Annotated in this window: 55 protein-coding genes and 1 tRNA gene (2 of these 56 running past the window's edge); 35 read left to right on the top strand and 21 right to left on the bottom strand. The window is 54.9% G+C overall.

Going from position 1 to position 55,906, the window contains the following annotated elements:
• The 5 genes from ABMA60_RS13910 to ABMA60_RS13890 form a co-directional block, all read left to right on the top strand.
• On the top strand, positions 1-450 hold the 3' portion of the coding sequence (locus tag ABMA60_RS13910) for an RluA family pseudouridine synthase (RefSeq protein WP_392804114.1). Its footprint begins 366 nt before the window's first position; the window shows 450 of its 816 coding nt (coding positions 367-816); the start codon falls outside the window, past its left edge; it ends in the stop codon at positions 448-450.
• Positions 451-646: 196 nt separating this feature from the next.
• On the top strand, positions 647-1,651 hold the full coding sequence (locus ABMA60_RS13905) for a hypothetical protein (RefSeq protein WP_392804112.1): 1,005 nt from the start codon (positions 647-649) through the stop codon (positions 1,649-1,651).
• 228 nt (positions 1,652-1,879) lie between these two features.
• Positions 1,880-3,070, top strand: coding sequence for an aromatic amino acid transaminase (locus ABMA60_RS13900; protein ID WP_392804110.1), 1,191 nt, complete (start codon positions 1,880-1,882; stop codon positions 3,068-3,070).
• Positions 3,071-3,159: 89 nt separating this feature from the next.
• Positions 3,160-5,187 (top strand): excinuclease ABC subunit UvrB, encoded by a 2,028-nt coding sequence (gene uvrB / locus ABMA60_RS13895; protein ID WP_392804108.1) that lies wholly within the window; start codon positions 3,160-3,162, stop codon positions 5,185-5,187.
• Between the two features lie 22 nt (positions 5,188-5,209).
• Complete coding sequence (locus ABMA60_RS13890; RefSeq protein ID WP_392804106.1) at positions 5,210-5,614, top strand: DUF1801 domain-containing protein; 405 nt, start codon at positions 5,210-5,212, stop codon at positions 5,612-5,614.
• On the opposite strand, the gene ABMA60_RS13885 is transcribed toward ABMA60_RS13890, so the two are convergent.
• A complete protein-coding gene (locus ABMA60_RS13885; protein ID WP_392804104.1) occupies positions 5,594-6,283 on the bottom strand; it encodes a Sir2 family NAD-dependent protein deacetylase in 690 nt (229 codons plus the stop codon). The two genes, ABMA60_RS13890 and ABMA60_RS13885, sit on opposite strands and share 21 nt — an antisense overlap.
• Before the next feature lie 123 nt (positions 6,284-6,406).
• Between ABMA60_RS13885 and ABMA60_RS13880 the strand changes: the two genes are divergently transcribed.
• Positions 6,407-7,696 carry a hypothetical protein gene (locus ABMA60_RS13880; protein ID WP_392804102.1) on the top strand — a complete coding sequence of 430 codons (1,290 nt, stop codon included), beginning with the start codon at positions 6,407-6,409 and terminating at the stop codon, positions 7,694-7,696.
• 93 nt (positions 7,697-7,789) lie between these two features.
• On the opposite strand, the gene ABMA60_RS13875 is transcribed toward ABMA60_RS13880, so the two are convergent.
• Entirely contained in the window at positions 7,790-9,463 is a 1,674-nt protein-coding gene (locus ABMA60_RS13875) for a hypothetical protein (protein ID WP_392804100.1), read from the bottom strand.
• Positions 9,464-9,899: 436 nt separating this feature from the next.
• Between ABMA60_RS13875 and ABMA60_RS13870 the strand changes: the two genes are divergently transcribed.
• Together ABMA60_RS13870 and ABMA60_RS13865 are read left to right on the top strand one after the other, a co-directional pair.
• Positions 9,900-10,418: a tyrosine-type recombinase/integrase gene (locus ABMA60_RS13870; protein WP_392804098.1), complete on the top strand. Its 519-nt coding sequence runs from the start codon at positions 9,900-9,902 to the stop codon at positions 10,416-10,418.
• 24 nt (positions 10,419-10,442) lie between these two features.
• On the top strand, positions 10,443-11,186 hold the full coding sequence (locus tag ABMA60_RS13865) for a hypothetical protein (protein WP_392804095.1): 744 nt from the start codon (positions 10,443-10,445) through the stop codon (positions 11,184-11,186).
• Between the two features lie 294 nt (positions 11,187-11,480).
• On the opposite strand, the gene ABMA60_RS13860 is transcribed toward ABMA60_RS13865, so the two are convergent.
• From ABMA60_RS13860 to ABMA60_RS13850, 3 genes are all read right to left on the bottom strand, one after another.
• The gene (locus tag ABMA60_RS13860; protein ID WP_392804093.1) at positions 11,481-12,689 is read right to left on the bottom strand and encodes a helix-turn-helix domain-containing protein; all 1,209 of its coding nucleotides are present in this window, start codon (positions 12,687-12,689) and stop codon (positions 11,481-11,483) included.
• 4 nt (positions 12,690-12,693) lie between these two features.
• Positions 12,694-13,353, bottom strand: a complete 660-nt coding sequence (locus tag ABMA60_RS13855; protein WP_392804091.1) for a hypothetical protein — start codon at positions 13,351-13,353, stop codon at positions 12,694-12,696.
• A gap of 274 nt (positions 13,354-13,627) precedes the next feature.
• Positions 13,628-13,704: transfer RNA gene (locus ABMA60_RS13850), tRNA-Val, on the bottom strand.
• A gap of 216 nt (positions 13,705-13,920) precedes the next feature.
• Here ABMA60_RS13850 and ABMA60_RS13845 point away from each other — a divergent pair.
• Positions 13,921-16,014: a putative bifunctional diguanylate cyclase/phosphodiesterase gene (locus ABMA60_RS13845; protein WP_392804089.1), complete on the top strand. Its 2,094-nt coding sequence runs from the start codon at positions 13,921-13,923 to the stop codon at positions 16,012-16,014.
• Here ABMA60_RS13845 and ABMA60_RS13840 read toward each other — a convergent pair.
• Positions 15,997-16,740 (bottom strand): hypothetical protein, encoded by a 744-nt coding sequence (locus ABMA60_RS13840; protein WP_392804087.1) that lies wholly within the window; start codon positions 16,738-16,740, stop codon positions 15,997-15,999. The genes ABMA60_RS13845 and ABMA60_RS13840 overlap by 18 nt on opposite strands.
• A gap of 2 nt (positions 16,741-16,742) precedes the next feature.
• Positions 16,743-17,369, bottom strand: a complete 627-nt coding sequence (locus ABMA60_RS13835) for a SatD family protein (protein WP_392804085.1) — start codon at positions 17,367-17,369, stop codon at positions 16,743-16,745.
• A gap of 124 nt (positions 17,370-17,493) precedes the next feature.
• On the opposite strand from ABMA60_RS13835, the gene ABMA60_RS13830 reads away from it, so the two are divergent.
• Entirely contained in the window at positions 17,494-18,282 is a 789-nt protein-coding gene (locus tag ABMA60_RS13830) for a sulfite exporter TauE/SafE family protein (RefSeq protein ID WP_392804083.1), read from the top strand.
• An 8-nt stretch (positions 18,283-18,290) separates the two neighbouring features.
• Here the strand turns inward: ABMA60_RS13830 and ABMA60_RS13825 are convergent, their stop codons facing one another.
• The 4 genes from ABMA60_RS13825 to ABMA60_RS13810 all read right to left on the bottom strand — a co-directional run bounded on the left by ABMA60_RS13825 (position 18,291) and on the right by ABMA60_RS13810 (position 22,071).
• Positions 18,291-18,785: a hypothetical protein gene (locus tag ABMA60_RS13825; protein ID WP_392804081.1), complete on the bottom strand. Its 495-nt coding sequence runs from the start codon at positions 18,783-18,785 to the stop codon at positions 18,291-18,293.
• Positions 18,786-19,045: 260 nt separating this feature from the next.
• Positions 19,046-19,474, bottom strand: a complete 429-nt coding sequence (locus ABMA60_RS13820) for a S24 family peptidase (RefSeq protein ID WP_392804079.1) — start codon at positions 19,472-19,474, stop codon at positions 19,046-19,048.
• A 70-nt stretch (positions 19,475-19,544) separates the two neighbouring features.
• On the bottom strand, positions 19,545-20,441 hold the full coding sequence (locus ABMA60_RS13815; RefSeq protein WP_392804077.1) for a chemotaxis protein: 897 nt from the start codon (positions 20,439-20,441) through the stop codon (positions 19,545-19,547).
• Between the two features lie 64 nt (positions 20,442-20,505).
• Positions 20,506-22,071 (bottom strand): PAS domain-containing methyl-accepting chemotaxis protein, encoded by a 1,566-nt coding sequence (locus ABMA60_RS13810; protein WP_392804075.1) that lies wholly within the window; start codon positions 22,069-22,071, stop codon positions 20,506-20,508.
• A gap of 237 nt (positions 22,072-22,308) precedes the next feature.
• Between ABMA60_RS13810 and ABMA60_RS13805 the strand changes: the two genes are divergently transcribed.
• Both ABMA60_RS13805 and ABMA60_RS13800 read left to right on the top strand, forming a co-directional pair.
• Positions 22,309-22,947 carry a hypothetical protein gene (locus ABMA60_RS13805; protein WP_392804073.1) on the top strand — a complete coding sequence of 213 codons (639 nt, stop codon included), beginning with the start codon at positions 22,309-22,311 and terminating at the stop codon, positions 22,945-22,947.
• 151 nt (positions 22,948-23,098) lie between these two features.
• On the top strand, positions 23,099-23,413 hold the full coding sequence (locus tag ABMA60_RS13800) for a hypothetical protein (RefSeq protein WP_392804071.1): 315 nt from the start codon (positions 23,099-23,101) through the stop codon (positions 23,411-23,413).
• Between the two features lie 46 nt (positions 23,414-23,459).
• Here ABMA60_RS13800 and ABMA60_RS13795 read toward each other — a convergent pair whose 3' ends face one another.
• On the bottom strand, positions 23,460-24,158 hold the full coding sequence (locus ABMA60_RS13795) for a VC0807 family protein (protein WP_392804069.1): 699 nt from the start codon (positions 24,156-24,158) through the stop codon (positions 23,460-23,462).
• A gap of 133 nt (positions 24,159-24,291) precedes the next feature.
• On the opposite strand from ABMA60_RS13795, the gene ABMA60_RS13790 reads away from it, so the two are divergent.
• Positions 24,292-24,864 carry a mechanosensitive ion channel domain-containing protein gene (locus ABMA60_RS13790; protein WP_392804067.1) on the top strand — a complete coding sequence of 191 codons (573 nt, stop codon included), beginning with the start codon at positions 24,292-24,294 and terminating at the stop codon, positions 24,862-24,864.
• Here ABMA60_RS13790 and ABMA60_RS13785 read toward each other — a convergent pair.
• Positions 24,805-26,034 (bottom strand): MFS transporter, encoded by a 1,230-nt coding sequence (locus ABMA60_RS13785; RefSeq protein ID WP_392804065.1) that lies wholly within the window; start codon positions 26,032-26,034, stop codon positions 24,805-24,807. The genes ABMA60_RS13790 and ABMA60_RS13785 overlap by 60 nt on opposite strands.
• 179 nt (positions 26,035-26,213) lie before the next feature.
• Between ABMA60_RS13785 and ABMA60_RS13780 the strand changes: the two genes are divergently transcribed.
• Positions 26,214-27,425, top strand: a complete 1,212-nt coding sequence (locus tag ABMA60_RS13780) for an MFS transporter (protein WP_392804063.1) — start codon at positions 26,214-26,216, stop codon at positions 27,423-27,425.
• A gap of 91 nt (positions 27,426-27,516) precedes the next feature.
• Positions 27,517-29,301, top strand: a complete 1,785-nt coding sequence (locus tag ABMA60_RS13775; RefSeq protein WP_392804061.1) for an ABC transporter ATP-binding protein — start codon at positions 27,517-27,519, stop codon at positions 29,299-29,301.
• Positions 29,302-29,316: 15 nt separating this feature from the next.
• Here the strand turns inward: ABMA60_RS13775 and ABMA60_RS13770 are convergent, their stop codons facing one another.
• Together ABMA60_RS13770 and ABMA60_RS13765 are read right to left on the bottom strand one after the other, a co-directional pair.
• Complete coding sequence (locus tag ABMA60_RS13770) at positions 29,317-32,394, bottom strand: efflux RND transporter permease subunit (RefSeq protein ID WP_392804059.1); 3,078 nt, start codon at positions 32,392-32,394, stop codon at positions 29,317-29,319.
• Entirely contained in the window at positions 32,391-33,671 is a 1,281-nt protein-coding gene (locus ABMA60_RS13765; RefSeq protein ID WP_392804057.1) for an efflux RND transporter periplasmic adaptor subunit, read from the bottom strand. The genes ABMA60_RS13770 and ABMA60_RS13765 overlap by 4 nt, the downstream gene beginning before the upstream one ends.
• Positions 33,672-34,008: 337 nt before the next feature.
• Here ABMA60_RS13765 and thrS point away from each other — a divergent pair, with 337 nt between their 5' ends.
• The 8 genes from thrS (at position 34,009) to ABMA60_RS13725 (ending at position 40,022) form a co-directional block, all read left to right on the top strand.
• Positions 34,009-35,940: a threonine--tRNA ligase gene (thrS, locus tag ABMA60_RS13760; protein WP_392804055.1), complete on the top strand. Its 1,932-nt coding sequence runs from the start codon at positions 34,009-34,011 to the stop codon at positions 35,938-35,940.
• 45 nt (positions 35,941-35,985) lie between these two features.
• Positions 35,986-36,483, top strand: coding sequence for a translation initiation factor IF-3 (gene infC, locus ABMA60_RS13755; protein WP_392804195.1), 498 nt, complete (start codon positions 35,986-35,988; stop codon positions 36,481-36,483).
• 166 nt (positions 36,484-36,649) lie between these two features.
• Entirely contained in the window at positions 36,650-36,844 is a 195-nt protein-coding gene (gene rpmI, locus ABMA60_RS13750) for a 50S ribosomal protein L35 (RefSeq protein WP_108165514.1), read from the top strand.
• Positions 36,845-36,871: 27 nt separating this feature from the next.
• A complete protein-coding gene (rplT, locus tag ABMA60_RS13745) occupies positions 36,872-37,225 on the top strand; it encodes a 50S ribosomal protein L20 (protein ID WP_108124544.1) in 354 nt (117 codons plus the stop codon).
• Positions 37,226-37,356: 131 nt separating this feature from the next.
• Positions 37,357-37,806 carry a protein tyrosine phosphatase family protein gene (locus ABMA60_RS13740; RefSeq protein ID WP_392804052.1) on the top strand — a complete coding sequence of 150 codons (450 nt, stop codon included), beginning with the start codon at positions 37,357-37,359 and terminating at the stop codon, positions 37,804-37,806.
• A gap of 92 nt (positions 37,807-37,898) precedes the next feature.
• A complete protein-coding gene (locus ABMA60_RS13735) occupies positions 37,899-38,414 on the top strand; it encodes a GNAT family N-acetyltransferase (protein ID WP_392804050.1) in 516 nt (171 codons plus the stop codon).
• A gap of 3 nt (positions 38,415-38,417) precedes the next feature.
• Entirely contained in the window at positions 38,418-38,960 is a 543-nt protein-coding gene (locus ABMA60_RS13730) for a DUF4256 domain-containing protein (RefSeq protein WP_392804048.1), read from the top strand.
• A gap of 9 nt (positions 38,961-38,969) precedes the next feature.
• The gene (locus ABMA60_RS13725; RefSeq protein WP_392804046.1) at positions 38,970-40,022 is read left to right on the top strand and encodes a hypothetical protein; all 1,053 of its coding nucleotides are present in this window, start codon (positions 38,970-38,972) and stop codon (positions 40,020-40,022) included.
• A gap of 8 nt (positions 40,023-40,030) precedes the next feature.
• On the opposite strand, the gene ABMA60_RS13720 is transcribed toward ABMA60_RS13725, so the two are convergent.
• Positions 40,031-40,798 (bottom strand): SDR family NAD(P)-dependent oxidoreductase, encoded by a 768-nt coding sequence (locus ABMA60_RS13720; protein WP_392804044.1) that lies wholly within the window; start codon positions 40,796-40,798, stop codon positions 40,031-40,033.
• A 127-nt stretch (positions 40,799-40,925) separates the two neighbouring features.
• Between ABMA60_RS13720 and ABMA60_RS13715 the strand changes: the two genes are divergently transcribed.
• Complete coding sequence (locus tag ABMA60_RS13715; protein WP_392804042.1) at positions 40,926-41,516, top strand: TetR/AcrR family transcriptional regulator; 591 nt, start codon at positions 40,926-40,928, stop codon at positions 41,514-41,516.
• The gene (locus ABMA60_RS13710; protein WP_392804041.1) at positions 41,513-42,112 is read left to right on the top strand and encodes a class I SAM-dependent methyltransferase; all 600 of its coding nucleotides are present in this window, start codon (positions 41,513-41,515) and stop codon (positions 42,110-42,112) included. The genes ABMA60_RS13715 and ABMA60_RS13710 overlap by 4 nt, the downstream gene beginning before the upstream one ends.
• Here the strand turns inward: ABMA60_RS13710 and ABMA60_RS13705 are convergent.
• From ABMA60_RS13705 to purM, 4 genes are all read right to left on the bottom strand, one after another.
• Complete coding sequence (locus tag ABMA60_RS13705; RefSeq protein ID WP_392804039.1) at positions 42,109-43,101, bottom strand: 2-hydroxyacid dehydrogenase; 993 nt, start codon at positions 43,099-43,101, stop codon at positions 42,109-42,111. The genes ABMA60_RS13710 and ABMA60_RS13705 overlap by 4 nt on opposite strands.
• 68 nt (positions 43,102-43,169) lie before the next feature.
• Positions 43,170-43,889 (bottom strand): DUF3108 domain-containing protein, encoded by a 720-nt coding sequence (locus ABMA60_RS13700; RefSeq protein ID WP_392804037.1) that lies wholly within the window; start codon positions 43,887-43,889, stop codon positions 43,170-43,172.
• Positions 43,876-44,535 (bottom strand): phosphoribosylglycinamide formyltransferase, encoded by a 660-nt coding sequence (purN, locus tag ABMA60_RS13695; RefSeq protein ID WP_392804035.1) that lies wholly within the window; start codon positions 44,533-44,535, stop codon positions 43,876-43,878. Before purN ends, ABMA60_RS13700 begins: the two co-directional genes overlap by 14 nt.
• Complete coding sequence (purM, locus tag ABMA60_RS13690) at positions 44,532-45,578, bottom strand: phosphoribosylformylglycinamidine cyclo-ligase (RefSeq protein WP_392804033.1); 1,047 nt, start codon at positions 45,576-45,578, stop codon at positions 44,532-44,534. Before purM ends, purN begins: the two co-directional genes overlap by 4 nt.
• Before the next feature lie 231 nt (positions 45,579-45,809).
• Here purM and ABMA60_RS13685 point away from each other — a divergent pair, with 231 nt between their 5' ends.
• The 7 genes from ABMA60_RS13685 to hda all read left to right on the top strand — a co-directional run bounded on the left by ABMA60_RS13685 (position 45,810) and on the right by hda (position 53,193).
• Positions 45,810-46,751 carry an ABC transporter substrate-binding protein gene (locus ABMA60_RS13685; protein ID WP_392804031.1) on the top strand — a complete coding sequence of 314 codons (942 nt, stop codon included), beginning with the start codon at positions 45,810-45,812 and terminating at the stop codon, positions 46,749-46,751.
• Between the two features lie 88 nt (positions 46,752-46,839).
• Positions 46,840-48,339 (top strand): sugar ABC transporter ATP-binding protein, encoded by a 1,500-nt coding sequence (locus tag ABMA60_RS13680; RefSeq protein ID WP_392804029.1) that lies wholly within the window; start codon positions 46,840-46,842, stop codon positions 48,337-48,339.
• A gap of 7 nt (positions 48,340-48,346) precedes the next feature.
• Positions 48,347-49,354: an ABC transporter permease gene (locus ABMA60_RS13675; RefSeq protein WP_392804027.1), complete on the top strand. Its 1,008-nt coding sequence runs from the start codon at positions 48,347-48,349 to the stop codon at positions 49,352-49,354.
• Complete coding sequence (gene yjfF, locus ABMA60_RS13670) at positions 49,351-50,313, top strand: galactofuranose ABC transporter, permease protein YjfF (protein WP_392804024.1); 963 nt, start codon at positions 49,351-49,353, stop codon at positions 50,311-50,313. Before ABMA60_RS13675 ends, yjfF begins: the two co-directional genes overlap by 4 nt.
• Before the next feature lie 98 nt (positions 50,314-50,411).
• Positions 50,412-51,503 (top strand): DUF2066 domain-containing protein, encoded by a 1,092-nt coding sequence (locus ABMA60_RS13665; RefSeq protein WP_392804022.1) that lies wholly within the window; start codon positions 50,412-50,414, stop codon positions 51,501-51,503.
• A 38-nt stretch (positions 51,504-51,541) separates the two neighbouring features.
• On the top strand, positions 51,542-52,498 hold the full coding sequence (locus ABMA60_RS13660; protein ID WP_392804020.1) for a hypothetical protein: 957 nt from the start codon (positions 51,542-51,544) through the stop codon (positions 52,496-52,498).
• Positions 52,498-53,193, top strand: a complete 696-nt coding sequence (hda, locus tag ABMA60_RS13655; RefSeq protein ID WP_392804018.1) for a DnaA regulatory inactivator Hda — start codon at positions 52,498-52,500, stop codon at positions 53,191-53,193. The genes ABMA60_RS13660 and hda overlap by 1 nt, the downstream gene beginning before the upstream one ends.
• A gap of 13 nt (positions 53,194-53,206) precedes the next feature.
• On the opposite strand, the gene ABMA60_RS13650 is transcribed toward hda, so the two are convergent.
• On the bottom strand, positions 53,207-53,782 hold the full coding sequence (locus tag ABMA60_RS13650; protein ID WP_392804016.1) for a hypothetical protein: 576 nt from the start codon (positions 53,780-53,782) through the stop codon (positions 53,207-53,209).
• A gap of 128 nt (positions 53,783-53,910) precedes the next feature.
• Here ABMA60_RS13650 and ABMA60_RS13645 point away from each other — a divergent pair, with 128 nt between their 5' ends.
• The 3 genes in view from ABMA60_RS13645 to ABMA60_RS13635 are tightly spaced (each overlapping or abutting the next) and all read left to right on the top strand, a layout consistent with a single transcriptional unit that may run on beyond the window.
• Positions 53,911-54,132, top strand: a complete 222-nt coding sequence (locus tag ABMA60_RS13645; RefSeq protein WP_392804014.1) for a hypothetical protein — start codon at positions 53,911-53,913, stop codon at positions 54,130-54,132.
• A complete protein-coding gene (locus ABMA60_RS13640) occupies positions 54,125-54,988 on the top strand; it encodes a pseudouridine synthase (protein ID WP_392804012.1) in 864 nt (287 codons plus the stop codon). The genes ABMA60_RS13645 and ABMA60_RS13640 overlap by 8 nt, the downstream gene beginning before the upstream one ends.
• Positions 54,985-55,906 carry the 5' portion of an ABCB family ABC transporter ATP-binding protein/permease gene (locus ABMA60_RS13635; RefSeq protein WP_392804010.1) on the top strand. 896 nt of this gene lie beyond the right edge of the window, so only the first 922 of its 1,818 coding nucleotides appear in the window; its start codon is at positions 54,985-54,987; its stop codon lies beyond the right edge, outside the window. The genes ABMA60_RS13640 and ABMA60_RS13635 overlap by 4 nt, the downstream gene beginning before the upstream one ends.

Genomic DNA, 55,906 nt, shown 5'->3' with positions numbered 1-55,906 from the left:
ACGCCGCGCCGGGAAGTGTTTCTGATTCATCGTCTCGACCGCGAAGCGTCCGGTCTGATGATTCTCGCGCACAGCCGCAAAGCCGCCGCGCAGCTGTCGGAGTTGTTCGCCTCCGGCAGCGCTGTGACCAAGCGTTATCGCGTGGAAGTGTTGGGCGATATAAAAGACGAAGGGGTGATCAACAGCGAAATAGAGGGAAAGTCAGCCCTGACTCGATTTAAGAAACTGAAATACGAAGCAGAACCGAACCGATCGACTTTGGATGTGTGGATTGAGACTGGCCGAAAACATCAGATTCGACGTCACTTTGACGGCATCGGCCATCCCGTTATCGGTGATCCCCGCTATGGAGAGGGTAATAAGAGTAATGAAGGGATGAAGCTCAAGGCGGTCGAAATGTCTTTTGATTGTCCCGTCACCGCCAAACACCAGCGGTTTTCCTTGTTGTAAGAGTTGCCCGAGTGCGCCCGGAACCAGGGCGCGTCTTTAATAAGGCGGACTTCAGGTTACAGATCCATAGGTGTGTTTATTACGATAGCTCCGTTATTACTCGTTAGACTCATCACAGCCTGAGCATCGGGCTGCTGGTAAGATTCGTGATCAATAACACTCAATAGATAAGCGACGTTAACAAGCGGAACAGTGCATGGATAAAAAAACAATCATGGTCCATCCATTAATAAGTGGGAATCCCTATATAAGAATTCTCTACGATTCAATGGGTGAATATGATTATGAGGGTTTTTATTCCAGCCGGCTTGGATTCCTCTTTAATGGTGCACGAGTGCTTCATATCCATTGGATGGATGACTTTATTTCGGGCGGTGTTGTAAAAGGTTTTCTGCGGATGATTCGCCTTTTAGTGGTGGCCTTGGTCATCCGTTTAAGGGGCGGTTTGGTGATATGGACATTGCATAATTCGGTCAGCTATACCCACAACCGTCGTCACAGGGTGTATGCGCGCTGGCTGGGGTATTTGTTACAGGTTTTCGTTAATTACATCATTGTGCATTCTGATTACCAAAGGGAGCACATAAAAAAGAGATTTCGTAAGAAAGCAGTTACGGTTCTGCACCATAACTACTTGTCAGATATTGCATTACATTTAAATCCAGACATTCAGAATGACGACGACAACAGCGTTTTGTATTTCGGGATGATCTCAGAATACAAAGGCGTAGACAGGCTGGTTGATGCTTATAACAAGTCCCAACGCCGGCGAAAGCTGGAAGTGTGTGGTTTTTGTGAACCTTCTTATGGTGAATGTCTCATTCAGTCAGATAGCAGTCGCTCCATCAGCTTTGATTTTGGTTGGTTTTCAGATGAACAGCTGTATCAAAAAATCATCGGCGCTGGCGTGATTGTATTGCCGCACGTCAGTATCACTAATTCAGGCTCGCTTTATTTGGCGTTGTCGCTGAGAAAAACAGTGATCATCAGGCGCAGTCAGTTAGTGGAGGAGACCCTGCAGAAATGGCCGGATCTCGCTCAAGCAATCTATACGTTCGATCATGACGATCAGTTGCGGCAGTTATTGGATGCCGTTGAGGTGATACAGGATGCCTCCTGTTTCGACTCCTTTATTCAAGATACGTCGATTGACAAAGTCAGGCAGTCGTACCTTGAGCTGTATGCACAGGGAACTGGTTGATCGTCCGATCGGATATTTGAACGGCGCTTGAGGGGTGACGAGTGTTTGCTCAGCCCGAGCTATAACGAACCGTGACAGCGGTTGAAATGTCCTCCAAGTGCCCAATACCTCTAGCTGGTTGCGGTTTTTGCCGTTGCGAGTGCAACGTGCGCGTAGTCCACGGTTTGGGCACGCGCTATACTCAAGAACCCAACTGTCATCCACTGACTGAAAAGGAAGCCCGCCTCCATGTTTGAACGCGTAAGCGCCGCCCCGGCCGATCCGATCCTGGGTCTGAACGAATCCTTTGCTGCCGACCCCCGGCCCGACAAGGTTAATTTGGGCGTCGGTGTGTTCATGAATGACGATGGCGTGACGCCGATTCTCGATACCGTTAAGCAAGCTGAAGCGCGCTTGGTGAAAGAAGAAACCACCAAGAGCTATCTGGCCATTTCCGGTGACGGTGAATACGGCCGCCAGGTTCAGGCACTGCTGTTCGGACAGAGCAATCCCATTATCACCGAGCAACGGGCGCGCACCGCTCAAACTCCGGGCGGAACCGGCGCCCTGCGTTTGGCGGCGGACTTTTTGAAAACTCAGTTGGGTGTGAACACCATTCACGTCAGCGATCCAACCTGGGCCAACCATGGCAACATCTTTAAAAGTTCGGGTCTGAATATCGCGACTTACCGTTACTACAACGCCGCCGACTACAGCCTGGACTTCGACGGCATGCTTGCCGATCTGGCCAAAGTACCGGCTGGCGATGCGGTGATGCTGCACGGTTGCTGTCACAACCCGACCGGTGTCGACCCCAGTGCTGAGCAGTGGGAACAACTGGCCGATGTTGCTGCCCAACGTGGCTTTGCGGTGCTGTTCGATTTCGCCTATCAAGGTTTTGCCAAAGGCATGGATGAAGACGCTGCCGGTTTGCGCGCCTTCGCCAAGAAAGTCCCGGAACTGTTGGTGGCGTCGTCGTTCTCCAAAAACTTTGGTCTCTATAACGAGCGCGTTGGTGCCATGACACTGGTGGCAACGAACAGCGACACCGCCGAGTCAGCCTTCAGCCAGGTCAAAACGCTGGCCCGAGGCAATTACTCCAACCCGCCGGCACATGGTGCCAAGGTGGTGGCGACCATTCTGACTGACGATAAGTTACGCAGCGCCTGGATTCAGGAAGTGGCCGACATGCGCGACCATATTCAGCAACTGCGTGACCTGATGGTTGCCAAGCTGAGTGAACGCGGCGCCAAGCGTGATTTCAGTTTTATCAGTCGCCAGAACGGCATGTTTTCCTTTACCGGTTTAACGCCGGAACAGGTCAAAACCCTGAAAGAAGAGCATGGCCTTTATATGGTGGGCAGTGGCCGCATTAACGTCGCTGGCATGTCACGCTCTAATATCGATGCCGTCTGTGACGCCATCGTCGCCGTACTGTGACGACTGGGTTCGTCCGCTAAACGCCAGACCCGGCTGGTCGTCCTGACCGGCCGGCCTAGTTTTCCGTCAGTCATCTTCAGGAAGTCGCCATGAAGCCGTTTAAGGTGCATTCCAAATATCAGCCGGCGGGCGATCAGCCCAAGGCCATCGAGCAACTGGTGACCGGACTGGAAGCCGGCCTGACCGCCCAGACGCTGCTCGGTGTCACCGGTTCCGGTAAGACCTACACCATGGCCAAGGTGATTGAAGCGGCGCAGCGCCCTACCATTGTTATGGCGCACAACAAAACACTGGCCGCGCAACTTTATTCCGAGTTCCGCGAATTCCTGCCGGAAAATGCCGTCGAGTATTTCGTTTCCTATTACGACTACTACCAGCCCGAAGCCTATGTGCCGTCCTCGGATACCTTTATCGATAAGGATTCGTCGGTTAACGAACACATCGAGCAGATGCGTTTGTCGGCCACCAAGGCGTTGCTGGAACGTCGCGATACATTGATCGTCGCCACCGTTTCGGCCATCTATGGTTTGGGTTCGCCTGAATCCTATTTGAAGATGATGCTGCATCTGAAAAAAGGCGACTCGGTGGATCAGCGGTTTATTCTGCGCCGCTTGGCGGAACTGCAATACAAGCGCAATGACGTCGATTTTGGCCGGGGCACTTATCGGGTGCGCGGTGACATTATTGATGTGTATCCGGCTGAATCTGAAATGGAAGCGGTGCGCATTGAATTGTTCGACGAAGAAGTGGAGCAACTCAGTCTGTTCGATCCACTGACCGGTGAATTACTTAGCAAACTGACGCGCACCACCATCTACCCGAAAACGCACTACGTCACACCGCGTGAAACCATTGTCAAAGCCATCGAAGAGATTGAAACCGAACTCGGCGAACGGCTGAAAGTTCTCGAAAAAGACAATCGGTTGGTCGAAGCGCAGCGTCTGGAACAACGCACCCGTTACGATCTGGAAATGATGCGCGAGCTGGGTTATTGCACCGGCATCGAAAACTACTCGCGCTTTCTATCCGGCCGTGGTCCTGGTCAGCCGCCACCGACCTTGTATGAATATCTGCCCGACGATGCCTTGATGTTTATCGACGAAAGCCACGTCTCCATTCCGCAGATTGGCGCCATGTACAAAGGCGACCGGTCGCGCAAAGAAACTCTGGTTGAGTACGGTTTCCGTCTGCCGTCGGCGCTCGATAACCGGCCGCTGAAATTCGAAGAATGGGAACGCTTGGCGCCCCAGGCAATTTATGTATCGGCGACGCCGGCCAAGTACGAAGCCGAACACAGTCAGCAAACGGTTGAGCAGGTGGTGCGTCCGACCGGTCTGGTCGATCCGCTCGTTGAAGTACGGCCGGCCTCCACTCAGGTCGATGATTTACTGTCGGAAATTCATAAGCGCATCCAGCTTGGCGAACGCACGCTGGTGACCACCTTGACCAAGCGCATGGCCGAGGATTTAACCGATTATCTGGCCGAAAATGGCATCAAGGTGCGCTATCTGCATTCGGATATCGACACCGTCGAGCGCGTCGAAATTATCCGTGATCTGCGCTTGGGTGAGTTCGATGTGCTTGTCGGTATTAACCTGCTGCGTGAAGGTCTGGATATGCCGGAAGTGTCGCTGGTGGCGATTCTGGACGCCGATAAAGAAGGCTTCCTGCGCAGTGATCGTTCGCTGATTCAGACCATCGGTCGTGCCGCCCGTAACCTCAACGGCACCGCCATTCTTTATGGCGATAACATGACCGGTTCGATGCGGCGTGCCATCGAGGAAACCGAACGTCGCCGCGAAAAACAGATCGCTCACAACGAAGCCAATGGCATCACGCCGCAAGCCTTGCAAAAAGACGTTCAGGATATTCTCGACAGCGCCATCACACCGGGAGCACCCGGCCGTAAAGGTAAGATGGCCAGCCGTCGGCAAAAAGTTGAACGCATCAACGCCGAAGAGAAAAGTTACGCTACCATGTCACCGGCGGAACTGTCGAAAGAAATTATACGACTGGAAGATGAGATGCATCGCGCCGCCAAAGACATGGCCTTTGAAAAAGCTGCGGCTTTACGCGATGAGATGATCGAGGCCAAAGACCTGTTGAAAGTCGTTTAGCCCAACCGAGGGAGGTTTTGCCATGACACCGGACGTCGCTGAACATTTTAAAACCTATCCGCCTGCCGCGCGTGATTGTCTGCACCAGGTGCGGCAATTAATCATCGAGGTTGCCAGCGAACAGCAGTTGGGCGCCGTCGAAGAAACGCTCAAATGGGGTGAACCCAGTTATAAGGTGGCCGGTGGCAGCCCGGTGCGTTTTGATTGGAAACCCAAACAGCCCGAGCAGTGCGCTGTGTATTTTGTCTGTACCACTCGCTTGGTGGAAACCTTTCGCGAAGTCTATAGCGCCGAGCTGAAGTTTGAAGGTAAGCGCGCCATTTTACTCGATCCCCAAAAGCCCTTACCCGAGGCGGCATTACGTCACTGCATCGATATGGCGTTGCGCTATCAACAGTTGAAACATCTACCTCTGCTCGGCGCTTAACCATTGTTCGACCAAGTCAGGCAGACACTCATCTGCATTACCCAGTATTAACTCAAAGCCGGAATGCACTGGCACCGGTTCAGCATTGATGATGACCTTGGTGGCCTTGTCAGCGGCCAGTGTTAACAAGGACGCGGCCGGTTGCACCGTCAGCGAAGTGCCCACGACCAAGACTTTATCGGCTGCCGCCATCGCCACTTCCGCTTCCGAAAACCCCAATACCGATTCGCCAAACCAGACCACATCCGGCCGCCATTGACCGCCATCGGCCGCGCGTTCATTCAGATCGACCGCCTCGCCATGCATCCAGCGTTTATTGCTGGCATCCGCCGTTGAACGAACCCGGTCGAGCACACCGTGCAGATGGATAACGGCACTGCTGCCCGCACGTTCGTGCAGGTCGTCGACATTCTGGGTAATGATCTGCACTGGGTAACGCGATTCCAGGCGGGCGATGGCGCGATGTGCCGCTGTCGGCTGCGCCTTCCAGGCCAGGGCGCGGCGCTCATTATAAAACTCGGTCACCAATTGGGTGTTGGTTTGCCAGGCTTGGGGCGTTGCCAGCGTCAGCGGATCGTGTTGGCGCCATAGGCCGTCTGCTCCTCGAAAGGTGGCCAGGCCCGCACCGGCGCTGAGGCCGCTGCCTGAGAAAACGACGATAGGTTGCATAGCGTTCCTGAATGAAAATGACGATGCTAAAGCCTGGCGCTGATCGAAAATGGGTTCAAGTTTTCTTGAGTTCCGCCGATGCCCCTCTCGAAGGGTTAAAATGCGCCCACCGCAGGGATATGAATGATGGCCGTTGTCGGTGACCACTTCGACAGCCTCGCAGCTCAGCTGGATTTCAGCCGTTTAAGTCGGCCGCAGCCGCAGTCGGTTGAGTCAGCCGATGAGCCGCCTGCAACTGCAAAGCGCACCTTAGGAACCGTTTTGGGTGTCAGTATGACGCTTGAATCCGGGGCCGAGGTGAGCTTTAACGTGCGCGAGGGAATCGCCGGGAAGCTGGTTGATTTTACGCTGGAAAGTTCACAGCCGCTGTCGGGAAAAGAACAGCAGGTTTTTGCCCGGGTTATCGAAGACCTGGCGACTGCCATTGATCAATTGTTCAGTGGTAAGGCCGCCGGTCAAACGGATCTCTTCCAATCCATCAGCGATCGCTCCATCAGTGATTTGGAGATCAGCGCGAGCCAGCAGACAGGGATGCTCAGTCAGCAGTTAACGCTGCAGCAGCAAACCATGAGCAACGGCGAAAAGCGCTTATCGGCCGATTGGCAGCAAGCTGATCTGGATTCGGGTATTGAGGATCGCCACGGTTTCAAACTGAGTAAAAAACCCGGTGTTGTTGCGCAAACCTATGGCCAGGTGGGCACCAACTGGCTGGAGGCAAAGCTGGCCGCTGCGACGAGCGTAATGGGTAATACTCAGAATTTGGCGGGTGGTTTGCAATCGCAAACCTTAAGCAGCTTCTATGGTTCCGGATTAAACGCTCTGCTGCAGGTGGCTAACGACAGCATCCGGGCGCTTGAAGATATTGGCGCCAGCCGGGACCAGGCTCAGGGCGTCGTAGGGCGCACCGTTTCCGCGTTAAGTCAGCACACTCAAACACAGCCGATGTCATCCGGTTCATTGTCGATGCCCGATTTCGATGCGGCCTTTACTTCGAATCGGAAAAAAGACGCTCGTGAAATAGGCCCTGGTACTTATCAGTTAACCATCAGTCTGTCTCAACAGAGCCGGGAAAGTTCCGATGCAGATTCCGATGCTCAGTACCTAAGCCAGCGACGCACTTTGGAGATGAGCTACCGCACGGCAACGGAAGAGCAAACCTTATCGCTCAATTGGAGCAGTGAGGAGAGCCAACGTTATAAGCTGACCAATGGCCAGATTAATTCCAGCGGTCGTCAGCGCGAGGAACTTTTAGAGTGGATCATTGACGATGCCAATGGTCGTTCCAGTGGTCGTGAGCATATATCGCAGCGCGACTTTAACGTCTACGGCGGTCAATCTCCTGGCTCACCACTCATGCAACTGGACCGGTTCGATGACAGCCAGGAAGGGCAGGGGTTGAGTCATTACGTCTGATGGGCGTGCGTTAATTCAAGCGCTCAACCGTTCGATGGTTCCTACACGAATAGCCCGTTAAACGACGGCCTAAAACCTCCGCATCATCGCAATTTAATAAAGATAAGCCGCGCCGATTTCATCGCCGGAGCGATCACTCTGGTCGCTTTGAATACCGGTTGTTAAGCCGCTTTGCGCCCACATTCCCACAACTAATTGTTCACCGTCTGCACTGAGATCAATGCTGGGCTGGGTGTGGTAACCGAAGCCGCCATCTCCGGTCCGGTTATTGCTGGCTTTTACGTAAGCCTGTTCGGCCCAAAGGCTATTGTCGTGTCGATAGATATAAACCGCACCGGAACCGCCGGCGCTGTTGTTGTGTTGGGAGTTGCTTGAGCCATGAACTCCGGCTGTGACGCTGGACTCTTCTTTGGCGACCACCGCCAGCCACTGGCCATTACCACTGAGTCTGACGCCGATGCCGAAATGGTCACCATTGTCGGCATTTCCTGCTTTGATAAAGGCTTGTTCGCTCCAGCCAGTGCCGGTTCGAGCGTACAGATAGACGGCACCGGAGTAGTAGCGATTAGGGCCACTGCCGGAACTGGGGTGCTGATGCACGCCGACCAGATTAGTCTCTTCGTCTTTCGCCCCGACAGCCAGGACATCGCCATCGTCATCCAGGCTGACACTGGCACCAAAGAGCGCCTGTTGCTTGGCATTGCTGGCCTTAATATAGGCCTCTTCGGTCCATCCGGCGCCGTTGTGGTAGTAGACATAGGCTGCCCCGGAATTAAATTCGCTGCCGGTATCCCCCGCACCGGGAAAGGTGGCGCTGACGCCGGTCGCATCGTTATCTTCCTGCATGGCACCGACCACCAGTCTTGCGCCATCACCGCTCAGGCTGACACTGCGTCCGAACCAGGCACTGTGAGCATTGCTGGCTTTGATGTAGGTGTCTTCGGTCCATTCGCTGCCGTCGTAGCGATAGACGTAGGCGGCGCCGGAACCTGGTTGACCACCGACATCGCTCGCAGCGGGGAAGCTGGTGTTAATGCCGCGAGCATCGTTGTTTTCCGAATAAGAGCCGACGACCAGACGGTTACCATCAGCGCTTAAATCGATGGCGTTACCAAAGTAAGTGGATGCGGCAGTATTGCTGGCTTTGATATAAGCCTGCTCTGACCAGCTTGTGCCACTGCGGCTGAATACATAGGCGGCGCCTGAAAGCAGCGCACCGCTGCCACTAACCCCGGATTGAGAGGCATGAATACCAGTGGCTGAGCTGTTATCGGTGCGAGACCCAACCGCAAGCCGGTTGCCATCTGTGCTGAAGGCCAGGGCGGATGCCGGGTTCCGTAAACTGATTTTTTCTTGTTGCTGCCACTGCCCGGGCGTGGCTTCCACAAAGATATGGAGGTAATTCCCACCGGCAACAGCCATGGTTTTGCCATCGCCACTGAGCGCCACAGCTTGCCCAAAGTGGTATTCGAACGGCACCAGAACATCGGGTTTGAAATAACCCACGCCCGTGGCGAGATTCCCGGAAACGTACGTCGCCCGGCTATCACTGCAACCGTCTGAGTTACAGCGTTGCAGAATGTATTGGGCGTTAGCGCGGGCGTGCAGGGCAACGTCCATAACAAAGGTTTCAGTACCTGCCGGAATATCACCACTGACGTTTGTAAACCCGGATCGACCATCCGGATTTTCCAGAATGCGGTAATGGGTAACGTCATCACTGGCAGGCCAGTCAAAACGGAACTGCTTAATAGGCTCAACGGTCAAGCTGGGGCCGGGCGAACCGTTAGGGGAAGGGGAGCAGGCAGACAAAAGAACCAGGGTGCTGACACCAGCGAGCAACAACGGGGACTTGTTAAACGAGAAATTCACGAACGCCTCAACATCAATCATTGAACGAAATCGTCGAGGGATCCGGCTCAACCTTGTACGGGACCTGGCTGGATATCGACCGATCAAACTCTCCTTATAAAAGGCGCGGTCAATATGAGGCATTGCCCAGGAAAAAGCGTGATGCAAATCACAAAAAATAGTCTTTTATGCCAGAAGAGTCGTCTTTTGGTGAGCTTTGATCTTTAAGATTATTTGATTGGGCTAGTTAGGTGCTACCAATTTGCCTAGGCCATAGGGGCAGCAAAACCGACCACTGCTAAGTGCTTGGTTTTTATGAAGAGTTTGGCGGGACTATCCGTACTCGGACTGGATGCAGGTCGCAATGGACCTGGCTCTGATATCACTCCAGCGACGTGGCGATCGGGTGCGTGCCAGGTATGACCGCATTGAGGGTGATGTCTGGCAGGTGATTCAGTCGAAAACAGAAAAGCACGACCATCGAGCATTTTTGAAAATCACAATGGGCGAGGGGCCGCAGGAAGTTATTCAGCGGTCCAGATCAATTGCACCGGTCTGCCCGTTCATTTTGCATCGGGTTCCTGAGCGGAAGAAGAAGGCTGCAGCGCTTGAGCACTGGGCTCAGATTACCCCTGATCACCTTAGTAAGACGTTTGCCCAGTTACGCGATAGCTTGCCAGAATTCCTATCGATGCCTCGCGAGCAGCGGCCTGGTTTCCATACGATCCGGGGCTTGGGTGGTCATCTATACTTGGAAGCAGGCTTTGATAACGAGTATGTTAACCATCTGTTTGGGCATACTCAGCAAACAATGTCTAATGAATATACGAATCAGCATGTTAGCTGGACAGAAGTTAGAGCGGATTTATAGATGCAGGTTTAGGGAGAGGGAAAGTTGACGACACTTTTGTGGAAGTCGCAATACTTTTGCGCAACCGACTCTTTATGGAGCTGCAATTTTGGTAAAACTCTCATAACTTGTTATCCGCTAAGGAAGTATCTGAAATCTTCAGAAAGTGGCGAGATAACGCTTTTCTCTGGGGATGAACTGCCAATACTTCTAACCCAAGCACTTTTTTCAGATGTAATTCGTGATGATGATTATGAGGAGTATTTAGGTTACTTAAGCCCTGCTGAGCGTTTAAGTATGACGTCAATTGATCTGTTAACTGGGGAAATACAGCAAACTGACGGCTCTCGCTTATATACTGTTGGCTATGATGGAAGTGGGGGGTCTTATGCCGCTCAGTTTTACCTTTATGCTGAAAGTGAACCCTATGAAAGTAGCTATGGATGTAATATAGAAGGAGCTGTTAGGCATGCTGCTTATAAAGACCCAGGCACTGATCTCCCAGTTTTAAGAAAAACCTGGTTTACCCCTTATGTTGACGATCTTCTGGATAGTGACGACAATTATATAGAGTACTTGCAACAAAGAGTTACCCAGCTGGGTATGGAGGCAAACGATATGGCCGGTTTAAGATCTACATTGAAGACTTCTTCGGATTCTAACGCCCCAGTGGTGTCTGTAGAGCGCGCTATGGCTAACTATCGGGCGCGGAAAGCTCGTATTGATGCTCGGAAGGCAAAGCAAGGCTACAGCTTACGCGAACAGGATAAAAAGCAAGCTTTGGTTTGAGTCAGGCTATTATGTTTTTTCTATTGATAGAGGCTGCCTATTAAAAAGGGTGGCCTTTTTTGTTGTAGAAGACCTTTTTTGTGTATTTTTGTTGCTGGATAATATGAATTGAAGATATTCTCCTAGTAGGGTGTTTTTAGCGCAGAATGGCTGATTTTTGGTTCTAGGTTTTCTTTTAAGGTTTAGTTTAAAGACAAGACTATCTTGTAAAGTTTGAATTTTTCGTACTTAGCAGGCCAACACTTTTTATCTTTCTATAAATGTGCCCACATGGAACATGTGGGCATCCATTTTTCATCTCTTAGTCCCTGGGAAATCAACAACATTGTTACTAAAGCTCTTGTTAAGAGCAGTAGCTCTATTTGGCTTGGCAGATTTCAGGTTAACCAAGTTTTCGCTTTCAATTTGATCTGAAAAATAGCCATTTTTTAAGCCGCATAATGACTCAATAAGTTGCACTGAAGGACCAATTTTATGTGCTAACTCTGAGCGCTGAACAATTCCATTATCTACAATCATTTTAACTGCTCTATTCAGCAGGCGAGGGTTTTCAAGCGAAACTTCGCTGTCATATGGTTCACCCTTTGTCCATCCTCTAGCTGAGCGTCCTTTAAAAAGCCGTAGCTTTATATCATCATCAATCATTTCAAGCTGGTAACATCTCATAATCATTGAGGCTACTGATGTTTTCCATCTAGGCTTCAATGACACCAGTGTTTCCAGTGTAGGCCAGCTTACTTCGGCTGAGAATGACTCTGCAGGAAGTAGGAAGCAGCCTGCAAAAAAATCAGCCTGTCGTTCTATTTCTTTGTAGTGTTGTTTTAGCGTAGGTTCGTCTATACCTCTGTGCAGAACCAAATGGCCAAGCTCGTGCGCAGCGTCAAATCTATTGCGAATACCATTTGCTTTATCTGCTGTTATAAAAATGTAAGGTCTATTGTCTAAATGGCTCCAATGTGAGACCCCATCCATTTTTAAGTATCCGATCTCATCTCGCGCAACAATAATTCCGGCGTTTTCTAAAGTAAGGATGACATCAGAAATTGGTCCCATACCTAGGTTCCAGGATTTTCTGCACTCCTCAGCTAAAGATTCAATTTCGCCATCAGTAATTTTTAAGAACTGATTTTCTGAAATGGAAGGCACATTAACTTCAGGCCAATGTACCCATTGGCCAAGAGTGTTGGCTGTTTCTGCAACCCAATCCAACCTAACTCGAGCCATTTCTCGTGCGGTTTTAGTCGCCGAGTTCAATGACCGGTAGAAATATGGTTTGTTTCCATGATCGATAGTAGGCGTTAAAAACCAGTGTAATGGGAATTTAACTGCCTCAGAGAGAGTTCGTAATTTTTCTTCTTCTGGTGATTGACTACCTTTTTCCCAGTTAGAAATTGTCGCGGGTGATACACCAGCAAGGGTCGCTAATGCGACCCTTGTAATTCCTAGTGATTCTCTAGCCTGAATCAATCTACCAGGCTGAAATCCAGTAACACCTGTTCTCATGGTCTTAACCCGACTTAATATCAGTTTCTGCTTTCTTTATATCATCTCTCAGCATTGGCCACGCCGAATCGATAATATCTGAGCTGGAATCATCCTCGTACTTGGCAAGCATTTCGGCCATTGAAATTTCGAGGTGATATCCGGACCAATCGGTATACGGAACTGATACCAGTATGTTGCTAGGCTCAGACTGTTTTTCGGATGTCGGCCGCGGATGAACGACTACTGCAACTACATGCAAAGCGTCATCTAACCGGGGAGGTGGTGCTTCAAACAGGTCAAAGGTGAAAGGTTCTAAAATTTCATTTTTCCTTGCCATGAGTTTTCGGTGCAATGCAGGCCGAGCCAGTGCATTTTCATGCAACTCAATGTGGCTAAGTGTCACATTACCTGAACAAACAACAACATAGTGCTCGCCTTTGGGGACAGTTTGTTCGACTGAAGGTTGCCCTTCGGATAGTGCACCGGCAAGTGCATCGTCAATCATGTAGCGTCTTAGTTGAGCTCTAGGGCGTGCGGGATTCGTGTTTTTGAAGTCCTCTTCTGCCCTGTGATTAGCTTTTGCGTAGGCAGTTCTAATTGAATCATCCATAGATAGGAAGAGGCTACGATCTATGTTGGTCGTGATGTAGCGAATGATTCGTTCTTGTAGCTGCGTCGCCATGGGCTTAGCTCTTTGGTTTTAGTTAAGCGGAATTATGGCTTGAAAAATTTAGTTAAGCAAGTGCTATACATGGATGGTAGTTGTTGGAAGAGGAATAAAGCTCTTTATGCCTAGTTAGGAGTGGCATTGGTAGTTTTTTAGTTGCCGCTGATATACAAGCTCAGCTGATGAGTGTTGAGGGTACTGTATTTCTTCAAAATATCGTCAAAATTTTGCAGAACCCCAGACACAAAAAAACCAAGCACCGCTAAGTGCTTGGTTTTAATGAAGAATTTGGTAGGACTATCCAGACTCGAACTGGAGACCTCTACCATGTCAAGGTAGCGCTCTAACCAACTGAGCTATAGTCCTTCAGGTCGGGGCGTATAATACTTGGAAATTCGCCTCGCGCAACCCCCACCTCTGAAAAATTTAACGGATTCAATCAGTTACCCCCGTTCTCCCGAGCGCAGAGCCGATTTCGAAGGGCGCTGCCGTGGGTGTCTTGTTAGAGCTTTGATCCAGGTCAGTCGGTGTTGTGCTGCGCCGTTTTAGACTGCAGGCGGATGATGGTTTCGGGTGGCGAAAATGGATTGGGTGCTGACGCTTGGGGCGCTGGGAGCGTTCTTGCTGATCGGGCTGGGTCTGTGGCTGTTTGTGTGGTTGCGGCACCAGCATCGTCAGAATGCTCAGTTGCGGGCTGTCTTGGCGTCATCACCGGATTTTGTGTTCGAGCTGGATGCCCAGGGGCGTTTTTGCGATCTGCATTCACGCTCATCTGATGTGCTGTACCGACCGCGGGCGGCCTATCTGGGATCGACCCCGGAAGCGGTGCTGCCCAATGAGGCCGCAGCAGTGATCAGGGCGCTGATTAGTGAGCCAAAAGGCGCTGGGGTGTGGTCGTCCGATCAAATTTCCCTGCCGGTTAATGGTCATTGGCGTTGGTTTGAGGTGTCGGCGTGTTGGCGTTCTGAACCTGAGCCCGAGAGCTGGTTGTTGTGGATGCGCGATATTACTGAGCAGAAAGAAGCCTTGGCGGATCACCAGATTTCGGCGCTTGCGCTGCAAACTCAGGATGCGGTGCTGATCACCGATAGAGAGCGACGCATCATTCGGGTCAATGCGGCTTTTACTGAGATTACCGGTTATCGCGAGGATGAAGTGATCGGTCGCAATCCGTCGGTGCTGAGCTCGGGCGTGCACGATGAGGATTTTTATCATCGGCTTTGGAGCGATATTGAGCGTGAGGGTTACTGGTCTGGCGAGATCTGCAACCGGCGCAAGAATGGCGAGCTGTTTACCGAGCGGGCGGTGATCAAGGCGGTGCGTGATGGCACCGGCAAGGTGACGCATTACATCGCCAGTTTCAGTGACATTACGGAACGCAAGGCGGCTGAAGCGCATATGCAAAAGCTGGCCTATCAGGACCCGCTGACGCTGCTGGCCAATCGTCGTTTGCTGATCGAGCGGCTCGACAATGTTCGGCTGCAATCGCAGCGCAGCCGTCAGTATGCGGCCTTGTTGTTTATCGATCTGGATCATTTCAAACAACTCAACGATGCCTTTGGTCATACCCTGGGCGATGAACTGCTGGTGCAGGTGGCGCGGCGTATGAAGGCCTGTTCACGCACCTCGGACAGTCTGGCGCGCACCGGTGGCGATGAGTTTGTTGTCTTGGTTGGCGGTTTGCCGACCGATCTTGGCCAGGCTGAAAGCGCGGTTCAGGCTTATGGCAATAAACTGTTGGCGGCGTTGCGCCGTCCCTACAATTTGCAGGGCCAGGCTTATTTGCTCAGTGCCAGTATCGGCGCGATGTTGTTTCGTGGCGACGAGCAGCCGGTGGATACCTTGCTGATGTCGGCCGATTTGGCGATGTATGCCTCCAAGCAGGCCGGGCGCGATCAACTGTGTTTTTTCGAGCCGGATATGCAGGCGCGCTTGCAGCGGCGCAGTCAGTTGGAATTGGATTTGCGTCAGGCTTTGGCAGACGGCCAGTTTGAGCTGCATTACCAGCCGCGCACCAATCTGCACGGCCGCGTTTTGGGCTATGAGGCGCTGCTGCGCTGGCGCCATCCACGCCTGGGCGTGCTGAAACCGGAGCATTTTCTGAGTCTGGCGGAGTCGAGCGGCCTCATCATTGATATCGGTCGTTGGGCGTTACGCCAGGTGTGCGAACAAAGCTTGCTGTTTGCCGATGAAGCGGCCTTGCCGATTTCCATTAATGTCAGTATCCGGCAATGGCTGGCGGCGGATTTTGTTGATCAGGTGGATGCCATTCTGGCGCTGACCGGTGCAGATCCGTCGTTGCTGGAGTTTGAGCTGACCGAGGTTTTGATCGGCCGCGATCTGGATCGCAGCCGGGAGCGCATGGCTCAGTTAAGTGAAATGGGGGTGCGCTTTGTACTGGATGATTTCGGCACCGGCTGTTTGTCGTTACCGCTGTTGCATGCCTTGCCGTTGGACCGGCTGAAGATCGATGTTTCTCTGGTCGAAGGCCTGGAAGCGCGCAGCAGTGCTTACACCATTATTAAGTCGATCATCGCCATGGCGCGACCCCTGGGGTTGCAGGTCCTGGCCGAAGGCGTGGAAACACCCGAGCAGGTACAGATTCTTGCGGCACTGGGCTGTGATCAATGCCAGGGCCATTGCTTTGGCGAGCCGGCGTTACTGACTCAGTATTGATCTTAAGCTTTCGGCAATGCCGATGGTGACCAGCGTCGAAGCCAGGGTGCCGATCAGCACATATTCGGCAAAGGCGCGCTCTTCCAACTGACGAAAACGCGCAAATCCCTTGGCGGCGATGATGATGGCAATGACGTTGTAGTTGGCGCTGGAAACCAGCACCAGATACATCAACCAGCGTTCCAGAATGCCGATCACCCGACCGGCATTGTATTCGCGGGCATCGACTTGGGTTTGGCTGTCGTCGCCATCAGCATCACTATTTGCAGTGAGCCTGGGCTCCAGTGAGAAGCGATGAAACAGGCTGCGGATCAGCAGGTTGGCTTCGTTGGCGACTAATAAAAAGCCGGTCAGCCAGATCAGGGCACGGGTCAGTTGGGCGGTGCTCATGCCCAGGTTCCACAGCCAGGCTTCGAAACTGCGTTGCCAGACCGGAGCGGGCAGGGCGTCGGCGAGCAGGGCCAGGGTGACCAGCATCAGCAGAGTTGCCGCCAAACGGCCATCGTTGAGCCAGCTTTGCGGCAGCAGTCGTTCGGGGACGATCAAGGCCAGCAGCATCAGACCGGCCAGGCTCAGGCTGGCAAAGGACAGCCCCAGAGTCAGCCAGCACCACAGCAGTTGCAGCGTTAGCAGGCTGATCAGAAAGCGTGATCCCAGTGGTTCATCGCGTACGATCAGCGCCAGGCGGCTGGTCAGCCAGCCCACCAGAAACAACCAGATCAACACCTTCAGCTCCGCATCGATTGGTTGAGGGTTTGGGTCAGCGCCGTCAGCAGCCGGATAACGGCATGCAAACCACCGCTGTTGATGTTCTTGTAGACCGCCTGTTCGCTGATGTTCAGTTCTTCGGCGATGCGCTCGACCCGCCAGCCTGACAGCAAACGATTCAGAATGTGCAGACGATTGGCGTTCCACTTGTTGAGCTGGTGGCTGAACAAACCCAGACCGCCGCTGGCGAGTGGCTGTTCTGACTCACTCAGTCCGGCCAGGGTAAAGAGTTCGCCGCTGCGTTTGAGCCGATCAATGCCATCACGCGCCTGATAGAACGCCGGCCCGTCCATGCCCAGCGCCTGGTCCGGATTCAGGTCGGTACTGATAGCGCCGAGGCTCAATGAGAACCGCATCCGCACCGGATACACGGCGGCAGCTATGGCCAGGCAGTCAGCGAAAACCCGGTCGGCCTGGTCGTAAACCACCTGGAATTCATCGCCCAGGGTGATGGTGTAGGGCGATGTTAGGCCGTTTCGATTCTGGTTCAGGTCGTCCAGTGCGCCCTTGAGCTGTTCTTGCAGTTGTTGACGCAAGCTGGAACGACGTGAGGCGACCAGGTCGCCGATCAGCACCAGAGGAGTCATGATCAACCTCTTAGGTTGTTTAATGATGATTTAAACCATAATGGTTTTATTGGTTGATTTGCAACCACTTTGGTGGATTGGTTCCGGGGCGACTGCTTTCAGGCCCGTCACCGGACGCGCTAGAATGGCGCGTCTTTTGACCGATGTAAGGAACCGCGCTGTGTTGTTGTCGCCTGCCTTTTATGTGCTCGCTGTGATCGCCATTCTGATTGTCGGTATTTCCAAAGGCGGTTTTGGCGGCGGTTTGGGAATGGTTGCGGTGCCCTTGATGTCGTTGGTGATATCCCCCTTCGATGCCGCTGCCATTCTGTTACCGATGCTTTGCATCATGGATGTGGCTGGTTTGCGTGCCTACTGGCGGCGTTGGGATCCACAGAATCTGTGGATCATTCTGCCTGGCGGTATTCTTGGCGTGCTGGTGGCAACCCTGACCTATCGCTGGGTGGATGAGCAGATGCTGCGTCTGTTGATCGGGGTGATTGCCGTTGCTTTTGCGCTGAATTATTACAGCCAGGCCTGGCGGCGGGAGCAACCGGCACGGCAGGCGAGCCGGGTCAGAGGGGGTATCTGGTCGGCGGTTGCCGGCTTTACCAGCTTTTCCGCGCACGCGGGCGGACCGCCGATCAGTGTCTATCTGTTGCCGCAACGTCTCGATAAGACGCTCTTTGTGGGTACCACCGTCGTCTTCTTCGCGTTCGTCAATTACATCAAACTGGTGCCCTACGCTTTGCTGGGGCAGTTCCGCATTGAGATTCTGTTGAATGCGTTATTGCTGGCACCCGTGGCGGTGGCCGGTGTCTATCTGGGGCTTTGGCTGCACCACCGTTTATCCGAGCGTTGGTTTTACCGGCTCTGTTACGCCCTCTTGCTGTTGACCGGTTTGCGTCTGCTGCAACAGGGCTTGGTCGGTTAACGGAGCCGTTATTCGGCTGCGTCGATTCTCCACGACAGCACTGTTTCCAGGCCGTTTTCGGTCACCCAGTGATTGAGCTCGCGCGGTGCGCGGGTTTTCTTTTCCAGGGTTTCCAGTTTAAGCGGATGGCGATATTGGCCCGGTGGTAAATCGCGAGCCGGTTGCGGCCGGCCGGTCAATGGTTTTTTACGGGCCTGTTGTTTGAGTCGCTCACCAATGAATTTTTCCAGGCGGGCTAACAAGGCCGATTTATTCAGGTGGGGCAGGTGGGTGGTAATCCAGTCACCAATTTTTACGCTGCGACGATTAAAAATATCTTCTTCGGTTAATTGGTAATCGCGCTCTAGCGTTTCCAGCAAAGCGAAATACTGCTCAAAGCCTTCTTCTTTTTTCAAGGCTGCAGCTTTGGCCTGTTTTAATTCTTCCAGTTCGGCTTGATATTGCTGAATTTGTTGATCGATCAACTGATCGTCAAGAGGGGTATATGCCTTAGCTTCGGTCATGGTCTCAACATTCAAATAATAGAAGTGGATGAACAAACAGCTCTAACAGGAAAAACCCTTTTAGAGCATCAACACTGGCGGTCTATCGGTAGCCGGGGGTACGGCCGCTATTGAGAGAAACCGGCGACAGTGGGCAATGCAATACGCGATCTGAAGGTCTGATTACGTACTGAACATTAAAACGGCTCACTCATCGGTATAAAAAGTGCGAGATATCTGGAGCGATATCAATTTAGGGGCCGAGGGTGAGCAATTCAAGTTTAATATCCAACCGAACGTAATATTTGTGTGACGATACCAAGAATAGTCAGGGTTTCGCTGTCTGGAATAATGACTGCATCGATATCCGGATGGTGGGCAATCAGCCGAGGAGACGGCGATAACTGTAATTCCCGGACGGTTAATTCGCCCTGAAAAGCGGCGATAACGATTTGTCCGGAACGCGCCGTCTGTGCCTGGTGGGCAATCAGTACATCGCCGGGACCGATGCCGGCATCAATCATGGCATCGGTTTCCACGGCGACAAAAAAGGTTTTGTCCGGGTAGCGCAGGCACAGCTGGTTGAGATCCACTCCGCTGGAATCGTCAACGCTGGCCGCTGCATTCTGACTGGCTTCGGCGCCTTCAATAAAGAGCGGCAGATTAAGTTGAGGTCCGGCCACGCTGCGGCCAAGCAATTGAACAGCCATAACTCTCGCCCAATAACTGTATTTATATACAGTATCTTAGGCTGGCTGAGCCACACAGGCAAGTCTCGCTTCAGTCGCCGGTCATGGCCTGGGCGCCGCGGAGCATGGCATGAACCAGTTCATCGGCGTCAAACTTGGTCAGTGCTTCGTTAGCGCCGACCTGATTGGCGTAGGTCAGGCTCATTTCGCTGTTTAACGAGGTGTGCAGGATGATGTAGGTCCGCTTTAACTCAGCCATATCGCGAATTTTGAACGCCAGTTCATAACCATCCAGGCCAGGCATCTCGATGTCGCTGACCAGAATATCGGTGGCATTGCCAAGCCGCGCATTGTTTTCCATCACTTCCAATGCTTGCAGGCCGTTGGTGGTGACCTGGTAGGGAATGTTGAGATTGTCCAGCGCGTCCGACAATTGCTTGCGTGCCACATGGGAATCATCAACCAGCAGGATATTCAGCGGTTGCAGCTGTTCACGTTGGACGTCGGTCAGTTTGGCAAAACGTCGTCCCGGCGGATCCGGATAGATGCGTGACAACAGCAGTTCGACATCCAACAGCTGAATGGTGTTGTCACCATCCATAAAGAGACCGGTCAGGTAGGCGTTTTTACCCAGCATGTCCGGTGGTGGCTTGACGTCGCGCCAGTTGGTATCGACGATTTTCTCGATGCGCCGTACCAGAAAACCCACTTCCCGACGCTGCACATCAGTAATGATGATCGATGCCTGAGCCTGCTCTTCCGGCGTAAGCGGTGTATAGCCGACGGCCGCCGCCATATCGATCACCGGTATGGTTTTGTTGCGCACGTTGGTTGCGCCCAGTACTGCCGGGTGGTCCTGCGGCAATTTGGACAGCGCGCGATAGGGGATGATTTCGCGCACCTTGAGCGTGCCGATGGCAAAGCTTTGTTTGCCCGTCAGCGAGAACAGCAGCAATTTTTGGGCGTGTTTGTTGGCCTTGATATTCATACTGCATCCTATCGTTGGCAGGCGGCGCGAAATACGTTGTGGTAATCAGTTTAGTCGCCCTGACTCAGGTGCGAAACAGTACCACCAGTTCGTGCATCTTGTCGGACAGCTCGCTCAGGGTTTCCGCGCCTTTCACCGACAATCGGCCCTGTTCCAGGCTGTGATCGGCCAGGCCAGTGATGCGGGTCAGTTGTTGGTTGATCTCTTCGGAGACCTGGCTTTGCTCTTCGATGGAGGTCGCCATCTGGTGGGTCATTTCGGTAATGCGAACCACGGCAGCGGCGATGTCGTGCAGCGCTGAGTCGGCTTCGCCCACCCGGCTGACGCTGTCTTCAGCGATGCTGCGACCGCGTTCGGCGGCGGCTTCGGCGTCACCGGTTTTGGTTTTTAATTTGTCGATGATGGTCTGGATCTGGGTGGTGGTGTTGGCGGTGCGGATTGCCAGCGAGCGAACCTCGTCGGCAACCACCGCAAAACCGCGACCATGTTCGCCAGCCCGGGCTGCCTCGATGGCGGCGTTCAATGCCAGCAGGTTGGTTTGCTCGGTCACTTCCTGAATCAGCTTGGCGGCCTCGGCAATCGATTGGGTTTCACTGACCACTTCCTGCACGGTTTGACCGATGGATTCAACCGCTTCGGCCAATTCCTGAATACCTTGGCGGGCCTGGCTGATGGTCGCCGTGCCCTGGTCGGCCAATTCGTGTGCTTTATCGGCTTCGCCGGCGGTATCCTGAACATTGCCGGATACTTCGTGGATGGTGGCCGCCATTTCGTTGACCGCTGCAGCAATTTGTGTGGTTTCGTTTTGCAGTTGGTCGACCGCTGTTACCGACTCCTCGGTCAGTTTGCGCGATTGGATAGCCTGGTTATTCACACCTCCGGCGGCGTCATCAATGCGCGTCAGAACGGTGCGCAGATGCGCTTTGGCGCTGTCCATGGCCAGTTCCAGTTGGGCCATGGTATCGGGCGCATCGGAGAAGGTCATGGCGATGATGGGATCGCTGAACTGACCAGCAGAGCGTTCCTTCATATGAGCCATCATGTGTTCGCGCTGACGATAGGCCAGCACACTTAACACCGTCATTACTGCTGCGGCTGCGCCCAGGCTGACCCAGTCGCCAGTGAAATAACCGATGGCGACCATGAAGAAGGCCGCCAGGCTGTTCGGCCCCCAATGCACGATGCGTTTGCGGATGCGTTGCAGTAAGGACAGTGGATGTTTGCCAGCGTTCAGTCGCTGGTAGATGCGAAAGGCGCGGTTAACATCCTCACGTTTGGGCTTCACCCGCACCGATTCATAAGCGATGACTTTGCCGTTTTCGGTGACCGGTGTGACGTAGGCGTTAACCCAGTAGTAGTCGCCGTTGTTGCGTCGGTTTTTAACCAGACCCATCCAGGGTTTGCCAGCTTTGAGATATTCCCACATGTTGGCGAACGCCGCCTGCGGCATATCCGGATGACGAATCAGATTGTGTGCCTGGCCAATCAGTTGATCCCGGCTGTAGCCGCTGACCTCACAAAAAACATCATTGCAATGCAGTATGACCCCTTTAACGGTGGTCGAAGAGATCAAAACCTGATCATCGCTCAACTCGTATTCGGTGTCGGTGACGGGTAAGTTCTTACGCATGTGAGTATCCGGATCCTGAGTCTTGGCGGTCTTATTGAAATATTTTCAGTCATTAAGGTATCGGCTGCCGCCGGGGTGATTTTAGCGATACTTGGTGCGCGACGCTTGTGTTTAGCTGAGACGGACCGTTTTCCGTTGTGCAATGCATTGTGTGGTGTCAACGCTGGAGTCTCGACTGCTACAATTGATGAGCAGAAATCGAACTGTCCCAGCCTGGGATTCGTCTAAGGAGACTTTGTGATAACGACGTCCGCTCGCCTGTTGACTGTCTTGGCGCTTGTCTTTGGTTCGACCGCCGTGCTCGCTGAAACCTTTGTTGAAGCCATCAGCAACTGCCGTGAACTGAATAATCGGGAACGGCGCTATGCCTGCTATGACGATGCCGAAGCCTACAGCGGAAACGTTCAGCTTGAAGTGGCCGCTTTTAATTACGAAGCCACCTCAGACCCGCTGACCGGTCAGACCGAACACCAGTTATCCATCCGCTCCGCTCAGGGCCTGAACGGGCGAGGCGATCCGATTGTGCTGTCGTGGCAATGTGATTCCACTGAGCCGGGCCGCTATGCGCTGACCTTGCGTTGGGAGGATTTTCTGCCCAGTGGCCGACCGGAAGTGACCACCCGTTTGGGGCAGCAAGCGCCGGTAACCGGACGCTGGCAGGCGGGCGGCTCTCGTGAATCGTCGATACTGGATGGTCCCGATACTGGCTTCACGCTGAGTGAATTTGTCGCTCAGGTGGCGCAGCAGGTTGAACGCGGAAATACCACCATGGTGTTTCGCACCACGCCCTATAACGACGATCCCATTACCGCCGTTTTTGATTTCACCGGCTTCACCGAGGTGATCGAACCCATGCGTCAGTCCTGTCGCTTCTAAGCGACGGGCTTGCATTCCGCCGAATGATGATCAATCTTATAAGAGTGTAACCACGAAGGAGACCTAGAGATTATGCAGTGCCCGTCCCAGGACGGTGACAACGTACCCCATCCCAATTAAGTCCCATCCTAATTAAGAGCGAGGTGATGCTATGAATGATGTAAAAGAATTCGAGCTGATCGTTTCCGAGAATTTTGATTTCAGCGCTCTTGACGTCTGCCGCGATGAACAGGGGGATCTGCAGGCTAATCTGGATCCAATTTACGACATTCTCTGTGCCTCCGGTATCGCTACCAATCTGGTAGACAATCACGATGTCCTGTCTGCCCTGATTAACACCCTGTATGACTTTCACCTGGAAAACGGCGGTTCCGTTGATCTGGAAGTGGAACGCCACCGTGCTGTCCATGAACTGAGCGGTGAATATGGCCGCGCCGGTGTCACCGGTAGCGCGACCTTGCATTGATATCGGGTTCAGCCGCGCCTGTATAGCTTTTCGGGTGCGGCTGACTTCAGCGGTTTTTTTCGGACAGCAGTTCTTCCATATCCAGGCCGGTCAGTTTGCGCAGTTGATTGAGCAGATAAAAAATCGCTCCCATCAGAATGACGGTGGACGGCAGCGCAATCACCGGGTAACTCAATAACGTCATCTTGCCCAGCTCTTCGCTGAAGGCCGTAGTCCCAGGCTGGCTGACAACAATCAGCTTGGCCAGCACGTAGTTCAATACCGCCGAGAGCATAAAAGACGCGGTGATAATGTAGCTCACCAGGCGCAGACGGCGTTCCAGTAGCTGTGCTGTACCGCGCTCTTCCAATGCCTGCTGCACTTTATCCATGGCAAACAACTGAGCGTTGAAGATCAGCGTGCGGACCAGAGGAAAGCGGGTGAACTGGCTGATCAGTACGGCGATGCCAAGCAGCGCCGGTACCGCGGCCTCTTTAATGGCGATGTACTTGGGGTCGAGCTGCAGCAAACTGATGCCGCCGGTGAGGAACACGCTGATCACGCCGATGACCGAAAAGGTATTGATCTTCTTGGTCTGGCGCATTTCCCAAAGGCCGTAACCAATAGGGAAGGCCAGAGCGATCACAATGCCCCAGACCGGACCGAGGGACTCTTCGCCACTGAAGCGGGTCAGAATGATGACGGGTAGCAGAATGTTGAATAGCAGGTTGGTGAAAAAACCACCACCTTTGGATTCGTTGCTCAAAACGCTGTTCTCTTATCGGGGGTGGCGGGCATTGTATGCAAAAGCCGGCTAAACGACATCCCGCCATGACGACCTTTCCGTTATCTTTAGGCTGTAGCATTATCAGCCATGGGCAACTAAACGGAACGGACTGATGGAGTGGCAGTTACTCTTGGCTTTGGCGGTACTCGCCCTGGCTTTCTTTCTGACGCAGGGCTTGTTGAAGTATTTCCTGACGCTGTTTGTTGATAGCAAAGATGTCTCCATTCAACGCAAGGCGCTGATCCGCAAGACACTGCAGTTTTTTCATGTGCTCGCCTATGCCTTTGCCGGAGGTCTGGTTTTTGGCGTGGGTTATGGTCAGTTCGTCTTGTTTCTGTCGTCCTTCTTTGCCGTTCTGGGCGTGGCCTTATTTGCCCAGTGGTCCATCCTCAGCAATGTCACCGCCAGTATTATTATCTTTTTCCAGTTTCCGTTTCGCATTGGTGATGAAATCAAAATCGTCTTTAAAGACGAAGATCTCAGCGGCGTTATCGAGGAAATAACGCCGTTTCATGTGTTGATTCGGCGCCAGCAGGGTGACCTTTTGACTTACCCCAACAGCTTGCTGTTACAGACAGCGGTGATCAAACCGCTGCCGAGAACAGGGGCAGCAACGCAAGCGGATTCAGTTCCGGCTCCGACTGAATTGACTGAGCGACAGCCAGTAGAACCCCGCCAGCAATAGCAAGGCGACCAGCAGCGCCCAGGGAACAATCTCCAGCGAAAAGCGCGCCGCCAGAACACCGCTGAGTGCGGGCAGGCCGGCACCGCCAATGCCAGCAGCGGCGATCTGCATACCCATGGTGTTGTCCTGGTGCGCCTTGCCGACGCGGTGCGAAGTGCCAGATACCAGACCAGGGAAGACCGGCGCAAAAGCAAAACCGATCAACCCGATGGCAAACAGGCCGACGGCATTGGCCGGGTTCCAAATCAACAGGATGGCACCGATCAAGGCCAGCCCCAGACTGCCCCAAATCAGCCGCTGATGTCCGAGCCAGTTAGCGAAGGCACCGGCCAGCAGACGGCCAAGGGTAAACATGCCCCAGTAAATCGACACCCACAAACCGGCCGTTGCCACGGAAAAACCGCGCGACTCTGCCAGCAAGGAGTAAGTCCACAAACCCATGGTCAGCTCCAGGCCGGTGTAACAGAAAAACAGCAGCATGCTGAGCCAGACCGACAGGGTGCGCATGGATTTGAACAGGGATGCCGGCTGCAGCAGGTCGGGCCGGGTGGTGCTGACTTTGCCGGCGTCGTCACTGAGTTGTGCCGGTGCCTCAGGCGGAGTATCAGCGCTGCGTTGCAGCCACAGTGGCGCGGTTAGCAAGAACACCAGCGCCAAGGCCAACTGCGCCAGACCGACCGTCCAATACCCCGGGTGCCAGTTACCGGTTAACTTCAGGCCGGCGGTCATGATCAATGGACCCAGCGTAACGCCGACACCAAAGCTGGCGTGCAGCCACTGCATCATGCGATCGCTGTGATGAGTGGCAACATAGTTGTTCAGACCAGCATCAATGGCGCCGGCACCCAACCCCAGCAACAGAGCCAGACCAATCAACAACCACCAATAAGGCGCCAGCGCATAGCCGATCAATGCCAGCGCGGTGGTTGCGCAACTGACCGCCAGCAGCCGACCAATACCCAGGCGGCGACTGACCGCGCCACTGACAAAACTGCTCAACATATAGCCACAGGTGGAGCCAATCAGCAGTGTTCCCAGCGCGTCCAGCGGCAGGTTGAAATCGCTGCGCATCGACGGCCAGGCAACACCGAGCAGGCCATCGGGCAGGCCCAGAGAGATAAAGGCGATATACGCCAACAGAATCAGTAACAGACTGCGATTCGCCGCCATGGGCACCTCCTGAATTATTCAGTGACAACACACCATCAGGCCTGTCCCGTAGCGGGCGATGACCGCGGCGCAGGACTATAGCGCTGTGTCAGTGACGACCGCAAGAGCGTGCTTGTCGGTGTTCAGGGATGGCGTTATTGTCGGGCGCTTGCCTGCCTGAACGGAGCCTGCCTGCCACCATGAAAAGTCGTTTGTTGCCTGTTTTGCCTGTCTTGATCAGTGCCTGTCTGTTGCTGATGTTGTCCTTTGGTTATCGTGCCGGTTTCGGTCTTTTTATGCAGCCCTTGTCCTCGGCTCATGGCTGGGGTCGGGATGTGTTTTCCATGGCCTTGGCGATTCAGAATCTGGCCTGGGGCGTGGTTGCTGTGCTCGCCGGTGGCCTGGCGGATCGCTATGGCAATTTGAAGGTGCTGCTTGCTGGCGTGGCCTGTTACGCCGCCGGTATGGCAGGCATGGCCTACGCTGCCAGCGCCGGCGCCATTATCGCGACGGCTGGTTTGTTGGTGGGTGCCGGTATTGCCGGTACGGCCTTTGGTATCGTTCTGCCTGCTCTGGTGCGCGCCGTGCCGGAAGAACGTCGCGGCTGGGCGCTGGGTTTGGGGACCGCTGCCGGCAGCTTTGGTCAGTTTCTGGTGGTGCCCTTGATGCAGACCCTGGTCGACGCCGTCGGTTGGTTCCAGGCGTTGCAATGGTTGAGTTTATCGGCGCTGGCCATGGCCTTGCTGGCCATTCCGCTGGCGCCTTATGGCGGTGCTTCCGATACCTCGAGCCCGGCCATTGAGGCTTCGCTGTGGCAAATTCTGCGTCGTGCCTTTGGCGTTCGTTCTTATACCTTGCTGGTGCTTGGCTTCTTTGTCTGTGGTTTTCACGTCGCCTTTATTACCGTCCATATGCCGGGCTATGTCGTCGATCTGGGTTTTGATGCCAAGGTCGGCGCCTGGAGTATCAGCCTGATTGGCCTGTGCAACGTTATTGGCGCCTATGTGGCGGGTGTGCAGAGTGGTCGCCTGCCCAAGCAACGGATACTGGCGTTTATTTATCTGGGTCGGGTGGTGGCGATTACGGCGTTTTTGCTGGTGCCGGTCAGTCTGATCAGCATCCTGGTATTCAGTGCCGTTATGGGGTTTCTGTGGCTGGCAACGGTACCGCCAACGTCCGGTCTGGTGGCGGTGTTTTTCGGTACCCGTTATATGACTTTTCTTTATGGCGTGGTGTTTCTCAGCCATCAGTTGGGTAGCTTCAGTGGCGTCTGGCTGGGTGGCTGGTTGTATGAGACCTTCGGTCATTACGATGGCATCTGGATAGCGGGCATCATTCTGGGTCTGGCTGCGGCGGCCCTGCATTGGCCGATTCGTGAGCAGGACGCCAGTGTGCAGTTGCGTACGGTCTGAGTGCGCTCAACCACAGCGTTCTTGTTATTAATCCTGCTATAGTCGCGAGCCGAATTGGCGGCTCGCTGATCGTTTTTGTTTAAGGATTGTCATGTCTGACTCTACCCAGACCAGTTTTCGCTCACTGTTGCGTCTGCTGCGTTATGCCCGTCGTTATCGTCTGCGTCTGATCGGTGCCGTTGCCTGCTCGGCGATCAACAAGCTTTTTGATATTGCTCCGGAAATTTTGATTGGTATTGCCATCGATGTGGTGGTGAATCAGGAAGCCAGTTTTGTGTCGCGTCTTGGCTTGGCGACACCGGAATCGCAAATTACAGCGCTGGCCATACTGACCTTTTTGATCTGGGCCGGCGAGTCGATTTTTGAATATATGTATCAGATTTTGTGGCGTAATTTGGCGCAGCGACTGCAAGCTGATTTTCGTCAGGATGCTTATGAGCATATCCAGAAACAGGATCAGAGCTTTTTCGAAAATCGCTCCAGCGGCCAGTTGATTTCGGTGCTCAATGACGACGTTAACCAGTTGGAACGTTTTCTCGATGGCGGCGCCAATGAACTGGTGCAAATTCTAGTCGCCGTGGTTGCCGTCGGCGCGGTGTTCTTTGTGATTTCACCCTTGATTTCTGTGCTGGCTTTTACCCCGGTGCCACTGATTATCTGGGGCGCTTTCTACTACCAGAAAAGAGCGACGCCGCTGTACGCCAAGGTGCGCGATCAGGTCGGCCGCCTGGCGACTCGCCTGGCCAACAACATTGGCGGAATGAGCACCATCAAAGCCTTTACCGCCGAACAGACCGAAGCCGCTCGGGTGCGCGCCGACAGCGAAGCTTATGCCGAGGCCAACCGTCATGCCATCGCCGTCAGTTCGGCTTTTATTCCCATCATTCGTATGGCGATTCTGACCGGCTTTTTGTTCACCTTTGTCATCGGCGGCATGCAGACACTGGACGGCCAGTTAAGCGTTGGCGCCTATGGTGTCTTGGTATTTTTGACCCAGCGTTTGTTGTGGCCGTTGACGGCGTTGGCGCAGACCATCGACCTTTATGAGCGGGCCATGGCCAGTGTGCGCCGAATTCTCGGTTTGATTGAAACGCCCATCGATATTCCTGACCAGGGCACGCAGAGTTTGGCGGCGCCGGTGCGTGGTGAGGTGGATTATTCGGCGGTGAATTTCGTCTACGGTCGTACCGGCGTTGGTGTGCATGACATCAACTTTAAGGTAGCGGCGGGAACCACAGTGGCCTTGGTCGGCGCGACCGGCTCTGGCAAGTCGACGCTGATAAAATTATTGCTGCGCTTTAACCAGCCGCAAAGTGGTGAAATTCGTTTGGATGGAACGCCTACCGAACAACTGACCTTGCACGCTTTGCGTTCTGCCATCGGTCTGGTCAGTCAGGATGTGTTTTTGTTCGAAGGCAGCATTCGCGACAACATCGCTTACGGTCGGCCGGACGCGAGTGAAGCGCAAGTGATCAACGCCGCCCGGACCGCCGAAGCCTGGGAATTTATTGAGCGTCTTCCCGATGGCTTGGATACGCCGGTGGGTGAGCGCGGCGTGCGTTTGTCGGGCGGCCAGCGCCAGCGCTTGTCACTGGCGCGGGCGCTGTTGAAAGACCCGGCCATACTGGTACTCGATGAAGCCACCAGCGCTGTTGATAACGAAACCGAAGCGGCCATTCAGCGTTCGCTCAAACATATTTCCCACGAACGCACCGTCATTATGATCGCGCATCGGTTATCGACCATCGTCCACGCCGATCAGATTCTGGTGCTGGAACAGGGGCGAATTGTTGAGCAAGGTCGCCACGATGAACTGGTCGCTCAGCGTGGCGCCTATTGGTCACAGTGGCAGGTGCAGACCGGCGGCGCGGCCTGATTTATCTCGCCTCAACTAGACCTTGATGGTTTCCGGATCGCCACCGTCACGACGGCTGGCGATGCGTGCTTTCAAGCGGCCGATCTGCAGCAGCAGAATGGGCACCAGCAAGAGTATCAAGAGGGTGCCGAAACCGAGGCCGAACACCATACCGACGGCGATGGGTTTGAGCAGGGCGGCATCGACACTGGTCTCAAATAACAGCGGAATCAGACCGGCCATGGTGGTGATCGAGGTCAGAATTACCGGCCGTAATCGCGACAGCGAGGCTTCGACGGCGGAGTCATAAAGGCTCAGCCCATCGTCGTGCAGTCGCCGGAATACGGTCACCAAAATAATGGCGTCGTTGATCACAATGCCCGATAGCCCGATCAGACCGAATACCGAAATCGTCGATAACGGCATGCCCATTAACCAGTGCCCGATAACGGCACCGGTTAAACCAAAGGGCACGGTGATTAAAATGGCGAACGGCCACAGCCAGGATTCAAACACCCAGGCCAGAATCAGATAGATCAGCAGAATGGAAATGCTCACCGCCAGCAGCGTATCGCTGAAAAAGGATTCCAATTCTTCGGCCTGGCCGCTGATTGAGCTGTCCACATCAAAGCGGGCGCTGATGCCGGGCAGGACGGTGTCTTCCAATACCGGATAAAAATCCACCAATTGGTCGCCGTTGTAAGTGGCGGTGACTTCAACCTCCAGTTGACCGTTGCGAGACGTGATGCGATTCAGGCCCTGGTCAAACTGAAAATTGACCAGGCCACCCAGCGGTCGGGTGGTGCCGTCGCTCAGTTGAATCGGCAGATTATCCAGCCAGGCATCGCTCTCGCGCTGACGCTCGATCAGTTGTAACACCACCGGTATTTCCTGATCACCTTCCTGCACCGTGACCAGCGTTTTGCCCGATAACTGACTGGCGACCTGGCTGGCCACGCTGTTCATATCGACGGCTGCGGTTTGTGCCGCCTGGGTCAGACTCATCTGGTATTGCTGACCATCCAAAGGCAAATCATCGGTAATATCGCTGAGCACATCGGAATAATTCAGCAACTCCGTTTGCAGCGCCAGGGACGCCTGTTTCAGTTCCTGGATATCATCGCCCACTAAACGGATTTCCAGATCGCCACCGCCACCGGGGCCACGGAAAAAACGACCGCTGGAATAGGCGCGCACCACCGGCGGTAGTTCGAATTCGTTCTGCACGCGCTCCAGCACTTGGGCGTTGCTCAACGCCCGGTCGGTGTCGCTGCTCAGCGTTAATTCCAGAGAGGCGCGGTCGGGTTCATCGACGCTTTCAAACTCCTGCACGATGTTGGCGATCAGGCCGCCGCCGACTGAGGCGTCGATGTTTTCAACCACCGCCTGTAACTGATCGATTGCCGCTTCGGCTTCGGCCAGGGTGGTGCCGTCGAGCATATCGAGGGTGATGTTCATGGTCGGCTGGTCGAGCGACGGCGAGGGTTCGAATTGAATGCGGCCGCTGGTCACAGCACCCAGGGTCAACAAAGCGATGGCAAAAACGGCGGCGACAAAGATGCTCGATTGCTGCAGCGCCTGTTTGACCAAACGCTGAAAGGGACCATCGCGAAAACGATGAAAGGCGTCTTCAAATTGTTGCCGGCGCGCGCTCATCGGTTTGGGTTTGGCGTTATGGCCGAGGTGACCAGGCAGGATGATAAAACACTCCACCAAAGAGGCGATGATGGCGGCGGTGACGACGGTCGGAATATCGACCAGCAAATTGCCAAAAGAACCGCCGATCAACAGCAGCGGCATAAAGGCGGCGATGGTGGTCAGGCTCGAGGCAATGACCGCCGGCATCATGCGTTTGGCGGCGGTGCGTGAGGCTTGCTCAGGCGATAAACCCTGAGATTCCAGCGCTGCAGCATCTTCGGCCACGACGATGGCATCGTCGACAATGATGCCGATGGCGATCACAAAGCCGAACAGGCTGATGGTGTTAATGGTGGTGTCGGAATAACCCATAAAGGCGAGAGTGCCCATAAAGGAAACCGGTATGCCGGCTGCCACCCAGAGCGCCAGACGGGTGCGCAGAAAGACGAATAACACCAGCAACACCAAGACCATGCCGGCGATGCCATTGCTGATCACCAGATTGAGCTGGTCCTGAACCACCTGCCAGATTTCGTTGTACTTGTGCATGCCGACGCCGTAGGGCAGTTCGTCGACAAAGCGATTCATCCAGTTGTCCAGCAGCTCGGCGTTTTCCAGAGTGTCTTCACCGGCAACACGGCTGACTTCGAGTTTGACCGCCGGCATGCCGCCATAACGCAGAATATCGGTGTTGTCGTAAGCCTCGCGAATATCGGCCACCTGCGACAGCCGAATCACGCCACCGGCGTTTTGCGCGATGATGGCGTCGCTCAGGGCGTCGAGCGTCCAGTCGGGTGAATCGGTCACTAAGGAGGTGCTGTTGGCACCGACGGCCAGAGTGCCGGCCGGTGTGGTATCAAACTGGGCGCGGATGCGTTCAGCCAGGGTGTCGAGCGTCATGCCCAGCGAGCCGAGGGCGGTCAGATCGACATCGATCACTCTTTTGCTTCCGGGCACGCCAGACAGTTCGACCACCGCTACGCCTTCCGCCAATAAAGACTGCTGCGCCTGATAGCCGATGCTGGCCAGATCGCCACGCGGCAAGTCGCCGTAAATCAGTACCGAAGCCACGGGTTCGGTGACTTCGATTTTTTCCAGGTCATCGATGGTTACCGTCGACGGCAAGCCAATGTTATCGATGGCGTCTTCGAGCGTGGCAAAACCTTCATCGACGCTGAGGCCGTCTTTAACCGCAGCAAAGACTCGATGACCACCGTTGTAGGAGACGGCGCGGACAAAATCGAAATCGCCGCTGTCCATCATTTCCTGATCGAGCGGGTCACCCAGTTGAGTGCGGATGGTGTCGACGTCGGCGTTATCCCAACTGAAGGTGGCGCGCACCAGCGGCAGTTCAAAATCCGGAAACAGCTGCGAACGCACCGACTGCAAACCCCAGATACCGGCGCCGATGACCAACAACATCATCAGGTTGGCGGCCAGGCGGTGGCGCAGTATCTGATCGTAAAAGCCGCTCATGAAGCGTCACCACTTTGAGTGGCGGCGGCGGTTTCATGGCTTTGGCCGACGCGAGTGACGGGCGTACCGTTGGACGGTTGCGACAGCCGAGTGGTCAGCACCGTTATCGGTTCGTCTGATGATGCCGCCTCATCAAACGTCACCAGCGCCCACTGTTTGCCGTCACGTTGTTGATAACCCAGAACCCGGACGGTTTGCATGCTCAACGCGCCATCGACCAGACGATACAAACGGTTGTTCTGGTAGATCGCATCCTGGGGCACGGCGTAGCTGCGCAGCGTCGGCAGTTTCAGCTGCAGCTCAATGGTTTCGTTGATCAGGACAGGAATGTCAGCGGGCAGGGCGACTTCCAGTGCCACAGCGCCGGTTTCGGCGGAAGCGGCCAGGCTGGTGACGGTCAGCGGATAGTTGACGTCATCGATGATGGCTTCGGCTTCGATGGCCTGGCCGCGAATGCGGCGATACACCGATAACGGCACCTGAGTGCGCGCAAAGAGAGAGCGGCGGTCAACCAGTGTCATCAAATTGGTGTCGGCCGCGATGCGAGCGCCGCTGGCAACATTGATACTGACGACTTCGGCATCAAAGGGGGCGGTCGGTTGCAAGTCATCGGCGTCGGCTTGGGCTTGCTCCAGAGCGATGCGCGCCTGCTCCAGTTGCGCCTGTTGTTGAACTAATTGGTCGGCATAAATATCGACGGTCAACTCGGCGCTGCGCAATGCCTCTTCGGCAGTCTGTAAGCTGGCGGCGTTGGAGTAACCCTGGTCGTTCAAAGCCACCTCGCGTTGATAGCTGGCGCGAGCATTGGCCAACGCCGCCTGATTCACTTGATGCTGGCGTTCGGCGATGCGAATCGCCGCCTGTTGTTGGGCGACCGCAGCCTGTTGCTGGCGCAGCGTCCATTCGATGGAATCAGCATTGAGTTCAAGCAGCGCATCGCCCGCGCTGACGGTTTGACCGGCCTGGACGGCGATGTCGATCACTCTGGCTTCGGCCGGAACGGTTAGCGTTTCTTGTCGTTTAGCATCGACCTTGGCTAATAGTGGAGTGGTGGGGGCATGATCGGCCAGTGTCACATCAATGGCTTCAACCTGGACGGTGTTGCTGCTGGCGTTGCTGCGTCCCCAGCGCGAACCGGCCAGACCGGCGCGCATGCTCATAGCGGCATTGCCACCACGCTGGGCGCCACTGTCAGAACCGATCGGGCTGCTCATCAATAGATAACCGCCGGCACCGACGGCCAGGATGACCGCGACAATGATCGACTGCTTTTTCATTCACTACTCCCAAGGCGCCAGGGTGCTGACCGGCCAGTCACATTAAAAAAGATCGAAGAATTGCGCGACAGTTTAAGGAATAAAGATGCAGAGAAAATGCAGCGCTGCGGTCAATAAACCGTAAACACAGGCTGGTTATCGGGGTGACCGCTTGGTTTCGATCAGGTAGACTGCCCAGCTCGTTTCAGTCGGGTCACGGCTTATTCAGGTCGTCCGTTGAAATGTTGGTCCGATACGGTCCCTTGGTAGGGGTAGGTCGGGCCAGAGCAAAACCATTCAAAACCTGAAATATCCAACATGTGGCCCTTGGTAGGGGTCACCACTGAAGGAGTGCATTATGCCTGTTATTACCTTGCCTGACGGCGCCAAACGTTCCTACGACGCCCCCGTTTCCATTATGCAGATTGCCGAAGATATCGGCCCTGGCCTGGCTCGCAATACGCTGGCCGGACGCATTAATGGGGTGCGTGTCGATGCGGTCGATGTGGTCAGCGAAGATTCCGATATCGAGATCATTACGCCCAAGGATGACGACGGTCTGGAAATCATCCGTCACTCCTGTGCGCATTTGCTCGGACATGCGCTGAAACAACTCTATCCGGATGCCAAGATGGCCATTGGCCCGACCATCGAAAACGGCTTCTATTACGATGTCGATCTGGATCATCGCCTCACCGAAGAAGATCTCGACGCCTTGGAAAAGCGCATGATGCAGCTCGCCAAAACCGACTATGAGGTGGTGCGCCACAAAGTCAGCTGGCAGCAAGCCGTGGACACGTTCCGCGAGCGCGGCGAACCCTACAAGCTGGAAATTCTCGAGCAGAACATCAGCCGCGATGATCAGCCAGGCTTGTATCATCACGAAGAATACATCGACATGTGCCGTGGCCCGCACGTGCCGAATATGAAGTTTTGCCATCACTTTAAACTGATGCGTGTGTCTGGCGCTTACTGGCGTGGCGACAGCAACAACAAGCAGTTGCAGCGCATCTACGGCACCGCCTGGGCCGACAAGAAACAGCTGAAACAGCACCTGACATTTTTGGAAGAAGCGGCCAAGCGCGATCACCGCCGTATCGGTAAGAAGCTCGACCTGTTTCACTTGCAGGAAGAAGCGCCGGGTATGGTGTTCTGGCATCCCAATGGCTGGACCATGTACCAGGTGATCGAGCAATACATGCGCGCCAAGCAGAAAGCGCATGGCTACAACGAAATTCGCACACCGCAGATTGTCGACCGTTCCCTGTGGGAAAAGTCCGGTCACTGGGACAAGTTCGGTGATGACATGTTCACCACGCACAGCGAACACCGCGACAACGCGGTCAAGCCGATGAACTGCCCGTGCCACGTTCAGGTCTTTAACCAGGGGCTGAAAAGCTACCGCGATCTGCCGTTGCGGCTGGCGGAGTTTGGTTCCTGTCATCGCAACGAAGCGTCTGGTGCCTTGCACGGCATTATGCGCGTGCGCGGCTTTACCCAGGACGATGCGCATATTTTCTGTACCGAAGCGCAGATTCAGCCGGAAGTGGCCCAATTCATCGAGATGCTCAACGAAGTCTATTACGACTTTGGTTTTGACGATGTCATCCTGAAATTATCGACTCGCCCGGAAAAGCGTGTCGGCAGTGATGCCGACTGGGATCGAGCTGAAGCGGCTCTGGCCTCGGCGCTCGATGCCACCGGCAAGCCCTGGGAGACCCTGCCGGGCGAGGGTGCTTTCTATGGCCCGAAAATCGAATTCACGCTGAAAGACAGCCTGGGCCGGATGTGGCAGTGCGGCACCATCCAGGTCGACTTCTCCATGCCGGGGCGGCTTGACGCCCAGTACGTGGACGAGCAGGGCAACCGTCAAACACCGGTCATGCTGCACCGCGCCATCCTGGGCAGCTTCGAGCGGTTCACCGGTATTCTGATCGAGCAACACGCCGGTGCGATGCCGCCCTGGCTGGCGCCGATTCAGGCCATGGTGTGCAATATCACCGATGCCCAGGCCGATTTCGTCAAATCGGTCCAAAATCGGCTGATTTCCGCTGGGTTCCGGGCAGATGCCGACTTGAGAAATGAGAAGATCGGCTTTAAAATCCGCGAGCACACGATTCAGAGAGTTCCTTATTTGCTGGTTATTGGCGATAAGGAAGTCGAAAACGAGGCCATAGCGGTCCGTACCCGAGATGGGAAGGACCTGGGCACCATGTCAGTCGACGCCTTTATTGAACGTCTGACTGCCGATGTCGCCCAAAAAGGCCGTCTGGTAACAAACGGAGAGTGAGTTATAAAACGCAACGCGAGAGGCGCCAAACCTACCAATCGTCATATTATTAATGAGCAGATTCAGGCGGACGAAGTCCGTCTGATCGCGGAAGACGGCGAACAGCTCGGCATTGTATCGCTGGCCGACGCCATTGCGCGGGCTCAGCAATCCGAACTGGATCTGGTACAGATCTCTAATGCCGACCCCGTGGTCTGCAAGATCATGGACCTGGGCAAGAAGCTCTACGAAGAGAAGAAAGCCAAGGCTGCGGCTAAGAAGAAACAGGTTCAGGTGCAGGTGAAGGAGGTGAAATTCCGCCCCAACACCGACATTGGTGATTACAACGTCAAGTTGCGTAACCTGACCAAGTTTCTGGAACACGGCGACAAGGCTAAGGTAACGCTGCGTTTTCGTGGTCGTGAAATGGCTCACCAGGAAATCGGTATGGAACTGCTGCAGCGGGTCGCCAACGATCTGGAAGATTTGGCAACCGTTGAACAGCGTCCCAAGATGGAAGGTCGTCAGTTGACCATGGTCATGGCGCCAACCAAGAAGAAGTGAGGCTGCCCTAGGCAGCATCCCGAAGTGGTCCGCCACTTCGCACGTGGACGACGACTCTGCTTGAGTCGTCGTTTTTTAATGGCAACCGTTAGCTCCCGGATCCGGTCTGGTACCGAGTCCAGAAGGGATGCAAAGCGGTTTTCGGAAGTAGATCGGGAGATTGAAAATGCCAAAAATCAAGAGCAATTCCGGCGCTGCGAAGCGTTTTAAGAAGACAGCGAATGGCTTTAAGCACAAGCAGTCTTTCCGTAACCACATCCTGACCAAGAAAAGCACCAAGCGTATGCGTCATCTGCGCGGCACCCAGCAAGTTGCTGAGTCCGACGTGCCTTTGATCAAGCGCATGTTGCCTTACGTTTAACGGTCACCGGACTAGGAGGAAAGATAAATGGCACGTGTTAAGCGGGGCGTCATCGCCCGTCGTCGTCACAAAAAGATTCTGAAGCAAGCCAAAGGTTATTACGGTGCACGTTCACGTGTATTCCGCGTAGCCAAGCAGGCGGTCATCAAAGCAGGCCAATATGCCTACCGTGACCGTCGTCAGCGCAAGCGTCAGTTCCGCGCTTTGTGGATTGCTCGTATCAACGCTGAAGCTCGCGTGAATGGTCTGTCTTACAGCAAATTCATCGCAGGCTTGAAGAAGTCGTCCATCGAGATCGACCGTAAGATCCTTGCTGATCTGGCCGTTCACGACAAGGTCGCCTTCACCGCCCTGACCGAAAAAGCCAAGGCTGCTGCCTAAGCTTAATCGGTTCCGGTGATTGAAAACCCGCCTTTTGGCGGGTTTTTTTATGGCGGTTTGCAGCCTTTAACGCTAGTGAAAATATCACCGCTTGAGTAGTCTGAAGCTTTCGGCAAACAGACGTCGGGGTTATGGATTCCATCCGCAATTTCGTTCAGCTAACGACCAATATCGGCACTGCAGGCCAGCCAAGAGCAGAACAGTTTCAGTTGATCGCAGACCAGGGTTACCGTCATGTTATCAACCTGGGTTTATCCAGCCACAGCGATGCCGTTGTTGACGAAGATAAGCGACTTGCCGATTTAGGCCTGAATTACTTTCATATTCCCGTGCCTTTTGATCATCCCAGGCCGGAGCAGGTACGGCGGTTTTGCTTGTTGATGGACATGCTGCGCGACGACAAGGTGTTCGTGCATTGCATCATGAACTATCGGGCGTCGGCGTTTTTGTACCAGTATCTGACCAAACTGGCTGGCTACGATGAAGCCAGTGCCCGATCGCCGATGCTGGACAGCTGGACACCTCCTGCGGTCTGGCAGGAATTATTGTCCTGGACTCGCCAGGACATTGGTTTGGTATAGCGCGGTCATGATGAATCGACAGATTTGCAGGCTGGTAGTTCACCATAATGCGCTATTCATCGAAATAAGCGCCAGTCGTTGAGGCAGGGTGGATGTCAGAAAACATAGCAAGCGACCGCTTGATGTATCGACCCATAATAGCTACCGATTGGACAGATTTGGCAGCCATCCTTGCCAATGTTGAACATCTGCGTTTTAGCCAGTCGATGACGACAGCCGAAGATCAGCAGCGATATATTCATCAACTGGCCAGTCAATGGCAGCGCTTTGGTTATGGCGCCTGGCTGATTCAGCAGAAATCCTCAGCTGCCATCCTGGGTTGGGGCGGCATCATCGTCGATGAGCAAGAACCTGGTTGGGGACCTGAGTTAATTTATTATCTGGCACCGGATCAGTGTGGTTATGGCTATGCCACAGAGCTGGCAAAAACGGCCGTTACCTTTGCGCTGCAACAATTGGAATTGCAATCTATAGCGGCGTTTGCACACCCGAACAACCTGGCTTCCAACCGAGTTCTGGTGAAAGCGGGATTTGAATATCGAGACTATGTAGCGTCTTTAGATCGGCATTACTATTGCTGCACCCAAAGGATTGTAACGGAGGTTTAATCAATGGCGGATGCCAAGCAAGATCTTATTACTTTATTGCACCAACGCTTTAAAGCACATCCTGAACGTCATCTGGGCATCGATTGGTCCGAGGTGGTGACTCGATTGCTCGCCGATCCAGCCAAGCTCAATATCCTTGAGCAAATGGAACAAAGCGGTGGTGAACCCGATGTCATTGCCTACGACGATTCTGTTGATGGTTATGTGTTTTGTGACTGCGTAACGGAGAGCCCAGCCGGGCGGCGCAGCCTCTGTTATGACGATGCCGCCTTGCAGGCGCGTAAGAAGAACAAACCCAGTGGCAGTGCTATGGATCAGGCATTGGCGATGGGCATTGAGTTATTGAGTGAAGCCGATTATCGCTATTTGCAAACGCTGGGTGAGTTTGATCTGAAAACCTCGAGCTGGTTGGCAACGCCAGACAATATCCGTCAGCGTGGCGGCGCTATCTTTGGAGACCGTCGTTATGATCAGGTGTTTATTTATCATAACGGTGCTGATTCCTACTATGCGGCGCGCGGTTTCCGTGGCCGGCTAGTTGTTTGAGAGGGAGAGATGAGACCATTTGCGTTAGTGGCTTTGGTTTTTATGGGTTTAAATGCCTCGGCCGCCGACTGGGATAACCCCAGCGAACGTTACAGCGACGCCTATAAAGCATACCTCGATGCGCGTTGCCCCATTCCGGAAGACGGTATCGATCATTATGTCTATTTCGCGCGCGATCGTGATGCGCTTCGAGATCATCCGTTACTGACGTCCGATCGTTTTTCTGGTGCGCAGATTATGTACAGCTGGCGGGAGTTAGAACCGCAGCGCGGCGACTATGATTTTTCCGCCATCGAGACGGACCTTGCTTACCTGAAAGCGCACGGCAAACAACTCTTTGTGCAACTGCAGGACACCACTTTTTACGATATCTATGTGGCCGCGCCAGAATACCTGCTCAGTGAGGAATTCGATGGCGGAGTGGTGCAGCAGTACACCGATGAGGGCGTATCGGAAGGTTGGGTAACCAAGCGTTGGAATGCCGATGTTCGCACTCGTTTTGCGGCTTTTTTAACGGCTTTTGGTGAGCGCTTTGATGGCGAAATAGCGGGCATTAATTTGCAGGAAACAGCCATTGGCGTCAGCAATGAGACGGATCCGAGCTTCACGCCTGAAGGTTACGTTGAAGGCTTAAAAGCCAATATGCAGGCACTGGCGGATGCCTTTCCCAATTCCATCAAATTGCAGTACGCCAACTTTATGCCGGGCGAATGGCTGCCCTGGGAAGATGAAGGTTATTTGCGCTCAATCTACGAGCACGGCAATAACATCGGTGTTGGTTTGGCCGGTCCGGATTTAATGGTGCAGCGCAAAGGCCAGTTGAACCATACCATCGCCATGATGCACGAACACCAGTACAGCGTGCCCTTGGGCATCGCCATCCAGGATGGCAACTATATTGGCGCGACCAATTCCGATCGCATCGAAACCGATCGCGCCAATCTGGTGCCTCTGCTGCATGCTTTTGCTGAGGACTTTATGGGCGTGTCACTGATGTTCTGGAGTAACCAGGAACCTTATTTCAGTGAAGACGTTTTGCCCTGTTTTACTGCTCAACGTTGAGCGTTTCATTACCAAGGGTTCGGTCCGTTTTCACCCGTGAAGGTGAAGCCTGAAAAGGTGCCGGTCGGGCCATCGTCATCGAGCAGTGCCAGGCGCACAGCTTCGGCCGCGCCTTCTTTGACGGTCCTGTTGCCATAGAAGTTATTAAACTCTGTAGCAGTAGGGCCCGGGTTGGCCGCGTTGACTTTAATGCCGCTGTCTTCAAGCTCGATAGCAAAAGCCAGAGTGAAGGCATTGAGCGCGGTTTTTGATGGTCCATAGAGGGCACCAAAATGCGCTCGCATCGGAAAGTTCGGATCGGCATGAGCGCTGAGCGAACCTGCACCGCTGGAGACCATAACGATGCGTGCCGCCGGAGCCTGACGCAGCAAAGGCAACATGGTCTGGGTGACCACAAAGGCGCCGAAGACGTTGGTTTCAAACATCTGTCTGACGTCGTTAATGGACGCCGTGCTTGGTTTGGCTGCCTGGGTGATTTCTTCCAGCGATAGGCTGCCCGTGCCGGCATGAGCAATGCCCGCATTGTTCACCAGCACATCAAGCTGGCCATAGGTTTCGGCGATCTGCTGTTTGGCAGCTTCGATGGAAACCGCATCAGTAACGTCGAGTTGAATCGCCTGAGCCTGTGGTCCCAGCTCTTGTGCCGTTTGTTGTCCTTTACTCAGATCGCGCGCGCCAATCAGCGCGATAAAGCCATGCTCAATCAACTCCAGTGCGATCTGGCGGCCGATGCCTTTGTTGGCACCGGTGACGAGTGCAATTTTCTGGGTAGTCATGTTTTTTCCTCTGGGTTATAAACGGATCGTTGTTCCGAATAATATGGAGCAAAGTTCCGTTTTGCAAATAAATGGATCAATGTTCCGTATTTTGGCAGAATGGCAGGCATCAGGAAGGAGGGACGTTGTGAGTCAGTCGGAGTTCAGCGGGCCAGCAAAGACGCCCATGCGGGCCGATGCCAAGCGCAGTCTGGAGGCCATTTTGACGGCCGCTTTGGCGGTGTTTGCTGAATCGGGTGTCGATGCGCCGGTACGGGAAATTGCCCAGCGCGCAGGGGTCGGAGTGGCGACCCTGTACCGCCGCTTTCCGCAACGATCGGATTTGATCGTCGCGGTATTTCAGCGTCAGGTCGATGCCTGTGCCGATGCTGCCCCGCAGTTGGCACAGCAATATGCGCCCGCCGATGCACTGGCGCATTGGGTGCAGCGTTACGCTGATTTTATTGTCACCAAACGCGGCCTGGCATCGGCGCTGCACTCAGGCGATCCGGCCTACAGTGCATTGCCTGCATACTTCGATGCGCATCTGCGCCCGGCACTGCAAAGCCTTTTAGATGCGGCCATTGCTGCCGGTGAGGTGCGCGACGATGTTGATCCTGATGAGCTGCTGCGTGCGGTTGGAAACCTTTGCTTGTCCGCCAAAGAAGATCGCCTGGATACGGCCCGACGCATGGTCAGCCTATTGGTCGATGGTATGCGTTACGGAGCGGACCAATGACACCCGAGCAGATTGGTCAGGCTTACGACGGTATTACTCACCTCTGGCAGCGCGACGACTTTAATCGTGACAACGGTATGGCTCAGCACCGCCGAGCTTTGGGCTTTGTCGAGGGCCGAGGTGCGGCGCTTGATGTGGGCTGCGGTTGCACCGGTCGTTTTATTGACTGGTTGCAAAGTGAAGGTTTTACCCCGGAGGGCGTCGATGTCTCAGCCCAAATGATTGAACTGGCGCGGCAAAAACATCCGCAACTGAGCTTTTATCATCAGGATATTTGCCAGTGGCAATTAGCAAAGCGCTATGACTTTATCACCGCCTGGGACAGCATCTGGCATATTCCGCTGAGCGAGCAGAAGCCGGTGTTGACGAAGTTGGTGAAGGCACTGGAGCCGGGCGGGGTGTTGCTTTTCAGTTGCGGCGCAACCGATGAGGCCGGGGAACATACGGACGATTTTATGGGACCGGAGGTGTTGTATTCGTCTCTGGGTGTCAATGGTTTCTGGCAGTTGTTCAGTCAGCTGCCGTGCCGGATACGTCACTTTGAAGTCGATCAGTATCCGGAACTGCACGCTTATTTTATTGTCCAGAGAACTTAGACTGAGACTTCGTGCATCTTGTCAAAGTCGCCGTTGTCGAACGCATCCAGGTTGCCCAGGGTAACGTCGGCAATGGCCGCCAGCGCTTCTTTGGTAAAGAACGCCTGGTGACCGGTGACCAGCACATTGCGGAAGGTCAGTAAGCGGGCGAAGGTGTCGTCGCGCAGGATGGCATCGGAATTGTCTTCAAAGAAAAGATCCGCTTCTTCTTCATAAACATCCAATCCCAGATAACCCACCTTGCCGGATTTCAGCGCTTCGATAACGTCCTTGGTTTCGATCAGCGCGCCGCGGCTGGTGTTGATGATCATCACGCCGTCTTTCATCTGCGCCAGGGTATCGGCGTTGATCAGATGGCGGGTAGCGGGCATCAGTGGGCAGTGCAATGAAATTACATCGCTTTCGGACCAGAGTTGTTCCAGTGGCACATAGAGCGCGCCGGCTTTTTCGACGTCTGGATTAACGTAAGGATCGCTGCAAATCACCCGGCAACCGAAACCGCTCATGATGCGCACAAAGGCGGCGCCGATTTTGCCGGTGCCGATGACGCCGATGGTCTTGTTGTGCAGATCGAAACCGAGCAGACCGTGCAGTGAATAGTCGTTTTCGCGGACCCGGTTGAAGGCGCGGTGGGTGTTGCGATTCAGGCCCAGAATCAGAGCCACAGCGTGTTCGGCGACCGCATAGGGCGAATATTCCGGTACCCGGGCGACGCGGATGCCGAGCCGTTGTGCTGCGGCCAGATCGACGTTGTTAAAGCCGGCACAACGCAATGCAATCAGCGCCACGCCTTGGCGGTGCAGTTCGCTCAGGGTGTCGGCATCAACGGTATCGTTCACGAAGCAGCAGACCGCTTTGTGGCCCTGGCTGAGGGCGGCGGTCTGTGGGGTCAGGTGGGCTTCCAGGTAGGTGAATTCATGCCGGCCCTGGTTGGCGGCGTCCAGCGAATGTTGGTCGTAGGCTTTGCTGCTAAAAACGGCGACTTTCATAGCGATTCCTTGTCTGACTTCACCAGCCTTACTATACCGGCCTTAAGCAACCGCCAAGTTAACCCAGATCAATTAAAGTGAATGCGCTCGCCGTCGAGTATCAGGCCGGTAACACGGAATTCTTCGCGGATCTTGCCGTCTTCTTCGCGGGTAAAGCGTAGCGGGACGAAGCCCAGCTCCGGCGCAATCCAGATGCGCTTGCGTTCTTTGCGGCGCAGTGGCGCGGTCTGATCAATGATCAAGGTATCGACGCTGCCGCCGGCAATGCGCAGGCGTTCTTCACCGACCACACGGAAGGCAAAATCATCGACTTCGTCTTCACGGAAGACATCAAATTCCATCTCACGCATGCCCGCTTTCAGGCGTTGTTGTAGCACCAGTTGGTAGCCCAGCGCATCGTAAACACCGCTGCCGACAGGCTCATTGACGTCTTCGCCGTCCACTTCGCCAACCACGCGCTGTGCCAGATGATCGAAAGTCAGGTGTTGGCGATTACGCGACCATAAAATTTTGGTGTCGGAGCTGTACCGCAGCGGCCGGATATCGCCGTCTACCACCGTCGTCCAGCTGTCTTCGCGCAGATGGATGCCGCGCGTTTCGGCATAGAGTTGATAGTGCCATTCTCCAGCGTCGTTTTGCTGCAAGCGAATGTGACCGTCGGCGCTGATATCGACCAGGCCATAGCGGGTCACTTCTATTTCGGCTTCGAATGGGACGAGCGGTTCTGCCAGGGTGATTAACGGCAGAACCAACAGTGCGGACAGACTGAATCGTTTAAGGTTCTTCATGATTTGCAGTATCCAGCAGACGACCGGTGTTGGGAAGGGGGGCTCCGTCGAGAAATGCCTGATTGTTGACCAACGTCAAACGATTTTCGGCAAACCATCGAACCACGCTCGGATAGAGTCGGTGTTCCTGGGCCAGCACGCGTTTGGCCAGATCACTGGCAGTATCGCCAGCTTTAATGGGCACACTCGCCTGGGCGATGGGCGGACCGCCATCGAGCTCGGCGGTGACAAAATGAACCGTGGCGCCAGCCTCAGTATCACCAGCGTCCAGGGCGCGCTGGTGAGTGTGCAAGCCTGGGTATTTGGGCAGCAGGGACGGGTGAATATTGAGCATGCGTCCCTGATAACGCTGCACAAAGCCGGCGGTCAGAATGCGCATAAAGCCGGCCAGGGCAATCAGGTCCGGCTGATACTGATCGATGCGCTCGGCGAGAGCCGCATCGAAGCTTTCGCGATCAGAAAAGTCGCGATGGTCAATCACCTCGGTGGCGACACCGGCCTGCTGCGCACGCTGCAAGCCGAAGGCGTCGGCTTTGTTGGCGATGACGGCGACCACGTCAGCCGGAATGTCGCCGTTGCCACAGCCATCGAGCAAGGTCTGCAGGTTGCTGCCGCCGCCACTGATCAAGACAACCAGTCGGGTCACGCCAGCGGACCATCCAGAATAACTGCTTCGTCGCGACGGCTTTCGATCTGACCGATGACCAGTGGTTTTTCGCCGGCAGCGTGCAGAATGTCCAGAGCGTTGTCGGTTTGATTCGCTGCCACAACCAATACCAGACCAATGCCACAGTTAAAGGTCCGCGCCATTTCTCGGTTACTGATATTGCCCGCTTGCTGCAACCAGTCGAACACCGGCGGCCGTTGCCAACTGCTGGTATCGATGCGAATGGCGAGTGAATCCGGCAGTACGCGTGGCAGGTTTTCATAGAAGCCGCCACCGGTGATGTGCGAGATAGCGCCGACCTGATGCTGTGCCAGCAATTGCAGTACCGGTTTGACGTAGATACGCGTTGGCGCCATCAAGGCATCGGCCAGCGTTTGCTCGCCGAGGCTTTGCTGCAGATCGGCACCGGAGACTTCCAGTACTTTGCGAATCAGCGAGTAGCCATTGGAATGCGGGCCGGAAGAGGGCAGGCCAATCACCTTGTCGCCCGGGCGCACGGAGGTACCGTCGATGAGCTTGTCTTCTTCGGCAACGCCGACGCAAAAACCGGCCAGATCATAGTCTTCGCCCTGATACATGCCCGGCATCTCAGCGGTTTCACCACCGACCAGGGCGCAGTTGGCCTGGCGGCAACCTTCGCCAATGCCTTCAACCACCTGGGCCGCGATGTCGACTGACAGCTTGCCCGTGGCGTAGTAATCGAGGAAGAACAACGGTTCGGCACCGCAGACAATGAGGTCGTTGACGCACATGGCGACCAGGTCGATACCGATCTGGTCGTGTCGATCCAGATCCATGGCCAGACGCAGTTTGGTGCCAACGCCGTCGGTGCCGGACACCAGTACTGGCTTGCGGTAATGGCTGGGGATTCGTGTCAGCGCGCCAAAGCCACCCAGACCACCGATAACTTCGGGGCGACGGGTCGATTTAACCGTGTCTTTAATGCGTTCAACCAGGGCATTACCGGCGTCGATATCGACACCTGCATCTTTGTAACTGAGGGGTTTGGGCGCGTCCGTCATTCTATGGCTCCGTCGGCGGGCGGTGGCTAGGCGCGCGGATTGTAGCAGGCCCGACGCCGGGAAACAGCTTGACCATCCGGTCAACTTGGCCCGGCTTCCTTGGGTTGATCGAAACGGACGTTTATTGGCCAATCAAATTTGTAATATAAAATATTATATTATATATTTTTCGAGCGATTTGTTTGAGCCGTACGTCGCACCAACAACAATAAAATAGAATTGAGGCTAACCATGAAAAAGACCGTCCTGGGCCTTGCCCTAACTTCGCTCCTTACCCTCTCACAATACGCTGCTGCCTTAACCATTGGCTTTTCTCAGGTCGGTTCTGAGAGCGGCTGGCGCACAGCATTTTCCGAATCCATGATTGCTGAAGCCGAAGCGCGCGGTATCGATCTGCGTTTTTCTGATGCTCAGCAAAAACAGGAAAACCAGATCAAGGCCATCCGCAGCTTTATCGCTCAGGGTGTCGATGCCATTGTCGTTGCACCAGTGGTTGAAACCGGCTGGCGTCCCGTCTTTATGGAAGCTCGCCGCGCTGGCATTCCCGTCTTTATCGTTGACCGTAACGTCGATCTCGGCGACGACAGTCTCTACGTCACCCGCATTGCCGCTGACTTCTCCAACGAAGGTCGTGCCGCTGCTAACTGGCTGATGGACGAAACTAACGGCAACTGCAACATCATCGAGCTGCAGGGCACCGTTGGTTCCAGTGCTGCGCTTGATCGCATGGCGGGCTTTGGCGAAGTGATTGCCGATTACCCGAATGCGAGCATCATCCGCACTCAGACCGCTAACTTCACCCGTACCGAAGGTAAAACGGTGATGGAAGCCATGCTCAAAGCCGAAGATCCGGATGACATCTGCGCGGTTTGGGCGCACAACGATGAGATGGCGCTGGGTGCCATTCAGGCCATGGAAGAAGCCGGTCTGAACCCGGGTGAAGACATCCTGGTGGTTTCTGTTGACGCTGTGGATGACATCTTTGTCGCGCTGCACGAAGGCAAAGCCAATGTCTCTGTTGAGCTGAGCCCGCACCTGGGTGAGCCGGTGTTCGATGCCGTTGAAGAGTACATGGATGGCAAGCGCGATTTCGACAAGTGGATCATGATGGAAGGTCGCGTCTTTACTCAGGATAACTACCTCGACGAGTACAATCGCCGCATGGGCAACTAAGCCCGACTAATATCGCCATCAACAACAATAAAAGAAGGTGAGTTCGCCCGCGTGATCGCCGGTCACGCAGGGCGAACATAGTGCGACTATGGATAACGAAAATCTGGTTTTATCGCTGCAGGGTGTGGTGAAAACCTTTCCCGGTGTCAAAGCGCTGAATGGTGTCGATTTCAAACTCCGAGCCGGTGAGATTCACGCCTTGTTGGGTGAGAACGGCGCGGGTAAGTCGACCCTGATCAAGGTGATGACCGGGGTGTATCGCCGCGATGCCGGTGACATCCATCTCAATGGCCAATTGATTCATCCGACCAGCACCGGTGACGCTCAGGCTTTGGGGATCAGCACGGTCTATCAGGAGGTCAATCTGGTCCCGAATTTGTCGGTTGCCCAGAATCTGTTTTTGGGGCGTGAACCCAAACGCTGGGGACTGATCGACTGGCGTACTCTCTATCGCCAGGCGCGCGACCTGCTGACCGATTACGATCTCGATATCGACGTCACTGCGCCGGTGTCGCAATACTCGGTGGCCGTTCAGCAATTGGTCGCCATTGCGCGTGGTGTGTCCATGTCAGCCCAGGTGCTGGTGCTGGACGAACCCACCGCCAGTCTCGATTCCGATGAAGTAAAAACCCTCTTCAATATCATGCGTTCCTTGCGTGAGCGGGGTATTGGTATTGTCTTTGTGACCCATTTTCTTGATCAGGTTTATGCCGTTTGCGACCGCATTACCGTATTGCGTAACGGCAGTCTGGTCGGCGAGTTTGAGGCGGCCAAGCTGAGTAAGCACGACCTGGTCAGCCATATGTTGGGCAAAGAGTTGAGCCAATCGCTCAGCGCGCCCCATAAGCCGAGCGCAGCGGCCGATGCCGGTGGTCTGCTGAAATTGACCCAAGCCAGCAGCACTCAACTGGAACCGATGGATTTGAGCGTTGGTGCTGGTGAAGTGGTGGGTTTGGCGGGTTTGCTGGGTTCTGGCCGCACTGAAGTGTGTCGGCTGGTATTCGGCCTGGATCATTTAGCCGGCGGTCAGCGCGATGTTTGCGGCAGTCCGGCGAGGTTTCGTACCACTCGTCAGGCGGTGCTGGCGGGTATCGGTTTGTGCCCGGAAGACCGTAAGCGCGATGGCATCTTTGGTCCCATGTCGATTCGCGAAAACATCATTATGGCGCTGCAAAGCAAGCGTGGCTGGTGGCGTTACATTCCCATGGCGCGGCAGAAAGCTCTGGCCGAGGAATACGTTAAGGCGTTGAACATCGCCACCTCCGACATCGACAAACCCATCGACCAACTCAGTGGCGGTAACCAGCAAAAGGTGATTTTGGCGCGCTGGCTGGCGGCCAAACCCAGTTTGCTGTTACTCGATGAACCGACGCGCGGCATCGACGTTGGCGCCCATGCTGAAATCATCCAGCTGATTCGCCAACTGTGTCGCGATGGTTTGGGCTTGTTGGTGGCTTCGTCCGAGCTGGACGAACTGGTGGAATTTTCCGATCGGGTGGTGGTGCTGACGGATCGTCGTAAGGCCGCCGAAGTCAGTGGCGCCGATGTCACTCAAGAACGCATTTTGCAGTCCCTAGCCGAAGGCTGAGCTGATCATGACTTTACTGAATCTCAGCGCCGATGCCCGGCGCTATATCTGGCCTCTGGCCGGACTGGCAGCTTTGCTGCTGGTCAATCTGGTGGTGACACCGGAGTTCTTTCATATCGACATCATCGATGGGCGCCTCTATGGCAGCTTGATCGATGTCGTAAACCGCGCCGCACCGGTGGCCTTGCTGGCCATTGGCATGACGCTGGTGATCGCGACCGGCGGCGTTGATCTGTCGGTCGGCTCGGTGATGGCCATTGCCGGGGCGGTGGCTGCGGGTTTGATTGTCAGCGGCGTCGACAATGTGGTGCTGATCGTGGCTGGCGGTCTGCTGGCCGGTGTTGCCGGCGGCCTGCTTAACGGCATGCTGGTTGGTTTTCTCGGTATTCAGCCGATCGTTACGACCTTGATTCTTATGGTGGCCGGTCGTGGTGTGGCGCAGTTGATCAATGCCGGTCAGATCGTCACTTTTCACCATCAGGCGTTCGGCTTTCTCGGTTCCGGTCATCTGTTCGGTCTGCCATTCCCGATCATTATCGTGGTGCTGGTGTTCGTATTGCTGCAATTGCTGATGCGCCGCACGGCTCTGGGGCTCTTCGTTGAAGCCGTGGGTTGTAACAGCCGCGCCAGTCAGTACGTTGGTATTAACCAGCGTTTGGTTAAGTTGATGGTGTACTGCATTTCCGGTCTGTGTGCGGCCTTTGCCGGCATGATCGCCACAGCCGACATATCCGGCAGCGACGCCAATAACGTCGGTCTCTGGCTCGAGCTTGATGCCATCCTGGCGGTGGTGATTGGCGGCGCCAGCCTGATGGGCGGACGCTTCTCAATAGTGTTGTCGATCATCGGCGCGCTGATCATCCAGGCGTTGAGCATCACCATCATCATCAGCGGTGTTCCGCCCAAATTTAATCTGCTGATCAAGGCCGCGGCGATCATCATTATTCTGTTGCTGCAATCGCCTCAGTTCCATCGGCAGATGACCTTGTTGCGCCAGACCTGGAGATCGGCATGACGCGTCATAAGTTTTTTCCGTTATTCGTCACCCTGGCGTTGTTTCTGTTGATGTTTTCGACCGGCGCCATCCAGTTTGAAAACTTCGGCACGCTGCGGGTTTTTGTCAACCTGCTGACCGACAACGCCTTCCTGCTCATTACCGCTGTGGGTATGACCTTTGTCATCCTCTCTGGCGGCATTGATCTGTCGGTGGGTTCTACCATCGCCTTGAGTGGTGTCATGATCAGTGTGTTATTGACCCACTTTGGCTGGCATCCGATTCCGGCCTTTATCCTGGTGCTCGGTTTCGGCACCCTGTTCGGTGCCACCATGGGCGCCATCATCCATTTTTATCGGTTGCAGGCCTTTATTGTGACACTGGCGGGGATGTTCTTTGCCCGCGGTCTGGCGCAGGTCATCAGCTCGGAATCGCTGCCGATCAATCATCCGTTCTACGACACTATCGCCATGGCCGGTTTCAGTCTGCCGGGTAACGCCTGGCTCGATACCAGTACCATCATCAGTCTGGTGGTGCTGGTGTTGGCGATTGGGCTGGCTAACTTCAGTCGTTTCGGTGGTCGCGTCTATGCCATCGGTGGCGATGCGCATTCGGCGGCCTTGATGGGGGTGCCGATGGCGAGCACCATTATTGGTGTCTATGCGCTGAATTCCTTCCTGGCGGCGTTGTCCGGTATCGTTTTCAGTTTCTATACCTTCTCCGGTTATTCATTGGCGGCGGTGGGTGTGGAGCTGGATGCGATTGCCGCTGTGGTGATCGGCGGCACCTTGCTCAGCGGCGGCCGTGGTTATGTCATCGGCACCCTCTTTGGCGTGCTGATCATGGGCGTGGTGCAGACCTACATCTCCTTCGATGGCAGCCTGAGTAGCTGGTGGACCAAGATCGTCATTGGGCTCTTGCTGTTTATCTTCATTGCGCTGCAAAAGGTGATGTCCAGTCGGCAGCAGCAACTGGCCTGATGGTCGTGCAATAAGCAGGCAGGTGGTGTGGCCTGGTGCCTGATTTTCTCATCGTCCTCTGTCACAATAGCGCTCTTTGCCAAGTTGAGAAGACGAAGATGTCTGTGCGAATTCTGCTTGCTCTATTGCTGGCCTGTGTGGTGGCGCCAGCCTGGTCCGCCCGAACCTTGGACCTCTATTCCGAACAAGCCGTGCTGGCCCAGAATGCCGGTCAGGATGATCAGGACGAAGCCGTTGCCGAAGCCCTCAGCCGAGTGTTGATCCGGGCCACCGGTAACGACAGTGTGACCGAGCTTGAGCCCATAGCGGCGGCGGTGGAATCTCCCAATCGTTTTCTTTCAACCTTCCGCTTTGAACGCAGCGACGTCACTCTGACCAACGTCCTGGGCGAGTCAGTACCGACCAAGCTGATGGTCATGCAGTTCGATCGCGGTGCGGTCGAGCAATTACTGATCGACAACAGCCTGCCAGTCTGGGGCAATAAGCGCCCGGTGACCCTGGTTTGGCTGGCGGATCGTCTGGAAGGTGACGATCACATTCTGGCCGACAGCGAACAGGGTTCTTCTGCCCAACGACTCAAAGACTATTCGCGCGAGCGCGGTATCCCGTTGACGCTGCCAATCATGGATCTGGATGACACCCTGAACGTCGACTTTACCGATGTGTACGGCCTGTTCGTCGATAACCTCGAGACCGCTTCTGAACGCTACCAGCCTGATGCCGTCTTGATCGGTCGGTTATCGCGCCAGGGTAATGAGCTTCAGGCGAACTTTGTTTATCGCCTTCAGGATGAACGCCGCCGTTATCAGGTTACTGCCAGCACTCGCTCGCGTTTGATGGAAGCGCTGGTGGACCAGATGTCGATCCGTCTGGCCAACCAGTATGCGGTGGTTCTGGATCCGACGCTGGCCGGTCAGCTGTCGCTGCGCATTACCGCCGTCGACAACCTGGCTACTCTGGCTGAGGTGGAACGTTATCTGCAGTCGCAGAATCTGATCACCCGTGTGACCCTGCGTCAGGTCGAGCCGGACGCGGTGCGTTTTGATCTGGAAATCAGCGGCAGTGAAGGCCAGTTGCGCGATATTCTGGCGCTCGATGATCGTCTGTCTCAGTACGATGATGTGTCGGTCGAAAGCCGCGATGATACCGAACTGCTGTATCAGTGGGTGGCCAACGCCAATAACTTTTAAGGCCCTGGCCCGCAATTGTTAGACCTTGGATAGAAGCTATGTCGACGCCGACCTGGAATCCCATCGATCGTTTGACCTCGGTCATATTACTGCTTGCGCTGATCTTCCTGGCGGTATTGGCCGCGCCGGTGGCAGCGCCGCTGCTGGCCGGGCTCTTGGTGGCGGTGGCGTTGCGCAGCGGCCGTTCCGATCAACCGGTATCCGCACTGCAGGGTATGGCTTGGGCTGGTTTAGGCGCTTTGTTGGTGCTTGCCGCTGTGTATGGCGCCTGGCCACTGCTGGTTAAACAAAGTGCGCGCGCCGATGCGCTGCTGGTCTCGGTGGATCTGGCCTGGCTTAACTGGCTGCTCGCTCGCGCAGCGGTGGTCAGTCTGGCTTTCCTGGCCTGGCTGCTGCTGTTACCCGCGGGTTTTGTGCTTGGCTGGGTGGGTTCGCACTCAGTGTCCGCCTGGTTGAACCGGCACCGTTCCAGCTTCTTGTCGCGCTATCAACATTGGGCAGAGCATCTTCGGGGTGTTTTGCGGGTGCTGATGCTGCAACTGGGCGGACGCTTGCTGCTGTTCAGTCTGGTGTTTTGGTTGATGGGTATCGAGGTCTGGTGGCTGCTGGCGATCTTGCTCAGTCTCGCTGCTTTGCTGCCAACCTTGCCGCTGGTGCTGGCCGTGGCGGTGGTTTGGTTGTCGGGGCCTTCACCCTTGATGTATGGCCTGCTGGCTGTGGTCGCCGTGATTGAAGCCGGGATGTTCAGCCTGGCGCAGCGCGGACCGGCCTGGGCACAGATCAAACCCGCATCGCTGCTGCTGGTTGGCGTTACGCTCATTGTTGGTGTTGCCGCCTTTGGTCTGGTCGGAGTCGTGCTCGCCATAGCTTTATTGGCGGCGCTTTTGGCCGGGTTCGACGATAACAAGACGCTTGCTGGTTCCACTCCGGTGCTGACGGAAGCGAGCGATCCGGTCGATGCCATTGATGAAAGTATGCGCCAGGAGGACAGCTGATGACGGTCGGGCAACTGCCGCTGGGCGTGACCTTTCGCGAACACGCCGTCTTTGATGATTTTCTGCCTGGCGACAATGCTCAGACCTTGGGCGCTTTGCGCCATGCGTTGGCGCGGCTCGACGATACACTGATGTATCTCTGGGGCGCTCCCGGTTCCGGCCTCAGTCATTTGCTGCAGGCCAGCGTGCATGAACTGCAAGGGCAGGGGCTGACGGTCATCTATCTGCCCATGGCGGACTGCCTGGAGTACGGCCTGCAGGCGCTGGAAGGTCTGGATGATATGGATGTGGTGGCGCTGGATGATATCGATCTGATTGCCGGCCAGCCAGAATGGCAAGAGGCGGTCTTTCATCTGTTCAACCGGTTGCGCGACAGTGGCAAGTTGCTGCTGGTCACCAGCCATGCCAGTCCATTGCAACAACCCATCGAATTGCCGGATCTGCGTTCACGCCTCAGTTGGGGATTGACCTTTCAGGTGCAGCCGCTCAGCGATGAACAGAAGCTTGATTGGCTGGTGTGGAAAGCCCGGCGCCGTGGCTTGGCGCTGGAAGAAGACGTAGCCGCTTTTCTGATTAATCGCGTGGCGCGTTCGATGGCGACGTTGGTTGACGCCTTTGAGCAACTCGATGAACGCTCGCTGGCTGAGCAGCGCCGCTTGACCATTCCTTTCATCAAGGACGTACTCAGCCTGTAACGGTGCCGTTGCTTCAGCGCTCGGCGCGACCGTCAGCATCTTCGTCTTCGAGCTCACCATCGTCCGCTGGCTGCACCAGCGTTTCCAGTTCGATGTCTTCAGCGCTGATGCCATGAATGCGGGCGTACAGATGCACAAAGGTGCGGGCGACATCTTCGGCGTGAATGGCGGTCAGATCTTCGGTTTCCATAATAAAGCGGCGTTGATCCTCTACATCGAGCGGATCGAAATCTTCGAAGGCGACCGACGCCGGGATCACCTCGACACTCATGTCACGACCGTAAGCGTCGTGCATCAGATCCAGGCAATACTGAGCCATGGCTGGATCTTCGCAGTAGACCTCACCCTGTTCGAAGTCATTGGCCCATTCTTTCAAAACATCGAGCACGGTTTCGCCGCGTTCGCGTAGATCTTCCAGCGGTGGTGCGCCACCGCTGAGCTGGCCGCTGTCCCAGTCGATCAGCCAATCGTCTTCCGGTTGCAGCAAGACGGCCTTGTACTGGCCGCTGGGCAAGGTCCAGGCTACAGCGTAGGGATAACCCTGTTCTTCATCGGTGACTTCGAAGGCGAGAAAGCTGGGCAATTGCATGGCAGTCTGGCTCGGTGAAAATGGGCGCGCATTATAGCCATCTGTAGCGGCATCCGCGACAGTCGTGGTTTAGGGTCGTTATAATGCCGATCCTTTCGAACAGCCTAGATGACAACAGCGGAGACAAGATGAGCGGCGAGCCGATCGAACGCGACTTCTATCAGCGTGACCCAGAGGAGCAGCAAGCCTTTCTGGAAAACACCTGGTGTAACGACTGCCAGGCGCTGGATCTGGGAATGACCGAACCACGGGAGTATGAACTGAACGGCCGTATCTATATTGAAGGTCAGTGCCTGCAGTGCGGCGCCACGGTGCGCACCGAGTTGGCCGACGAGGACGAGGATGTCTGAACTGACCATCCTCTATGAAGATGATCATCTGCTCGCGGTCGATAAACCCGCCGGCCTGCTGATGCATCCCAGCTGGCTCGACAAAGCCGAAACCGACACCCTGGCCGGCCGCGTTAAGCGCTATTGGCAAGGCGCCAAAGTCCACACCATTCATCGCCTCGATCGCCCAACCTCGGGCGTGGTGCTGATTGCCCGCACTGATGCCGTGGCACGTACCCTGGCCGATGCCTTTCGTGAGCGGCGCGTCAGTAAATCCTACTGGGCCATCGCCCGTGGTTTTACCGATCAATCAATCGACTGCGATTACCCGCTGAAAGAAGAACTGGACGCCATTGCTGATCGGCAGGCGCGGACAGATAAAGAAGCTCAGCCAGCGCGTACGCTGTTTCGTCGCCTGGGTATTAGCGCCCTGGATACACCGGTCAGCCGTTATCCGCAGGCGCGTTTTAGCTTGCTTGAGTGCCAGCCGCAGACCGGACGCAAACACCAGATCCGCCGTCACCTCAAGCACCTGCGTCATCCTATTCTGGGCGATACGCGCTATGGCGATCGCCATCAAAACCGCTGGGCCAAAGCGCATTTGCCCTACGATGGCCTGATGTTGCGGGCCATGCAGCTGGGGTTTGAACATCCGGTTACCGGTATTTATACCGTTATCTTCGCCGGTTTGTCGCCGCAGTGGCAGGCTGTGATCAACCGTTTCGGTTGGGTTGGGCGAGGTGTAGCGGCGGCGGATGCGGCCCAGCTGGCTGAAGCTCAATTAAGAGTGGCAGGGGCCGAAGCGGCTCAAACCGAAGCGTTGCCGGCACATTCGCCTCAGGCGGTTTTGCTTAATCCTAGCGTGGAGAAGTCATGAAGCGTGATCGATCGAGTACCAGCAAACCGCTGAACCAGCTGGATCTGGGGTTTATCGCCCGGTCTCTTTGGCCTTATTTATGGGCCTGGCGGGGTCGGGTACTGGTGGCGCTGATCTTCCTGGTCGCGGCCAAGGGCGTCACCGTTGCCATGCCCTGGGCGCTGAAACACATCGTTGATGGCCTGGATAACAAAAGCGCTCAGATGGTGGCGATACCGGTCGCTTTTTTACTGGCCTATGGTTTCTTCCGCTTTACCTCTGTCGCCTTTGGCGAATTGCGCGATGCGGTGTTTTCCCGCGTTACTGAACGCGCCATGCGCCAGGCATCGCTGGAAGTCTTCGAGCATCTGCATAAGTTAGAGCTGGATTTTCATCTGTCGCGTCAGACCGGTGGTCTGAGTCGCGATATTGAGCGCGGCACCAACGGCGTGCACTTTCTGTTGCGTTTTCTGGTGTTTAATATCGTCCCGACGCTGCTGGAACTGGCGCTGGTGGCGGGCATCCTGATCATCAATTTCGATGTCTGGTTTGCCGTGATCACGCTGTTTTCGGTATTGATCTATGTCGGCTTCACCATTGCCACTACAGAATGGCGCAACCGCTATGTACGCGAAGCCAATACGCTGGACAGTCAGGCCAATACCCGCGCCATCGACTCGCTGCTTAACTACGAAACGGTGAAGTACTTCGGTAACGAAGCCTGGGAAGCGCAGAATTACGATCGCAATCTGGCCGACTGGGAGAATGCGCGGCTGAAAAACCGCATGTCCTTGCTGATGCTTAACACCGGCCAGGCATTGATTGTCTCGGCGGCACTGACCTGGATGATGTGGCTGGCCGCCGGTGATGTGGTTGCCGGCAATATCACCATCGGCGATCTGGTGATGGTCAACGCCTATGTGATTCAGCTGTTTATTC

This window comes from Saccharospirillum sp. HFRX-2, assembly GCF_043196805.1.
Classification (GTDB): domain Bacteria; phylum Pseudomonadota; class Gammaproteobacteria; order Pseudomonadales; family Natronospirillaceae; genus Saccharospirillum.
Note: the sequence above shows the minus strand (reverse complement) of the source record. Positions and strands in the feature narration are given on the sequence as shown.

What these genes read in the sequence shown, in the direction of transcription:
- ABMA60_RS13845 (WP_392804089.1), top strand. Translation starts at nt 13,921, where the DNA reads ATGGATTGGGTGCTGACGCTTGGGGCGCTGGGAGCGTTCTTGCTGATC.
- ABMA60_RS13815 (WP_392804077.1), bottom strand. Translation starts at nt 20,441, where the DNA reads ATGAATATCAAGGCCAACAAACACGCCCAAAAATTGCTGCTGTTCTCG.
- ABMA60_RS13800 (WP_392804071.1), top strand. Translation starts at nt 23,099, where the DNA reads ATGAATGATGTAAAAGAATTCGAGCTGATCGTTTCCGAGAATTTTGAT.
- ABMA60_RS13700 (WP_392804037.1), bottom strand. Translation starts at nt 43,889, where the DNA reads ATGAAGAACCTTAAACGATTCAGTCTGTCCGCACTGTTGGTTCTGCCG.
- ABMA60_RS13765 (WP_392804057.1), bottom strand. Translation starts at nt 33,671, where the DNA reads ATGAAAAAGCAGTCGATCATTGTCGCGGTCATCCTGGCCGTCGGTGCC.
- ABMA60_RS13880 (WP_392804102.1), top strand. Translation starts at nt 6,407, where the DNA reads ATGATGGCCGTTGTCGGTGACCACTTCGACAGCCTCGCAGCTCAGCTG.
- ABMA60_RS13660 (WP_392804020.1), top strand. Translation starts at nt 51,542, where the DNA reads ATGTCGACGCCGACCTGGAATCCCATCGATCGTTTGACCTCGGTCATA.
- ABMA60_RS13790 (WP_392804067.1), top strand. Translation starts at nt 24,292, where the DNA reads ATGGAGTGGCAGTTACTCTTGGCTTTGGCGGTACTCGCCCTGGCTTTC.
- rpmI (WP_108165514.1), top strand. Translation starts at nt 36,650, where the DNA reads ATGCCAAAAATCAAGAGCAATTCCGGCGCTGCGAAGCGTTTTAAGAAG.
- ABMA60_RS13820 (WP_392804079.1), bottom strand. Translation starts at nt 19,474, where the DNA reads ATGGCTGTTCAATTGCTTGGCCGCAGCGTGGCCGGACCTCAACTTAAT.
- ABMA60_RS13720 (WP_392804044.1), bottom strand. Translation starts at nt 40,798, where the DNA reads ATGACTACCCAGAAAATTGCACTCGTCACCGGTGCCAACAAAGGCATC.
- ABMA60_RS13740 (WP_392804052.1), top strand. Translation starts at nt 37,357, where the DNA reads ATGGATTCCATCCGCAATTTCGTTCAGCTAACGACCAATATCGGCACT.
- ABMA60_RS13735 (WP_392804050.1), top strand. Translation starts at nt 37,899, where the DNA reads ATGTCAGAAAACATAGCAAGCGACCGCTTGATGTATCGACCCATAATA.
- ABMA60_RS13770 (WP_392804059.1), bottom strand. Translation starts at nt 32,394, where the DNA reads ATGAGCGGCTTTTACGATCAGATACTGCGCCACCGCCTGGCCGCCAAC.
- ABMA60_RS13835 (WP_392804085.1), bottom strand. Translation starts at nt 17,369, where the DNA reads ATGACTCCTCTGGTGCTGATCGGCGACCTGGTCGCCTCACGTCGTTCC.
- ABMA60_RS13890 (WP_392804106.1), top strand. Translation starts at nt 5,210, where the DNA reads ATGACACCGGACGTCGCTGAACATTTTAAAACCTATCCGCCTGCCGCG.
- ABMA60_RS13730 (WP_392804048.1), top strand. Translation starts at nt 38,418, where the DNA reads ATGGCGGATGCCAAGCAAGATCTTATTACTTTATTGCACCAACGCTTT.
- ABMA60_RS13900 (WP_392804110.1), top strand. Translation starts at nt 1,880, where the DNA reads ATGTTTGAACGCGTAAGCGCCGCCCCGGCCGATCCGATCCTGGGTCTG.
- ABMA60_RS13685 (WP_392804031.1), top strand. Translation starts at nt 45,810, where the DNA reads ATGAAAAAGACCGTCCTGGGCCTTGCCCTAACTTCGCTCCTTACCCTC.
- ABMA60_RS13645 (WP_392804014.1), top strand. Translation starts at nt 53,911, where the DNA reads ATGAGCGGCGAGCCGATCGAACGCGACTTCTATCAGCGTGACCCAGAG.
- ABMA60_RS13680 (WP_392804029.1), top strand. Translation starts at nt 46,840, where the DNA reads ATGGATAACGAAAATCTGGTTTTATCGCTGCAGGGTGTGGTGAAAACC.
- ABMA60_RS13885 (WP_392804104.1), bottom strand. Translation starts at nt 6,283, where the DNA reads ATGCAACCTATCGTCGTTTTCTCAGGCAGCGGCCTCAGCGCCGGTGCG.
- ABMA60_RS13810 (WP_392804075.1), bottom strand. Translation starts at nt 22,071, where the DNA reads ATGCGTAAGAACTTACCCGTCACCGACACCGAATACGAGTTGAGCGAT.
- ABMA60_RS13665 (WP_392804022.1), top strand. Translation starts at nt 50,412, where the DNA reads ATGTCTGTGCGAATTCTGCTTGCTCTATTGCTGGCCTGTGTGGTGGCG.
- ABMA60_RS13725 (WP_392804046.1), top strand. Translation starts at nt 38,970, where the DNA reads ATGAGACCATTTGCGTTAGTGGCTTTGGTTTTTATGGGTTTAAATGCC.
- ABMA60_RS13870 (WP_392804098.1), top strand. Translation starts at nt 9,900, where the DNA reads ATGCAGGTCGCAATGGACCTGGCTCTGATATCACTCCAGCGACGTGGC.
- ABMA60_RS13905 (WP_392804112.1), top strand. Translation starts at nt 647, where the DNA reads ATGGATAAAAAAACAATCATGGTCCATCCATTAATAAGTGGGAATCCC.
- ABMA60_RS13710 (WP_392804041.1), top strand. Translation starts at nt 41,513, where the DNA reads ATGACACCCGAGCAGATTGGTCAGGCTTACGACGGTATTACTCACCTC.
- purM (WP_392804033.1), bottom strand. Translation starts at nt 45,578, where the DNA reads ATGACGGACGCGCCCAAACCCCTCAGTTACAAAGATGCAGGTGTCGAT.
- ABMA60_RS13705 (WP_392804039.1), bottom strand. Translation starts at nt 43,101, where the DNA reads ATGAAAGTCGCCGTTTTTAGCAGCAAAGCCTACGACCAACATTCGCTG.
- ABMA60_RS13640 (WP_392804012.1), top strand. Translation starts at nt 54,125, where the DNA reads ATGTCTGAACTGACCATCCTCTATGAAGATGATCATCTGCTCGCGGTC.
- ABMA60_RS13785 (WP_392804065.1), bottom strand. Translation starts at nt 26,034, where the DNA reads ATGGCGGCGAATCGCAGTCTGTTACTGATTCTGTTGGCGTATATCGCC.
- ABMA60_RS13675 (WP_392804027.1), top strand. Translation starts at nt 48,347, where the DNA reads ATGACTTTACTGAATCTCAGCGCCGATGCCCGGCGCTATATCTGGCCT.
- ABMA60_RS13830 (WP_392804083.1), top strand. Translation starts at nt 17,494, where the DNA reads ATGGCGCGTCTTTTGACCGATGTAAGGAACCGCGCTGTGTTGTTGTCG.
- ABMA60_RS13775 (WP_392804061.1), top strand. Translation starts at nt 27,517, where the DNA reads ATGTCTGACTCTACCCAGACCAGTTTTCGCTCACTGTTGCGTCTGCTG.
- ABMA60_RS13650 (WP_392804016.1), bottom strand. Translation starts at nt 53,782, where the DNA reads ATGCAATTGCCCAGCTTTCTCGCCTTCGAAGTCACCGATGAAGAACAG.
- thrS (WP_392804055.1), top strand. Translation starts at nt 34,009, where the DNA reads ATGCCTGTTATTACCTTGCCTGACGGCGCCAAACGTTCCTACGACGCC.
- ABMA60_RS13780 (WP_392804063.1), top strand. Translation starts at nt 26,214, where the DNA reads ATGAAAAGTCGTTTGTTGCCTGTTTTGCCTGTCTTGATCAGTGCCTGT.
- ABMA60_RS13825 (WP_392804081.1), bottom strand. Translation starts at nt 18,785, where the DNA reads ATGACCGAAGCTAAGGCATATACCCCTCTTGACGATCAGTTGATCGAT.
- ABMA60_RS13855 (WP_392804091.1), bottom strand. Translation starts at nt 13,353, where the DNA reads ATGGCGACGCAGCTACAAGAACGAATCATTCGCTACATCACGACCAAC.
- uvrB (WP_392804108.1), top strand. Translation starts at nt 3,160, where the DNA reads ATGAAGCCGTTTAAGGTGCATTCCAAATATCAGCCGGCGGGCGATCAG.
- hda (WP_392804018.1), top strand. Translation starts at nt 52,498, where the DNA reads ATGACGGTCGGGCAACTGCCGCTGGGCGTGACCTTTCGCGAACACGCC.
- yjfF (WP_392804024.1), top strand. Translation starts at nt 49,351, where the DNA reads ATGACGCGTCATAAGTTTTTTCCGTTATTCGTCACCCTGGCGTTGTTT.
- ABMA60_RS13860 (WP_392804093.1), bottom strand. Translation starts at nt 12,689, where the DNA reads ATGAGAACAGGTGTTACTGGATTTCAGCCTGGTAGATTGATTCAGGCT.
- rplT (WP_108124544.1), top strand. Translation starts at nt 36,872, where the DNA reads ATGGCACGTGTTAAGCGGGGCGTCATCGCCCGTCGTCGTCACAAAAAG.